The organism is Pelotomaculum sp. FP (assembly GCF_004369245.1).
GTDB classification, from domain to species: Bacteria; Bacillota; Desulfotomaculia; order Desulfotomaculales; family Pelotomaculaceae; genus Pelotomaculum_C; species Pelotomaculum_C schinkii.
The window spans coordinates 1-57,671 of the sequence record NZ_QFGB01000023.1 but is presented as its reverse complement, the minus strand read 5'-3'; the positions used below and the strand labels follow the sequence as shown (position 1 = coordinate 57,671).

At 50.0% G+C, this 57,671-nt stretch carries 61 protein-coding genes, 4 tRNA genes, 1 other RNA gene, 1 pseudogene and 1 other annotated feature (1 of these 68 running past the window's edge); of the genes and pseudogenes, 17 read left to right on the top strand and 50 right to left on the bottom strand.

What is annotated here, in order from left to right; all coding sequences use genetic code 11:
* The 12 genes from rlmD to Psfp_RS10845 all read right to left on the bottom strand — a co-directional run.
* Positions 1 to 427, bottom strand: part of the annotated coding region (rlmD, locus tag Psfp_RS10900) for a 23S rRNA (uracil(1939)-C(5))-methyltransferase RlmD (protein ID WP_134218569.1) (this coding region is incomplete at its 3' end). 628 nt of the annotated region lie to the left of the window's left edge; 427 of its 1,055 annotated nt are in view.
* 9 nt (positions 428 to 436) lie between these two features.
* On the bottom strand, positions 437 to 2,047 hold the full coding sequence (locus Psfp_RS10895) for a PAS domain-containing sensor histidine kinase (protein WP_134218568.1): 1,611 nt from the start codon (positions 2,045 to 2,047) through the stop codon (positions 437 to 439).
* A gap of 203 nt (positions 2,048 to 2,250) precedes the next feature.
* Positions 2,251 to 2,430 (bottom strand): CorA family divalent cation transporter, encoded by a 180-nt coding sequence (locus Psfp_RS10890; RefSeq protein WP_282434337.1) that lies wholly within the window; start codon positions 2,428 to 2,430, stop codon positions 2,251 to 2,253.
* Positions 2,431 to 2,496: 66 nt separating this feature from the next.
* The gene (locus Psfp_RS10885) at positions 2,497 to 3,027 is read right to left on the bottom strand and encodes a nitroreductase family protein (RefSeq protein WP_134218566.1); all 531 of its coding nucleotides are present in this window, start codon (positions 3,025 to 3,027) and stop codon (positions 2,497 to 2,499) included.
* Positions 3,028 to 3,155: 128 nt separating this feature from the next.
* Positions 3,156 to 3,590: a MarR family transcriptional regulator gene (locus tag Psfp_RS10880; protein WP_134218565.1), complete on the bottom strand. Its 435-nt coding sequence runs from the start codon at positions 3,588 to 3,590 to the stop codon at positions 3,156 to 3,158.
* 121 nt (positions 3,591 to 3,711) lie between these two features.
* An RNA gene (rnpB, locus tag Psfp_RS10875) (RNase P RNA component class A) lies at positions 3,712 to 4,081 on the bottom strand.
* Positions 4,082 to 4,153: 72 nt separating this feature from the next.
* On the bottom strand, positions 4,154 to 4,864 hold the full coding sequence (locus Psfp_RS10870; RefSeq protein WP_134218564.1) for a C4-type zinc ribbon domain-containing protein: 711 nt from the start codon (positions 4,862 to 4,864) through the stop codon (positions 4,154 to 4,156).
* A gap of 52 nt (positions 4,865 to 4,916) precedes the next feature.
* Positions 4,917 to 6,035, bottom strand: coding sequence for a Nif3-like dinuclear metal center hexameric protein (locus tag Psfp_RS10865; RefSeq protein ID WP_134218563.1), 1,119 nt, complete (start codon positions 6,033 to 6,035; stop codon positions 4,917 to 4,919).
* The gene (locus Psfp_RS10860; RefSeq protein WP_134218562.1) at positions 6,026 to 6,715 is read right to left on the bottom strand and encodes a class I SAM-dependent methyltransferase; all 690 of its coding nucleotides are present in this window, start codon (positions 6,713 to 6,715) and stop codon (positions 6,026 to 6,028) included. Before Psfp_RS10860 ends, Psfp_RS10865 begins: the two co-directional genes overlap by 10 nt.
* 66 nt (positions 6,716 to 6,781) lie before the next feature.
* On the bottom strand, positions 6,782 to 7,639 hold the full coding sequence (locus tag Psfp_RS10855; RefSeq protein WP_134218561.1) for a hypothetical protein: 858 nt from the start codon (positions 7,637 to 7,639) through the stop codon (positions 6,782 to 6,784).
* Between the two features lie 101 nt (positions 7,640 to 7,740).
* On the bottom strand, positions 7,741 to 9,162 hold the full coding sequence (gene glnA / locus Psfp_RS10850; protein WP_134218560.1) for a type I glutamate--ammonia ligase: 1,422 nt from the start codon (positions 9,160 to 9,162) through the stop codon (positions 7,741 to 7,743).
* Positions 9,163 to 9,489: 327 nt separating this feature from the next.
* Positions 9,490 to 12,234: a calcium-translocating P-type ATPase, SERCA-type gene (locus tag Psfp_RS10845; protein WP_134218559.1), complete on the bottom strand. Its 2,745-nt coding sequence runs from the start codon at positions 12,232 to 12,234 to the stop codon at positions 9,490 to 9,492.
* Positions 12,235 to 12,421: 187 nt separating this feature from the next.
* Here Psfp_RS10845 and Psfp_RS10840 point away from each other — a divergent pair, with 187 nt between their 5' ends.
* The 15 genes from Psfp_RS10840 (at position 12,422) to Psfp_RS10770 (ending at position 22,880) form a co-directional block, all read left to right on the top strand.
* Positions 12,422 to 12,892: an HAD family hydrolase gene (locus Psfp_RS10840; RefSeq protein WP_134218558.1), complete on the top strand. Its 471-nt coding sequence runs from the start codon at positions 12,422 to 12,424 to the stop codon at positions 12,890 to 12,892.
* A gap of 203 nt (positions 12,893 to 13,095) precedes the next feature.
* Positions 13,096 to 13,452, top strand: a complete 357-nt coding sequence (locus tag Psfp_RS10835; protein ID WP_134218557.1) for a hypothetical protein — start codon at positions 13,096 to 13,098, stop codon at positions 13,450 to 13,452.
* Between the two features lie 146 nt (positions 13,453 to 13,598).
* A complete protein-coding gene (gene gvpA, locus Psfp_RS10830; protein WP_134218556.1) occupies positions 13,599 to 13,817 on the top strand; it encodes a gas vesicle structural protein GvpA in 219 nt (72 codons plus the stop codon).
* A 67-nt stretch (positions 13,818 to 13,884) separates the two neighbouring features.
* The gene (locus Psfp_RS10825) at positions 13,885 to 14,151 is read left to right on the top strand and encodes a hypothetical protein (RefSeq protein WP_134218555.1); all 267 of its coding nucleotides are present in this window, start codon (positions 13,885 to 13,887) and stop codon (positions 14,149 to 14,151) included.
* A 1-nt stretch (position 14,152) separates the two neighbouring features.
* Positions 14,153 to 14,446, top strand: coding sequence for a gas vesicle protein GvpO (gvpO, locus tag Psfp_RS10820; RefSeq protein ID WP_134218554.1), 294 nt, complete (start codon positions 14,153 to 14,155; stop codon positions 14,444 to 14,446).
* Positions 14,447 to 14,578: 132 nt separating this feature from the next.
* The gene (gene gvpN, locus Psfp_RS10815) at positions 14,579 to 15,469 is read left to right on the top strand and encodes a gas vesicle protein GvpN (protein ID WP_134218553.1); all 891 of its coding nucleotides are present in this window, start codon (positions 14,579 to 14,581) and stop codon (positions 15,467 to 15,469) included.
* 63 nt (positions 15,470 to 15,532) lie between these two features.
* Positions 15,533 to 16,258, top strand: coding sequence for a GvpL/GvpF family gas vesicle protein (locus Psfp_RS10810; RefSeq protein ID WP_134218552.1), 726 nt, complete (start codon positions 15,533 to 15,535; stop codon positions 16,256 to 16,258).
* Positions 16,259 to 16,272: 14 nt separating this feature from the next.
* Positions 16,273 to 16,536 (top strand): gas vesicle protein GvpG, encoded by a 264-nt coding sequence (locus tag Psfp_RS10805; RefSeq protein WP_134218551.1) that lies wholly within the window; start codon positions 16,273 to 16,275, stop codon positions 16,534 to 16,536.
* 164 nt (positions 16,537 to 16,700) lie between these two features.
* Entirely contained in the window at positions 16,701 to 17,201 is a 501-nt protein-coding gene (locus Psfp_RS10800; RefSeq protein ID WP_134218550.1) for an Hsp20/alpha crystallin family protein, read from the top strand.
* A 27-nt stretch (positions 17,202 to 17,228) separates the two neighbouring features.
* Positions 17,229 to 19,388, top strand: coding sequence for a CDC48 family AAA ATPase (locus tag Psfp_RS10795; RefSeq protein WP_134218549.1), 2,160 nt, complete (start codon positions 17,229 to 17,231; stop codon positions 19,386 to 19,388).
* Between the two features lie 21 nt (positions 19,389 to 19,409).
* Positions 19,410 to 19,784, top strand: coding sequence for a gas vesicle protein (locus Psfp_RS10790; RefSeq protein ID WP_134218548.1), 375 nt, complete (start codon positions 19,410 to 19,412; stop codon positions 19,782 to 19,784).
* Positions 19,785 to 19,830: 46 nt separating this feature from the next.
* Positions 19,831 to 20,259 (top strand): hypothetical protein, encoded by a 429-nt coding sequence (locus Psfp_RS10785; RefSeq protein WP_134218547.1) that lies wholly within the window; start codon positions 19,831 to 19,833, stop codon positions 20,257 to 20,259.
* 39 nt (positions 20,260 to 20,298) lie between these two features.
* Entirely contained in the window at positions 20,299 to 20,610 is a 312-nt protein-coding gene (gene gvpK, locus Psfp_RS10780) for a gas vesicle protein GvpK (protein WP_134218546.1), read from the top strand.
* 11 nt (positions 20,611 to 20,621) lie between these two features.
* Positions 20,622 to 21,737, top strand: a complete 1,116-nt coding sequence (locus Psfp_RS10775) for a GvpL/GvpF family gas vesicle protein (protein WP_134218545.1) — start codon at positions 20,622 to 20,624, stop codon at positions 21,735 to 21,737.
* A 105-nt stretch (positions 21,738 to 21,842) separates the two neighbouring features.
* Positions 21,843 to 22,880: a gas vesicle protein gene (locus Psfp_RS10770; protein WP_134218544.1), complete on the top strand. Its 1,038-nt coding sequence runs from the start codon at positions 21,843 to 21,845 to the stop codon at positions 22,878 to 22,880.
* A 53-nt stretch (positions 22,881 to 22,933) separates the two neighbouring features.
* On the opposite strand, the gene trxB is transcribed toward Psfp_RS10770, so the two are convergent.
* From trxB to selD, 4 genes are all read right to left on the bottom strand, one after another.
* A complete protein-coding gene (trxB, locus tag Psfp_RS10765; RefSeq protein ID WP_134218543.1) occupies positions 22,934 to 23,857 on the bottom strand; it encodes a thioredoxin-disulfide reductase in 924 nt (307 codons plus the stop codon).
* 129 nt (positions 23,858 to 23,986) lie between these two features.
* Positions 23,987 to 24,319: a CGGC domain-containing protein gene (locus tag Psfp_RS10760; protein WP_134218542.1), complete on the bottom strand. Its 333-nt coding sequence runs from the start codon at positions 24,317 to 24,319 to the stop codon at positions 23,987 to 23,989.
* 268 nt (positions 24,320 to 24,587) lie between these two features.
* Positions 24,588 to 24,779, bottom strand: a complete 192-nt coding sequence (locus tag Psfp_RS10755; RefSeq protein ID WP_134218541.1) for a DnaJ domain-containing protein — start codon at positions 24,777 to 24,779, stop codon at positions 24,588 to 24,590.
* A gap of 49 nt (positions 24,780 to 24,828) precedes the next feature.
* Positions 24,829 to 25,878 carry a selenide, water dikinase SelD gene (gene selD, locus Psfp_RS10750; protein ID WP_134218540.1) on the bottom strand — a complete coding sequence of 350 codons (1,050 nt, stop codon included), beginning with the start codon at positions 25,876 to 25,878 and terminating at the stop codon, positions 24,829 to 24,831.
* 183 nt (positions 25,879 to 26,061) lie between these two features.
* On the opposite strand from selD, the gene Psfp_RS10745 reads away from it, so the two are divergent.
* Positions 26,062 to 26,958: a LysR family transcriptional regulator gene (locus Psfp_RS10745; RefSeq protein WP_192895370.1), complete on the top strand. Its 897-nt coding sequence runs from the start codon at positions 26,062 to 26,064 to the stop codon at positions 26,956 to 26,958.
* 10 nt (positions 26,959 to 26,968) lie between these two features.
* Here the strand turns inward: Psfp_RS10745 and Psfp_RS22240 are convergent.
* From Psfp_RS22240 to yqfC, 26 genes and pseudogenes are all read right to left on the bottom strand, one after another.
* Positions 26,969 to 27,079 (bottom strand): annotated as a pseudogene (locus Psfp_RS22240) (thioredoxin-disulfide reductase); the annotation flags it as partial.
* A gap of 6 nt (positions 27,080 to 27,085) precedes the next feature.
* Positions 27,086 to 27,496 carry a CBS domain-containing protein gene (locus Psfp_RS10735; RefSeq protein ID WP_134218538.1) on the bottom strand — a complete coding sequence of 137 codons (411 nt, stop codon included), beginning with the start codon at positions 27,494 to 27,496 and terminating at the stop codon, positions 27,086 to 27,088.
* A 474-nt stretch (positions 27,497 to 27,970) separates the two neighbouring features.
* Complete coding sequence (locus Psfp_RS10730) at positions 27,971 to 28,162, bottom strand: ATP-binding protein (protein ID WP_192895369.1); 192 nt, start codon at positions 28,160 to 28,162, stop codon at positions 27,971 to 27,973.
* Positions 28,163 to 28,238: transfer RNA gene (locus tag Psfp_RS10725), tRNA-Val, on the bottom strand.
* 6 nt (positions 28,239 to 28,244) lie between these two features.
* Positions 28,245 to 28,320 (bottom strand) — tRNA-Glu (locus tag Psfp_RS10720).
* A 94-nt stretch (positions 28,321 to 28,414) separates the two neighbouring features.
* Positions 28,415 to 28,489: transfer RNA gene (locus tag Psfp_RS10715), tRNA-Ile, on the bottom strand.
* Between the two features lie 5 nt (positions 28,490 to 28,494).
* A tRNA-Asn gene (locus tag Psfp_RS10710) sits at positions 28,495 to 28,569 on the bottom strand.
* 215 nt (positions 28,570 to 28,784) lie between these two features.
* On the bottom strand, positions 28,785 to 29,876 hold the full coding sequence (gene rpoD, locus Psfp_RS10705; protein ID WP_134218536.1) for an RNA polymerase sigma factor RpoD: 1,092 nt from the start codon (positions 29,874 to 29,876) through the stop codon (positions 28,785 to 28,787).
* Positions 29,873 to 31,759, bottom strand: a complete 1,887-nt coding sequence (dnaG, locus tag Psfp_RS10700) for a DNA primase (protein ID WP_134218535.1) — start codon at positions 31,757 to 31,759, stop codon at positions 29,873 to 29,875. Before dnaG ends, rpoD begins: the two co-directional genes overlap by 4 nt.
* Positions 31,760 to 31,961: 202 nt before the next feature.
* A complete protein-coding gene (locus Psfp_RS10695; RefSeq protein WP_134218534.1) occupies positions 31,962 to 32,963 on the bottom strand; it encodes a deoxyguanosinetriphosphate triphosphohydrolase in 1,002 nt (333 codons plus the stop codon).
* 376 nt (positions 32,964 to 33,339) lie between these two features.
* Positions 33,340 to 33,897, bottom strand: coding sequence for an RNA 2',3'-cyclic phosphodiesterase (gene thpR / locus Psfp_RS10690; protein ID WP_153189518.1), 558 nt, complete (start codon positions 33,895 to 33,897; stop codon positions 33,340 to 33,342).
* A gap of 146 nt (positions 33,898 to 34,043) precedes the next feature.
* Entirely contained in the window at positions 34,044 to 36,692 is a 2,649-nt protein-coding gene (gene ppdK / locus Psfp_RS10685; protein ID WP_134218532.1) for a pyruvate, phosphate dikinase, read from the bottom strand.
* Complete coding sequence (locus tag Psfp_RS10680; RefSeq protein ID WP_134218531.1) at positions 36,682 to 37,548, bottom strand: pyruvate, water dikinase regulatory protein; 867 nt, start codon at positions 37,546 to 37,548, stop codon at positions 36,682 to 36,684. The genes ppdK and Psfp_RS10680 overlap by 11 nt, the downstream gene beginning before the upstream one ends.
* Positions 37,523 to 38,161 carry a helix-turn-helix transcriptional regulator gene (locus Psfp_RS10675; RefSeq protein ID WP_134218530.1) on the bottom strand — a complete coding sequence of 213 codons (639 nt, stop codon included), beginning with the start codon at positions 38,159 to 38,161 and terminating at the stop codon, positions 37,523 to 37,525. The genes Psfp_RS10680 and Psfp_RS10675 overlap by 26 nt, the downstream gene beginning before the upstream one ends.
* 108 nt (positions 38,162 to 38,269) lie before the next feature.
* Positions 38,270 to 40,372 carry a glycine--tRNA ligase subunit beta gene (gene glyS / locus Psfp_RS10670; protein WP_134218529.1) on the bottom strand — a complete coding sequence of 701 codons (2,103 nt, stop codon included), beginning with the start codon at positions 40,370 to 40,372 and terminating at the stop codon, positions 38,270 to 38,272.
* A 3-nt stretch (positions 40,373 to 40,375) separates the two neighbouring features.
* Complete coding sequence (gene glyQ, locus Psfp_RS10665) at positions 40,376 to 41,254, bottom strand: glycine--tRNA ligase subunit alpha (protein WP_134218528.1); 879 nt, start codon at positions 41,252 to 41,254, stop codon at positions 40,376 to 40,378.
* 75 nt (positions 41,255 to 41,329) lie between these two features.
* Positions 41,330 to 41,785: a binding site (T-box leader), on the bottom strand.
* Between the two features lie 94 nt (positions 41,786 to 41,879).
* On the bottom strand, positions 41,880 to 42,311 hold the full coding sequence (locus Psfp_RS10660) for a DUF4342 domain-containing protein (RefSeq protein ID WP_134218527.1): 432 nt from the start codon (positions 42,309 to 42,311) through the stop codon (positions 41,880 to 41,882).
* A 49-nt stretch (positions 42,312 to 42,360) separates the two neighbouring features.
* Positions 42,361 to 43,101, bottom strand: coding sequence for a DNA repair protein RecO (gene recO / locus Psfp_RS10655; protein ID WP_134218526.1), 741 nt, complete (start codon positions 43,099 to 43,101; stop codon positions 42,361 to 42,363).
* Positions 43,102 to 43,125: 24 nt separating this feature from the next.
* Positions 43,126 to 44,064: a GTPase Era gene (gene era, locus Psfp_RS10650; RefSeq protein WP_134218525.1), complete on the bottom strand. Its 939-nt coding sequence runs from the start codon at positions 44,062 to 44,064 to the stop codon at positions 43,126 to 43,128.
* 159 nt (positions 44,065 to 44,223) lie between these two features.
* Positions 44,224 to 44,625, bottom strand: coding sequence for a cytidine deaminase (cdd, locus tag Psfp_RS10645; RefSeq protein ID WP_134218570.1), 402 nt, complete (start codon positions 44,623 to 44,625; stop codon positions 44,224 to 44,226).
* 251 nt (positions 44,626 to 44,876) lie between these two features.
* Positions 44,877 to 45,578 (bottom strand): diacylglycerol kinase, encoded by a 702-nt coding sequence (locus Psfp_RS10640; RefSeq protein ID WP_134218524.1) that lies wholly within the window; start codon positions 45,576 to 45,578, stop codon positions 44,877 to 44,879.
* A 432-nt stretch (positions 45,579 to 46,010) separates the two neighbouring features.
* A complete protein-coding gene (gene ybeY, locus Psfp_RS10635) occupies positions 46,011 to 46,469 on the bottom strand; it encodes an rRNA maturation RNase YbeY (protein ID WP_134218523.1) in 459 nt (152 codons plus the stop codon).
* Entirely contained in the window at positions 46,423 to 48,615 is a 2,193-nt protein-coding gene (locus Psfp_RS10630; RefSeq protein WP_134218522.1) for an HDIG domain-containing metalloprotein, read from the bottom strand. The genes ybeY and Psfp_RS10630 overlap by 47 nt, the downstream gene beginning before the upstream one ends.
* Before the next feature lie 14 nt (positions 48,616 to 48,629).
* A complete protein-coding gene (locus Psfp_RS10625; protein ID WP_134218521.1) occupies positions 48,630 to 49,586 on the bottom strand; it encodes a PhoH family protein in 957 nt (318 codons plus the stop codon).
* A 47-nt stretch (positions 49,587 to 49,633) separates the two neighbouring features.
* On the bottom strand, positions 49,634 to 50,881 hold the full coding sequence (gene yqfD / locus Psfp_RS10620; RefSeq protein ID WP_134218520.1) for a sporulation protein YqfD: 1,248 nt from the start codon (positions 50,879 to 50,881) through the stop codon (positions 49,634 to 49,636).
* Positions 50,882 to 50,923: 42 nt separating this feature from the next.
* Positions 50,924 to 51,205: a sporulation protein YqfC gene (yqfC, locus tag Psfp_RS10615; RefSeq protein ID WP_134218519.1), complete on the bottom strand. Its 282-nt coding sequence runs from the start codon at positions 51,203 to 51,205 to the stop codon at positions 50,924 to 50,926.
* A gap of 83 nt (positions 51,206 to 51,288) precedes the next feature.
* Between yqfC and Psfp_RS21640 the strand changes: the two genes are divergently transcribed.
* A complete protein-coding gene (locus Psfp_RS21640) occupies positions 51,289 to 51,426 on the top strand; it encodes a hypothetical protein (RefSeq protein ID WP_192895368.1) in 138 nt (45 codons plus the stop codon).
* Between the two features lie 75 nt (positions 51,427 to 51,501).
* On the opposite strand, the gene Psfp_RS10610 is transcribed toward Psfp_RS21640, so the two are convergent.
* The 8 genes from Psfp_RS10610 to prmA all read right to left on the bottom strand — a co-directional run.
* A complete protein-coding gene (locus Psfp_RS10610) occupies positions 51,502 to 52,059 on the bottom strand; it encodes a hypothetical protein (RefSeq protein ID WP_134218518.1) in 558 nt (185 codons plus the stop codon).
* A gap of 61 nt (positions 52,060 to 52,120) precedes the next feature.
* The gene (gene floA, locus Psfp_RS10605) at positions 52,121 to 53,125 is read right to left on the bottom strand and encodes a flotillin-like protein FloA (RefSeq protein ID WP_134218517.1); all 1,005 of its coding nucleotides are present in this window, start codon (positions 53,123 to 53,125) and stop codon (positions 52,121 to 52,123) included.
* Positions 53,126 to 53,387: 262 nt separating this feature from the next.
* Positions 53,388 to 53,882, bottom strand: a complete 495-nt coding sequence (locus tag Psfp_RS10600) for an NfeD family protein (protein ID WP_134218516.1) — start codon at positions 53,880 to 53,882, stop codon at positions 53,388 to 53,390.
* Positions 53,883 to 53,951: 69 nt separating this feature from the next.
* Entirely contained in the window at positions 53,952 to 54,128 is a 177-nt protein-coding gene (rpsU, locus tag Psfp_RS10595; protein ID WP_134218515.1) for a 30S ribosomal protein S21, read from the bottom strand.
* A 184-nt stretch (positions 54,129 to 54,312) separates the two neighbouring features.
* On the bottom strand, positions 54,313 to 54,657 hold the full coding sequence (locus Psfp_RS10590) for a histidine triad nucleotide-binding protein (RefSeq protein ID WP_134218514.1): 345 nt from the start codon (positions 54,655 to 54,657) through the stop codon (positions 54,313 to 54,315).
* A 75-nt stretch (positions 54,658 to 54,732) separates the two neighbouring features.
* Positions 54,733 to 56,049: a tRNA (N(6)-L-threonylcarbamoyladenosine(37)-C(2))-methylthiotransferase MtaB gene (gene mtaB / locus Psfp_RS10585; RefSeq protein WP_134218513.1), complete on the bottom strand. Its 1,317-nt coding sequence runs from the start codon at positions 56,047 to 56,049 to the stop codon at positions 54,733 to 54,735.
* Positions 56,042 to 56,797, bottom strand: coding sequence for a 16S rRNA (uracil(1498)-N(3))-methyltransferase (locus Psfp_RS10580; protein ID WP_134218512.1), 756 nt, complete (start codon positions 56,795 to 56,797; stop codon positions 56,042 to 56,044). The genes mtaB and Psfp_RS10580 overlap by 8 nt, the downstream gene beginning before the upstream one ends.
* Positions 56,798 to 56,835: 38 nt before the next feature.
* The coding region (gene prmA, locus Psfp_RS10575) for a 50S ribosomal protein L11 methyltransferase (protein ID WP_192895367.1) at positions 56,836 to 57,671 on the bottom strand (836 nt) is incomplete at its 5' end.

Sequence of the window (57,671 nt, the reverse complement as noted above, 5' to 3'; positions counted from 1 at the left end):
GCTTTTCAACCTTAAAATGGACTTTATTGCGGTAGTGCCAGGGATGCTCCATACCCACGGTCTCACCAACCACTACATCACCCAAACCCCCGATACGGGCTAAAGAATCCTGGACCAGACCAGTTTTCAGCCTCAAATGCTCCTTATAAGACACATGCTGCAAACGACAGCCGCCACAGGCGGCATAGTGGACGCACTGCGGCTCAAGCCTGCAGGAAGAAGGCTCCAGGATTTCCAACAGCCTCGCTACCGCATAATTTTTTTTCTTTTCTAAAATCTCGGCTAAAACCTTATCCCCGGGCAATGTCCCGGGGATAAATACTGCCAACCCATGGTAACGACCCACACCTGCTCCTGAGTGGGTGATCCCGGTAATAAGCACTTCGGCTTTTTCTCCAGTTCTGATGGTGGTCTTATTTGATGTCAATTAGCAGCCTCACTGTTTGGCGAATCTTACGAAAAATGTAGTTCCTTCAGATCCGGTCTTAACCTTGATGGTGGCGTTGTGGCGGGCGGCGATGCTGTAGCAAACTGCCAGACCCAGGCCGGTTCCCTTTTCCTTGGTGGTAAAAAACGGAGTACCCAGCTTTTTAAGGACTTCCGGATCAATACCCGTACCCTGATCCTGCACGGACAGGACTACTTTGCCGTTATCCAGGCACGTCTTGATAGTCAGGTGCTTGCCGGGTTGCATGGCTTCCATCCCATTCCGGAACAAATTTAGGATTAACTGGCGTATTTCTTTTTCGTCCAGGTTTAAGTTTATTATTTCTCCAAGTTCTATTTTTATCTCCTTGTCACTTACCATTGCGTCGGCCTGAATAAGGGGATACAAGCTTTCAATAATATCATTGAGGTTGTGATGCTTCAACTCCACCGCCCTGCTTCTGGCAATGGAGAGGAATTCAGAAATAATTGCATTGGCCCGGTCCAGTTCGAGGATCATCAGGTCGTAGTATTCTTTGTATTGCACACAATCCTTTTTGCCGCTCAAGTATTGCAGAAAACCCTTAACCGCGGTCATTGGGTTTCTTATCTCGTGAGCAATCCCGGCAGCCATTTCGCCAACCAGGTTGAACCTTTCGAGCCGGGCCATCTCTATTTCCAGTTGCTTCTTTTCGGTAATATCAATGGAGTTAGTTAATACGCACCGTTCTCCACCAAGGGCTATGACATCCGCCGACAACAGACCTATCCGGATTTCGCCCGACTTGGCTCTAAGCTTAACCTCCATGTTCCTGACTATACCATGTTTTTTAATTTCGCGTATATATTTCTGGCGATCTTCCACTTCCGGCCATAAGTTCAAATCCATACATGAACGGCCCAGGCTCTCCTCCAGGCTATACCCCAATACCCGTTCAAATGTCAGGTTTACGTCAATATACCTGAAATCTTCAAGTCTTCTAAGCGTCTGAATGATTGAACTGGTGTGAAAGATTTTATAAAAACGTTCCTCCGAATGGCGCAGGGCTTCTTCCGTCTTTTTATGTTCTGTTATATCGCGCCAGGTGACGGCAATCCCATCACCCAGCTTCACGGCCCTGATATCGTACATCCCGTATATAATTTTTTTTACAGGATCCTCATAGGTCATTTTTTCTCTGACCAAAGGGACACCTCGATTGGCAACCAAGCAGAATTCATTGAAAATGCCCGCTTCTTTATAAAGGGGACGCAACTCCAGAAAGCTCCTGCCGATCTGCTCCTCTCTGGTCATTTTGAAGTTGTGACATGCTGCGTCATTAACATATTCAAGCAGGAAATCTGTGATTTTCCCGGACTTGTCCCGCACAGCCGAATAAACCGCAAAACAATCCAGCATACTGTCTACAAAGGTTTGAAAGCGTTCCTCGTTTTTTTGAATTCGTTCCTCCATGTTACGTAGTTGGGTAAGAAGCATCGCGCACTCAGGTGTTTTTAAAATTTCCTCATTGACAAACTGAGATCCGTACTTATTCTGGTAATCACAAATTTCACGACGGTTAATATAAGTATCCAAAGCTTTTCTTCTCAGCCCACCAGGTATACTTAATTTTACACTCACCAGTAATACCTCCAGAATATGGCACGATACTTTTTTTATTTATTTAGACAAATATCTCACATTTCCTTCATTCATATTGTCGAAATCTGAAAAATTTCTAAATTTTTTTTCAATTTCGCAATCGCATACAGAAGAAGTAAGCCACTATTTCAGGCGTTTTTAATAATTTTATTATTTTAGTTAATTTATGTTAGGATACGTTTTTAAAGGAATTTCCTTTTTGTAAATACATAAGCTAATATGCATGATAACGTGATTGATATGATTATTGTCAAGGCAAATGCATGCGGGTAATTCTGAAGCGGCAAAGTAATGTTCATTCCATAAAAACTCATCATGGTAGGTATAGATAATATTATGGTAATTGAGGTTAATAATTTTATAAAGAAAAACGCCCCTTTTCAGGCGTTTTTCTTCATTGTCGTGTGAGTAAATCAATAAGCGGGTTACTATTTGACGTAGTTTACGTACCGTCCAACTTTAAATTCTTTTTCCATAAATTCTTTTTCTGCTGTATTGCCCACAATTACTCCTGCTAACGGGGTAAATCCTTCCGGCACCCCCACTTCTTTTATCAGTTCAGGAGCTACAGAAAATGCGGCCAAAAAGCCTGTCAAGTAGACTGAACCCAGACCCAAAGCAGTTGCTGCAATTAGCACATTTTCTCCGGCACATGCTACATTTGCACCTGCTCCGCCATATGGGGTTTCGTTGTTACCAGAAATAACCAGCAAAGTTGGCGCCCCATAAAATGGGGTGTAGCCTTCTCCTTGACAAAAAGCTGTTGCTGCTGCCTGAATCAGCTTTCTGAGCAGTTCCTTGTTCTGAATTACTGAAATATGCACGCATCCCTCTGCCCCTCCTGCCTTTGGAGCTGCATCTGCTGCGAAAAGAAGTGTTTCCAACTGTCTGTCTGAAATCTGTTCTGTTGTATAGCTCCTCGTACTCTTTCTCTTTGCGATTGCTTGTAATGCTTCCATTTTGCATTTCTCCTTTTAGAATTTAATCTTTTTGTTCTGTTTACAAGCACACCTCCATATCCAGGTTTTTCATCATGTTAGACGTCTAACTATATACGCAAAAAAATAATCCTTAGATTATATGTGATTCATATTTGTTTATCCAGTCTGGAGTTTACCTTATTCAATAACATTTCAAAAACCTCTGATTCTTCATCTGTAAAATCACCATAGAGCATGGCATTAAGCTTTTCAGAAATATCCTCAAAAATTGGTCTCAGTTCAATTCCCTTATTGGTTAATTTTATATAGGTTACTCTACTATCCGTATAACTTTTTTCCTTTTGAATAAAACCATACTCCGCCAGCTTATCTATCAATACAGTAACTGTTGGCTTTGTCCTATTAATTTTATCTGCTAACTCCTTCATAGTGTATTTCTCTCCATGAAAAAGGATAACTAAAATATCACCATGAGAAGGAACAAGCCCTTTAATTCCATGACTTTCGAGTTCCCTGATAATAAACTTATTTGCTTTTTCTCTTATCCTGCCTATTAGGGAAAGCGCATTGTTTTGTTTCATATTCACAGTATAGTTAGACATCGAACTATTGTCAAGTTTTTTTAGTCAATCGACAGAGAAATAAATTTAGAAACCCACAAACTAAAAAATACGCCCAATTTAGAGCGTATTCCGTCATTGACGTGTGAGTAAATCGATAAGCCGGGTTCTGTCGTTAAGTGATCATCTATCTAGGACGACTGTTTCCAGCCGCCTCAAGCGACCTTACCCGGGAACGGGACGGGCCGTCCCTATGTTCCTCTATTCGGTCTTGCTCCAGGTGGGGTTTACCTAGCCGGCCGGTCGCCCGGCCGCTGGTGCGCTCTTACCGCACCGTTCCATCCTTGCCTCACACCGGAAGGTCAAACCTTCCGGCGGGCGGTCTGCATTTCTGTGGCACTTTCCTTGGGGTCGCCCCCACTGGGAGTTACCCAGCACCCTGCCCTGCGGAGCCCGGACTTTCCTCAGGCGCCACCTTTCGGCCTTGCGCCCGCGACCACCTGATTTACTCACTAGCATTTATATAACATATTATATCACTAAATATATAATAATTGCAAATCTCGCGCTCCGACTTGTCCGGTCTACCTTTCCCAGAATAAAAGCCGGCCGCAGTTGCTGCAGTATACCAGATCTGCTCCATGCTTTAAAAGGCGCAGGTCGTTGAAGGATATCCCCATCCGGCAGCCCAGACAGATCCCTTTTTCGACCTTGGCCAGGGGGTCATTAAACCTTTTTTTCATCTCCTGGTATTTGTTCCAGAGGTCAATATCCAGTTTATCCAATATTTTTTGTCTTGATAGGGGCAACTGGGCTAAAACACTTTTAATCTTTTGCTGGTTGGCCAGGTATGTGCCGTGCATCTTACGAAACTCATCGGCTTTTTTATTTAACTCTACGCTCTTCTTCTCCAGCTGAGCGCGCAGGCTGTCCAGATGCTCCATGATATTAAGGATTTCATCCTCGGTTTTATTGACGACGCTCTTCAAGCTGTCAAGCTTGATTTTGCTGGTGTTGATTTCTTTGATGTTGGTGATAGTACCGCTGTATAATTTTTGCCCGAGATGATCCACCTGCTCAGTTGCCGCGGCAGCATCCATTTCTTTTTTTTTCAGCTCTTTTTTTAAACTATTATACTTTTCCTTTAACTTATCAAAGTCCGCCCGGCCCTGTTCTATTTCACCCCTGAGAGCCTTTAAGTCTTTGGAAATCTGCCCCTCCTTCAACTTTATCTCCAGCGCCTTCCTCTGACTATCCAGCAGCTGGATTTCCCACAGCGGTTTTAAATCGAGCATAGCAAACCTCTCTCCTCGACAAAATTAATAAAGGATAGGAATATTTCCTATCCTAAAGATACTCAAACGGGTCCGTCTTGGTCTCAGACAAGATTACCTCAATATCCATGTTCAATTCGCGGCAGCGACTCCGGAGATAGTTCTGCAGCTCCGGCAGGACCACTGCTTCCGTGCCATAGTGCCCGGGATCCACAAATTTGAGTCCGGCGTCCAGTATTTGCTGGGCTGTATGGTACTTGATATCGCTGGTGACCAGGGTATCGGCTCCGCAAGACAAGGCTGCCTCCCAGAGATCGGCGCCCGATCCGCCGCACACGGCCACCTTGCTGACGGTTTCCTCAAGGGATCCCCCAAAGCGCAGGGCAGCTAAACCCAGGACATCTTTCACCTTTTCGGCAAACCGTCCCAATGGCATCGGCTGGGGAAGCGCGCCAACCCTGCCTAGACCATAAGCCGCGCCGGGATTGTCCAGACGATAGAGATCGTAGGCGACCTCTTCGTAAGGGTGGGCCTTGCTCATGGCCTGCAGGACCCCGTTTACCCGTTTGGCAGGAACTACGGTCTCCAGCCTTATTTCCTGCACCTGCTCTATTTCTCCGATACTGCCGATGAACGGATTGGCGCCTGCCAGCGGCTTGAAGGTACCAGTGCCAGGTACGGCAAACGTGCAGTGGCTGTAATTGCCGATCCAGCCGGCGCCGGCTTCAGCGATAGCGGACCTGACCTGGTCCAAGTGTCCCATCGGGACAAACACAGCCAGCTTAAAATATGCGTCACGGCCGGCCTCTTGCAATATCGAAAGGTCGTTAAGACCGAGCCTCCGGGCCAGCGCTGTATTCACCCCTCCCTCCGCCAGGTCAAGGTTGGTATGGGCCGCGTAAACGCAAATCTTGTGGGAGATGAGGTAACGGATCAGTTCACCTTCCGCACGGTCAAAGCGGATAGCTTTGACCGGTTTAAAAAAAAGCGGGTGGTGGCTCACAATTAAACCAGCGCCTTTTTCCCGTGCTTCGGCGGCCACAACTGGGTTGACATCAAGCGCGAGCAGGACGCGGGCGATTTTATCTTCCGGTGCCCCCAACTGGAAGCCGCTGTTATCCCACTTTTCCGCAAGATATGGAGGCACAGCCTCTTCAATAAGACGAATTATCTCACTGACTTTTACAGGCATGCCGAGACCTCCCTGATTCTAGCCACTTTTGCCTCGATTTCCAGGGCTTTTTCCCTGGCCGCCGTACTATGGGCGAGGGCCAGCCCCGCCAGAACACGCTCGTACTTAACCATAAAACTGGTCAGGTACCTTTCCAGCAACGGGCTTTTTTTCTCCAGCAGTCTGGGGCCCAGCTCCAAATAGAGCGGGTCACAGGTAACTTCACATCCCGGTTCGGCGGCAATGACAACATATATCCGGCCTTCTTCTTCTACCAGTTCCTCATCGGCAATTTTCCAACCGTTAGCTGCCAGCCAATTCCTTAAGTCCCCCGCGTCGGTCATTGGCTGCATTACCAGCCTTTTAATTCCCGCCAATGTTGGCGGCGCCCCAGCCAGGATGCCCCTGATCGTGTTGCCGCCCATCCCGGCCAGGACCAATACCTCGACCTCGCCCGGCTTTAACGGTTGCAGTCCGTCTCCCAGGCGCAAAATTATCCGGTCTTCCAGGGTGTGCTCTTTAATCTTGTGTTTTGCTGACTGGAATGGTCCTTCCCTCAGATCGGTAGCAATTACAAAACGGCATATTCCTTGTTTAACAAGAAAAATTGGGAGGTAAGCATGGTCGGTCCCTATGTCGGCGGCAATACTGCCGTATGGTATAAATGCCGCCAGCGCGGCTAAGCGCTTTGGAAGCTCCATGTTTTCCTCCACCATATTTTGCATCAGAACCAGTATAGACCATTTTTCAAAAAAAGACAAACCCCGCTATCCAGCGGGGTAACCGGAGTCATTTTTGCTCCTCCCAAATTCTGCTCCCAGCAGAGATCTCCATAGTATTGAAGACTTGTCGACATCACATTCATTTATAGCCTTGGCGGTTGTATCGAAGGCTTTCTCGATAACCAGCTTTCTGACCCCGTCCGGCGCGCCGCATGATATAACCTCATCCGCCGCGGGGCAGTTTAAAAACTCCGGCAGAAACATACGCATGCTGGCAAAAAGAGAATGTACCAGTTCCGCGTACGTTTTGTTAAAATCATTAACCCTGTAGTAGACAAGCAACTCCAGATAGTAAGGGTCAAACGGCCTGGCGGCTGAAAGGTTCCACGCTTTGATTACCTTAACCAGCTGTAAAAATCTACCCGAGGAGGCTTTGTCTTTTGCCTTAAATAGCGCTTCCTCCTTATCCGGATTAGACTTAAACCAGCCGCCAAGGCCGTTGGGCGTAAGGTAACCAAATGATTTTAGTTTTATTGAGAGTACAAGGTCGAGGTCAACCCCCGGGCTTTTCACTCTGATAACCATCCCGTCTTCCCCTACCAGGGCATTACCGGCAAATTTCGATAACCTGTTTTTCAGGAAGTAAAGCAGTTTGGTTGAGTTTTCCCGGTAGCTATAGTAATATTTGGAACCCAGGACCAGGTGCAGCCTGAGTGTGTCGGAAGGCACACCTGTCCCCCTGCGGTAAGGGCCCCCGAAAAAGGAGCCGTTGACCTTCAATTCTCTCCCGGCCAACTCAATGAGCTGCTGACTTTTTGCCATTGCGGGGGCAACGCTTTGTTCTGTTAACTCCAGTCCGGCTATGAAGTTCAGAAAAGCTTCTTCAATGGTTCCGTAAGGCAAGGGCTAACCCTCCGTCAGCTTGAAATTTAAGCCTCCGTTGTGTTAACCAGAGGCCTAAATTCCAAAATTATCGACTAAGCGCTATGGCCAAAATTGTAAGTTTAAATGTCGTAATAAAGCATAAACTCGTACGGATGAGGTCTGAGTCTGATGGCGTCAACTTCACGGGCTATTTTATAATCAATCCAGGCATCCAGCACATCCTTGTCAAAGACGCCCCCTTCCAGGAGAAATTCATAGTCACTCTCCAGGGCCTTAAGAGCCTGGTCCAGTGACCCTGGTACGGAACGGATTTCTTTGGCCTCCTCGGCGGGCAGATCAAAAATGTCCTTGTCCATGGGTTCACCCGGGTAAATTTTATTTTTGATCCCGTCAAGACCGGCCATCAGCATGGCGGCAAAGGCCAGGTAGGGGTTGCAGGACGGGTCGGGCGGCCGGAACTCGATGCGTTTGGCCTTGGGGTTGTTGGAATACATGGGAATACGGACCGCCGCGCTCCTGTTCCGCATGGAATACACCAGGTTTACCGGGGCTTCATACCCGGGAACAAGCCGCTTGTAAGAGTTGGTGGTGGGACTGGTCAGGGCTGTAAGCGCATGGGCGTGCTTCAACAGGCCGCCGATATAATAAATGGCCGTTTCACTTAACTTGGCATAACCGTTGGCATCAAAAAACAAAGGGTTACCGTCCTTCCAGAGGCTCTGGTGGACATGCATGCCGGTACCGTTGTCCTGGAAGAGCGGCTTCGGCATAAAGGTCGCCGTCTTGTTGAATTTCCTGGCCACATTTTTAACGATATACTTAAACATCATTACCTGGTCGGCCATTTTGGTGAGCGTGCCATACTTCATATCAATTTCAGCCTGGCCGGCGGTAGCCACTTCGTGGTGCTGGCACTCTACATGAATGCCGGCAGCCTGCATGGTCAGGACCATCTCGGTACGCATGTCCTGCTGGCTGTCCGTGGGCGGTACGGGGAAATATCCTTCTTTGTAGCGGGGCTTGTAGCCCAGGTTCGGATTTTCGTCCCGGCCGGAATTCCAGATTCCTTCCACGGAATCAACATAATAGTAGCCCGAATGCTGGTTTTGGTCATAGCGAATGGAATCGAACACAAAGAACTCCGCTTCCGGGCCCCAGAAGCTCTGGTCCGCTATACCGCTGGCTTTTAAATATTCTTCCGCCTTCTGAGCTATCCCGCGGGGGTCGCGGTTGTACCTTTCACCGGATACGGGATCGAACACATTGCAAACAATACTGAGGGTCTTCACCTGGCAGAAGGGATCGATACAGGCTGTGGCCGGGTCTGGAATAAGGACCATATCGCTTTGGTCGATGGCCCTGAACCCGCGGATACTGGAACCGTCAAAGCCAAGTCCTTCTTCAAATATTCCCTCCTCAAACTCTGATACGGGTACGGTGAAGTGCTGCCAGATGCCAGGTAGATCGATAAATTTGACATCAACCATTTTAACATCTTTGTCCTTGATTAAAGCAAGAACGTCCTGCGGTGTTTTCACTATGTATACCTCCTTTGTGATACATCAAAATGTAAAACAGCGGTCCTCCTTTCAAGTTCTTCTATGGAAATAAAAAACCTCATACAGGCCACCTTTTTGGTGACCCGTATGAGGCTTCATTACCTCATGGAAACTACTCAGTTCCAAGTATAAGAAACAACCCTGTTTCTGTATTCTTATAATAATTTAATTAACTTATATTATACATCTAATCTTACCAAAATCAAGAACCATAAATTGAAATAATTGTATAGCCAAACTAAATCCATTTGGCGCTTTGGAAATATTAATCATAAATCCTCATATTATCAGGCCCAGGGCACTGTTTACTTATACTTTCAGATACATTATTTTTTCCCTGGCACGTTCCGCAAGGCTCCTGAACAGGGTTCCCCAGACAATAGGAGCTGAAGAAATCGCCAGGATAATGGCCCAGTGCTCGCCGTTCAAAGGTACGGTGTGGAAGACCGGCTGCAGAAATGGCACATATACCGAGGCAAGCTGCAGCGTAGCGGAAAACAGAACGGCCCCCACCAGATAGGGATTGGTTCCCAGCCCCACCTCGAGAATGCTGTGAAATTCGGAACGGCAGATGAAAACATAAAACAACTGAAAGAACACCAGGGTGTTAAAAGCCAGGGTCCTGGCCAGGGCCAGGTCGCCCAGTGACAGGCCGATCCGGAAGGCAAGCAGGGTACCGGCTCCTATTACCACCCCGTTGAGGCCAATACGCCAGGTCATGCCGTGCGAAAACACACTCTCCTTGGGATGGCGCGGCGGCCGGTTCATAATGTCACGGTCGTACCGGTCAACCCCCAAGGCCATGGCCGGCAGGCCGTCGGTGACCAAATTCATCCACAGGATCTGGATCGGTACCAGCGGGAGGGGTAAGCCCCCCAGTACGGCCAGAAACATGGTCAGCACTTCCCCCACATTGCAGGAAAGCAGGTAGCGAATAAACTTCCGGATGTTGTCGTAGATGCCCCTGCCTTCTTCGATAGCGGCGACAATACTGCTGAAATTATCGTCCGACAGCACCATGGCCGAGGCTTCTTTGGTGACATCCGTCCCGGTCGTCCCCATGGCGATGCCGATATCAGCTTCCTTAACCGCCGGCGCGTCATTAACCCCATCCCCGGTCATCGCCACCACATGGCCCGACTGCTTTAAGGCGCGGACAATCCTGAGCTTGTGCTTGGGCGACAACCTGGCATATACGGATACCTCCCCCGCAGCCTCCTGCAGTTGCTTGTCCGATAACCGGTCAATTTCAGTGCCCGTCAGGATATCGCCTTTCTTGGACAGAATGCCCAGTTCTAGCGCTACGGCGCGGGCTGTCAACGGGTGGTCGCCGGTAATCATAACTACTTTGATGCCTGCTCTGTGACAGGTATGAACAGCGGTTACGGCGGCAGGCCGCGGCGGGTCGATCATGCCGGCCAGACCTAAAAAAACCAACCTCTGCTCAACAGCCTCCTCCGATAATTCTTCCGCTCCGGCCGGCAGCTCCCGGTAGGCAAACGCCAGCACGCGCAGGGCCTTCTCTGCCAGCAGCCCGTTGTGGCGCAGGATTTCTTCCCTGTCCCGCGTCGAGAGGGGGACCGCGATCCCGCCCCGGTAAGTGTGGGTACAGAGTTCAACAATACTGTCCGGCGCTCCCTTGACATAGGCCGCAACCTTGCCGGATGGTTGCCGGTGCAGGACAGTCATGCGCTTGCGGTCCGAGTCAAAGGGAAGTTCGGCGATCCTCGGCTCTTTAAGCTCCAGCCTCTCCCGCCAATAACCGGCCTTGGCGGCCATCACCAAGAGCGCTCCTTCGGTAGGGTCTCCCAGGATCGACCAGTCATGAGCGGGCCGTCCCTTCACTAATCCTCTGAAAAGCCCTGCGACACTGACTCCTCCCCGTTCCAGCACGGCATTGTTGCAAAAGGCCGCCGCCTTCATCAGCAGGGTAAACTTTATATTCCGCATGTCCCCTCTTCCCTCAAATTCACCCTTGGGATCGTAGCCTTCTCCGGTTATATCAAACACATCACCATTTATGACAACCTTCCTGACAGTCATCTGGTTCTGGGTAAGGGTACCGGTTTTATCAGAGCAAATTACCGTGGCGCAGCCCAGGGTTTCTACAGCGGGCAGCTTGCGAATGATGGCATGACGCCGGATCATCCGCTGGACCCCTATGGCCAGGGCCACGGTTACAATGGCGGGGAGTCCTTCAGGTATAGCAGCTACCGCCAGACTAACCCCGGCCAGGAACATCTGGTAAGCTTCTTCGCCCCGGGCAATACCCACCACTACCACCGACGCGCAAATCAACAGGCAAAAAGCCACCAGCCCTTTGCCGAGCTGTCCCAGGCGGCGTTGCAGCGGGGTTTCTTCCTGGCCGGCTTCCTGGATCATGCCGCATATCTGCCCCATCTCTGTAGACATGCCGGTGTGGATTACCACACCCCGCCCGCGCCCGCGTGTAACCGCGGTGCCAAGGTAGGCCATGTTGCGGGCGTCAGCCAGGGCAACTTCCTGACCGGGCAGAGCTTCTTCCCGCTTCCGTACGGGTACAGACTCGCCGGTAAGAGATGACTCTTCTATTTCCAGGTTGGCGGTCAGCAAAAGCCGCAGATCGGCTGGAATCCTGTCGCCCTCTTCCAATAAGACCAGGTCCCCGGGAACAAGCTCCGAGGCAGGAATTTTGCGTTCCTGGCCGCTGCGTACCACCCTGGCCTCCGGCGCGGTAAGCTGTTTCAGAGCTTCTATAGATCGCTCGGCACGGCACTCCTGGACGAAACCAAGAATGGCGTTAACCACCACGATAATCATAATGGTAACAGCATCGGCATATTCGCCCAACAGTCCTGATATAAAGGTAGCCGCCAGCAGCACCAGGACCATAAAATCTCTGAACTGGTTTGCAAAAAGACTCCATAGTGACACTTTGGCGGCACGGGCCAGTTCATTGGGACCAAAACGCTCCAACCTTTCTTTAACTTCTTTCTCATTAAGACCTTTTTTACTATCGGTTTGCAGCTTCGTCAGAACTTCTTCCCCGGTTAAGGCATACCAGCGCCCGGCCATGACAGTCACCCCTTGTCCAATTACCTTATTATTCCAAATTATATTCAGAATCACCTGGAAAAATTACCACATGTCGGACAGGGGTTTTAAATGGCATGTGACTTTTTCGAATTTACATGTCTGAGGTTGATCATTTAAAATACTTGTAGAGTGCAGTATTAGAAACATACAGAACTTGAGGTGGATTATGATTACAATCACTATTCCAGGTAGAGGCGCTATAACTTTTCAGCATATCGTCCTGGACTACAACGGGACCTTGGGGTGCGACGGCAACCTGATCCCTGGCGTCAAGGAAAGGCTCAACCTACTGGCGGAAAATGTAAAGGTGCATATCATCACGGCAGACACTTTTGGGTTGTGTAAATCTTCATGCCGGGAGATAAAAGCAGTCATTCACATCCTTACTTCAGCAACAGGCGGCCCTGAAAAAGAGCAATATGTTGAAACACTTGGCCCGGAAGGGGTTATGGCTGTAGGTAACGGCAACAACGACGCGCTCATGCTTGCCCGCGCGGCCGTAGGCGTGGCCGTGCTCGGTCCGGAGGGGACTTCCACCCTGGCCCTCAAAGCCTCAGACGTTGTGGTCAATGATATCAACGCCGGGCTGGACCTGCTGTTAAATCCTAAAAGGTTAATCGCTACCTTAAGGACATAGACACAACCCTGATTAAGAGATAATTTTTGTATTGATTTCAAACCAGTATGTTCGCTCGAAAGGGCGTTCTTTTTTTGCAGAATTTTAACAGCAACCTATCCCACCCGCTGCAATCATTTAATAAGTAAATGTAACGAATTGGATATTGTTGGCATATCATGTGTTAACCGGTCAAAACATATCTATTTTAAGGGGGATTTTTTATGGATGAAATTATCAATGAGGATTCTCAGTTATCCGAAGTATTGGAGATACTCGGCAAGGTAAAACCAGAATCGAAGCTGGCGCGTCACTGTCCGGGCAGCGGGTGCGCCAGCGAAAGTATTTTTTCCTTCAGCCGGTGCGGTAACTATTACTGGATCGTTCTTATCTGCAAAAGTGGAACCTTCGCCTTTAAGCATATCAGCCCCGAATGGATTAGGACCTATTCCAATCTGATACTATCTTCCACACAAGTTTGTGTGGAATGGAACATGAACCACTATATAACTGACTGGTCTGTTGAACAGGATAAATTCTGCGGACATTATGCTGACAGAAAGATGGTACGAGCGGTATAATAGATATCATTTTTAAGTCAATATATCCAATAATGCCATTTTAATGTACTGGTAAAAATATATACCTTACCAGGCAGACGCTGTATGTAACACAACAACCTTTGTTTTAATACCATATATTAAAACCAAAGAAAGGGGAGAATATTATGAGACACAGTATTCAAGCATCAAGTTTGGCCGAAGTTGTTGACAGAATCCTGACAAAAGGTATAGTAATTGACGCTTTTGTAAGGGTAGCCCTCGTCGGCATCGAGCTTTTGGCTATTGAAGCTCGCGTCGTTATCGCTTCCGTTGAAACCTGGTTGATGTACGCTGAAGCTGTTGGACTAACGGCCGGGCCACACCCGCATCCGCACGCCGCATAAAAAAGATATTGCCGGGGCCAGATAATGGTCCCGGCAATTATCAACACATATTGAAGGAGGTTATCCCATGTCATTAACGATAAGTATGCAATCCTGGTGTGACATGTTTAAAAATAGTTGCAAAGATAGAACAGCTAACATTGATTGTATCATAAAACAAACAACCGATCTTGTCAGCAAGTACTACGACAATAGGCTACGGCTTGGCGCGGAAACGGAAAAGCAATTAAAAATAAAAAATTCGGAGAACGAAAAAAAAGTCTCTAAAATATTATATGCCTATTTTAAAGATCGTAGCGATGCTGCCGGCGCATTGGCGGCCATGAGAAAATAGCATGGTTATAAAAAAGGTTATTATAACTGTGCAAGATTTTTTTTCTGAAGTACTAGGCAAACCGGGAAAGATTGTTGGGGTTAGCCGGGAAGAAGACTGTTGGAAAGTAAAAATAGAGGTACCTGAAGAAGTAGAATACATGAGAAGACACGCCAAGGGTGATCTCATGGCTATATACGATGTCTCTTTGAATAATAAGTACGAAGTAACAAACTTTGAAAGGATAGCCTTAATGGAGCGTGGCTCACTGACAATTTACCCCATTGAACCCGACAAGGAAGAAGAAAAAGCCTAGATAAAACAGCCTTAAAGACTGTAAAACAGTTATATAGAGTTCGTTTTATTCTGCTTCATGAAAGATGTTTTTGTTTCCTGTTTTCTTCTTTCAGAAGAAAACAATTTTTTTGACTAATAGGGGTGATTCAAGCTGCCTGAACAAAAGATTTTCAATAAAAACCAAAGTTTTGTTGAAACAACATTTTTAAGCGAAATTTGCGAGAGGGCTCTAAGTTACCTCAACGCAGGGCTCTCAATACATTTTAGCGGGCCGTCGGGAACCGGAAAAACCACACTTGCTCTCAAGGTCGCCAGGTCCCTTGGAAGACCTTTCAGTATTATATACGGAAATAACGACTTCAGCGCTGCAGATTTGATTGGGGGCAACTATGGTTACCGCCGTAAGAAAACCATTGATAATTTTATCCATAATGTTTATACAATTGAAGAAGATTTTCAACTCAGATGGCTTGATAAACAACTAACCAAGGCCTGCCGGGACGGGCATGTTTTGGTTTATGACGAGTTTTCCAGAACCCGCCCTACCATAAATAATATTTTGCTATCGGTATTGGAAGAGGGCGTTTTATTTCTGCCGGGTTTCGATGCGGAAAAACAATCGATAACAGTGCATCCTGAATTTCGCATCATATTTACCAGTAATCCCTTAGAATACGCGGGAGTGCACAAAACACAGGCTGCCTTGGAAGATCGCATGGTCACGATCGAGCTGAGCGAAATGGACCGGGAGACTGAGGTTGCCATAACCATGGCCAATTCCGGCCTGAGTGATGAAGATGCCGGCAAAATTGTTGACATAGTCCGGGACTACAGGTCCTTTGTTTCATCATCAAAAACCTGTACCGTCAGGACTTGCATCAAAATCGCCAAGGTTTTGAATAATGAAGATTTTAGAAAATATAGAAGCAGTATAACAAAAAATATGGTGGCGGAAATACTGTTTTCTGAAAGCAGACACAAGATAATAAATCAAAAGGAAATATATCCCCATGTCCTTTCACTTATTGATAAATATTTATAAGGCCTACCTTGTAACCATAATTACCGGTAACCTTTTAAATTCGCAAAAAATAGGTGAGGATGAATGAAAATCTCCCAAGGACTTTATGGATACTGCATTATTCAGTTGGAGCAGGAAAGAGATTTACGCGCCAAGCTTCCCACTGATCTTTTTTTTATTTCCCACCGGGGAATCGCCGTCATTGTTAAGAAAGCAGCGCAATCCAGTTGGCAACCCACTCGAAAAAATATACTCAATCATCAAAAAGTTGTCACGCAATTGCAAGAAATAATCGATCTCCTGCCCCTGAGATTTGGAACTGTATTCAAGAACAATAACGAGGCAGAGAAAATATTGGATAAAAATTTTGATGAAATAAACCACTTGTTGAGCAAAATCAAAGGCCGGATAGAGCTTGGGTTAAAAATATTTTGGAAACAGGATGCTTTTGTAAAAGAAATTGGAGACAAAAAGATCGAGACATTGAAAAAAGAATATGGCATCAGGAAAAAGGACCGGTACGCTATCGCTATAGAGGCAGGCAAGATTATTGAGGAAAAGGTTCTGGATAAAAGAGATGAATATGTCAGGTTGATTTTTAAGCCACTAAAAAAACTGGCGGACGACTCCGTTCTCAACCCCGTTACCGGTGAAAAAATGGTCTTTAACGCGGCATTTCTTGTAAAAAGTGAGCATATTGAAATTTTCGATCAAGCAGTAAAAGATTTGTATGATAAGTACCAGGAAAGATTCATCTTTAAGTATTCAGGCCCCTGGACCCCCTATAATTTCGTTAAGGTTAACTGGTGACCTGGAGGTAGTTTATGTTTATAGTTGACGATATACTTTTGTCTCCATTTAAAGGGCTCATGTTTGTATTTAAAGAAATTCATAAAGAGGTTATGAAGGAATTCTGTGATGAAGAAAAAGTATATGAAGAGCTCCGCAGGCTTCAATATTTGTTAGATATTGGAGAAATAAGCGAAAAAATGTATGAACGTATGGAGAATACCCTGATTGAACGCCTTCAGGAAATTGAAGAATATAAGGAACAAATGGAAGAGGAATCGGATGAATACTCAGAATAAGAAACCCTCCGACTTTTCTGTCATTATTACTTCCGCTCCCGTCACATCTGTCGGAGCATCCCATATACTATACAAGCAAAACCTGTAATGTGCTTGGAAAAGCTTTTTTTTTGAGAACTTTTCGATAACCCCGGAGCGATCCGGCCGGCCGGAGGTGTTATTTATTGAAAAACGATAGCGATGGCGGTATTCTGGGAAGTATTCTGAGAGGCATCGGTGAGATGGTTGATCTGGTACAAAAACTGGATTCCGAGGGAAATACTGAGATCAACAGGATGGGAACCTTCGGCAATTTAACGGATCGTAAGAGGCTCGGCGGCTGTTATGGTTTTACCTTGAAGACCGGTTTGCCGGGGAAAAAACCTCCCGTCGCCTGCGACACTATGCCTAGCGGCGCACAGCAGGATATTATCTTTAAAAATAGCGATCCGGTAATAGACGTATTTGACGAGGGTCACTTTGTCCGGGTAGTAGTAGAGATACCTACAGTTTCATATGAAGATATAGTCCTTCACATCAAAGAAAATATCCTTTATTTAACCGTATGGGCCAAGGATGAGCCTTTCAACAAATCTATAACTCTGCCTCACCGGGTAAAACCTGGCACTATGCGAAGATCCATCCGTAACGGCATCCTGGAAGTACTGTTAGACGTGCAGGACTAAGTATTAAAAGCAGGTGAATCATTTAAATTGAATGAGCAGCTAACTTTTATTGTAGCCAAGGCCTTGGGCAAGGATGTCGGCAGGGGTATCGCCCGTTTGGACCCTGCCGATATCCAGGCGCTGGGACTGGAAATCGGGGAACTGGTGGCTATCGGCGCCGGACGCCGGACGGCTGCCCGGGTCCTGCCCGCCCACTCCGAATACAGGGGTAAAAAATTACTGCAAATTGATGGGATTATCCGGGAAAACGCCGGTGTTAGCCTCGGTGACACGGTTCCAGTCAGCAGTGTGGCCGGCCGGAACGCCAAAAAAATAATTATGACCCCTATCGGCTCTGGAACTAACCAGATGGACGCTGCTTTTATCAACCGTTCGCTGCAAGGCATGCCTCTGATTAAAGGAGACAAGGTAAGAATTTCATTATTGGGCTTAAGAAACCAGGAATTTGTGGTAGAAGACACGATACCCGAAGGATTTGTGCTGCTAAAAAAGGACACCGTGGTGGAAGTGTTGCAGCTCAAAGGCTCGGGTATAAAAAAAGCCAATCAAATCACCTATGAGGATATCGGCGGCATGGGTAAGGAACTGGGCAGGATTCGGGAAATGATTGAACTGCCCCTCAAGTATCCGGCTTTATTTCAGCACCTTGGTGTTGAACCACCGAAAGGTGTGTTATTGTGCGGCCCTCCGGGCACAGGCAAGACATTGATCGCACGTGCTGTGGCCAATGAAGCAGGCGCCTATTTTTTATCCGTTAACGGACCGGAAGTTATCAATAAATTTTACGGTGAAAGCGAAGCCAAGTTAAGGGAAATATTTGAAAAGGCATCCCAAAAGAGCAGGAGCATTATCTTTCTGGATGAAATCGACGCTATTGCGCCCAAGCGGGTCGAGGTTACCGGAGAGGTCGAGAAACGTGTAGTGGCCCAACTGCTATCCTTAATGGACGGACTGAACTCGCGCGGCCAGGTGATCGTCATCGGCGCCACCAACATCCCCGATGCGCTGGACCCCGCCCTACGCCGTCCCGGCCGCTTTGACCGCGAAATAACCATTGGCGTGCCTGATTACAAAGGAAGGCTGGAGATCCTGCAGATCCACACCCGCGGCATGCCCCTGGAAGAGGATGTCGATCTTGAGCGGGTGGCAGAATTAACAGGTGGCTTCGTAGGAGCAGACTTGTTGGCTCTCTGCCGGGAATCAGCCATGCATCGTATCAGAAAGTATTTGCCCCATCTGGAACCGCTCACGGAGGGGCTTCCCCCCGACCTGGTCGCCAGGCTGCGAGTATCCATGCAGGATTTTCTGCAGGCCTTGGAAGAAGTTGAACCGTCGGCAACCAGGGAATTTCTGGTTGAGGTGCCTAACGTGGGTTGGGAAGATGTAGGAGGACTGGACGAGATCAAGCAGCACCTTTGTGAAACTGTTGAATGGCCCTTAAAATATGAAGAGCTCTTCGCTCAGGCGGGAGCACAGGCATCGCGAGGAATACTCCTGTACGGGCCGCCAGGCACAGGCAAAACCTTGCTGGCGCGAGCGATGGCCAACGTGGCCAACGCCAACTTTATCTCCATCAAAGGCCCCTCCCTTTTATCCAAATGGGTGGGAGAATCTGAAAAGGCCGTACGGGAGGTTTTTCGCAAAGCGCGTCAGGCAGCGCCTTGCATCATATTTTTTGATGAAATAGACGCCCTGGTTTCTTCCCGTGGCATGGGGGGCGGGGCTGTCGCAGAGCGGGTGTTGAGCCAACTATTGACCGAGATGGACGGAATTGAAGAATTACGGCGGGTAGTAGTGCTGGGCGCCACCAACCGGCTGGATTTGATCGATCCGGCCCTGCTGCGGCCAGGCCGCTTTGACCTGCAGTTGCAATTGGGGCTTCCCGATTCTGCCGCCCGCCGGCAAATCCTGGCTGTGCACACCCGGAAAAGGCCTGTGGCGGAAGATGTAGATTTGGACGGGTTGGCGGCCGAAACAGCAGGTTTCTCCGGTGCGGAAATCCGCCATCTATGCAACCGGGCAGCGCTTGCGGCAGTGCGCGAGTATTTGGCCGAAAATTTCAAGTCTCAACCGGAACCTCCAGCTATAACGCTCTGCAATAAGCATTTCCGCCTGGCCTTGGCGGAGCTCAAGTCGTGGGCGGCGCCGGACGGTCTGCACAAAGCTCAGCCTGAAGTAACAGAATAAGAAGAGGTTGGAGGTTTTTGCATGGAAAATGGGCTGCGACCCAGAAAACAAAGAGATGAAGACACGCTGGTGGTTCTGGTAGACCGCCTGCTGGACAAAGGCATAGTTATTAATGCCGATATCGTAGTGTCCGTGGCCGGGGTGGAACTGCTGGGAGTAAAAATAAGGGCGGCGCTTGCTTCCTTTGAAACAGCTGCCCGCTATGGCCTGGAATTCCCCTCGGGTACCAACATTGAAACCGCCGCCTGGAAAGAGGCCATTATCGAAAAAGAAAATTGCCCGCAGTGTGAAAAGCGAATACCGAAGGAAGAACTCCTGACTGAGGGGTGCCCATGGTGCGGATGGATTCCGGCCAGAGCGAAAAAACAAAAGGAGACTATCGCATCTTTGCCTTAAATACTGACAGAAAGAGGGATATCACAATGAAAATGGATGATCCAAAATGAAACAATTCCTGGCTGCACTGGATTGCCGGAGCAGGGCTATATGGTGGCACTTGTGCAGCCACGGCCATGCAAAACTAAGCGACCTGGCACGCGCAGCCGGTCTGGACAGCGACATGGAGGTTATACTTTGCCTGCGCCAGGTAATTAACCCCGTTGCCACAAACTTTTTAGGCGAGCCGGTTGTAGAATTTGCCTCCTGCCGTGTTGATCAGGCGACAGGTGAAAAAATAAATTACCATTGGTGGCTTAAGCCCGCCTTTTTGTCGAAACCGGCCAAAGGGCAGCCCCTTGTTGATGTATTTGAAACTGGCAACGAACTGGTGGTAATTGTTGATCTCAATGACAGGGCAGACTCCTGTCAACCGGAAGTAACCTGCCGAAATGGTATCGTAATGATTAGATTCGACCATTCAAACGACCGGTGATCATTTTGATCTTCTAATACCAATAAGTGAGGTACAGTCATGCCTCTGGAAATCGATGCTGATAATTTAAAACACGGTTTACTCGGCCTTGTCATAGCCCTGCTTGAAATCATCAAAGATGCTCTAAAATTACAGGCACTGGCCCGCATGGAAGACGGCAGCCTGGAAGAAAATGAAATAGAGCGATTAGGCCGGGCACTACGTGATTTGGACCGGGCAATTGAAGAGATGAAGTTGGAGCAAGGTGTAACCGAGTCCGTAAAAAATATCCGGGACGGTCTGGATCGTATCGTCGACGATGTGGTTGACCGGATCCTTAATCCCCGTCGTTGGGAAGAAGAAGTAGATTGAGGGGTGAAAGAATGAATCAACAGGCAGACGAAGGCACAAAAGAGACTGCTGACCGGAACGTGCCCACGGTGAAGACGCTGGTGCGCATGCTGGTAAAAGCTGAACTGGAAAGAATGGAACTGGAAAAAGAAATACGAACTGCAGTACAAGAAATTGTGCAATTAACCGTCCAGGACGCTGTCCACATCGTTCTGAAAGAAATGGCGCGTCAAAAAAACATAGTGGATTCCTTAAACCAGGTACCTGCGGCAACGCTGGAACCCTCGGATGATGTAATACTTACTGATATTCTAAAAACGCCGGTTCAGAAGCAGCTGTACCGGCAGGCTCAACCGGCTGCACAAGAGCCCGCAGGTTTGTATCTTTACGGCGTTGCCGCTGCAAAAACAGGAATTGAACTGAGCATTACCGGTATTGACGGTAGCCGGGTTTATTCCCTGGCCGCTGCAGGCTTATGCGCCGTTGTACATGACTGTGCCGCCGAACCCTACCGGCCGGACAACGATGAACAGGCCAAAGAATGGTTATTCGACCATCAGGATGTGTTGGACCGTGCTAAAGAAAAGCTGGATACTATCTTACCCTTTGGTTTCAATACCATAATTTACGCTGCTGACCGCCCTCCGCAAAATGTGTTGCAAGAATGGCTGTCACAGGAAAGCGAGCAACTGCAATCGCTGATTGAGCGCCTGAAAGATAATGAAGAATATGCTGTCAAAATCCTGGCGCCTGAAGAAGCTTTAAAACAGGCCGCCTTGCGGGAAGACCCCCACCTGCAAAAACTTCAGCGTGAACTGGAGGGCAAGCCGGAAGGAGCACGCTATCTTTATCGGGAAAAGCTGGAACAAGCGGTTAAGGAAGCCCTGGAAGATATTGTGGAGGTTTACTTCAGAAAAGTTTACCGGGCGCTACGTCCTTTATGCTCAGATATACAGGTAGAAAAAATAAAAAAGACATCGCCCGGAGCACGCATGGTCGCCAACCTCTCCTGTCTGGTACAGAAAAACCGGTTGCCGGAATTAGGCGCCGCGCTGGCGAAAATTCAACAGCATGATGGTTTAACAGTGGATTTTACCGGTCCCTGGCCGCCTTACAGTTTTGTCGGCCAGCTTGCTATGCCTACTTAAATACTAATTCTCGGTTGTCCATCGCGAATTCATTCGCACTGTGCAAGTTCAATTGATAGTTTATTATTGAAGAATCATGGTTTGTTCATTTGAGAGGTAGAAGATATGGTGAGCAAGAGCAAACAACAATATCCTTTGCAACGCCGGGAAACGACGCTCAACGATCTTCTCGACCGTCTTTTAACTAAAGGGTTGATGTTAAATAGCGACGTGGTGGTTACTGTGTCCGGCATTCCACTGCTTGGACTAAATTTACGACTGGCCTTGGGCGGCATGTCCACCATGCTGCGCTACGGTTTTATGACGGACTGGGATGAGGCCATCCGCTCCGTAGCTAAAAAAAAGCAGGTCGAGGCAGGTCCACACCTGGAAGATGGAGAGCAACTGCTCCTTACCCTGTTTGGTTCCTGCTGGTACAGCAAGGGTATTTATTCCGCCTGGCGGCCGGGATTGATTCACCTGACCAATCGCCGCCTGCTGCTCTACCAGCAGGAACCCTCAGAAACGCTGCTGGATATTAATTTATGGCTGATCAGTGGAATTGATACCCGGCAGGTAGCGCACTTCAGCGATCAAAACAGGCAGGAAGTTTGGCTCACCATGACTTCCGGCGACGTGGTGCGGCTGCATTGTGTAGACATTCAGAACTTATTTGACACCCTGAAAAAAGCGCAAGCCCTGGCCGGCTCCAAAGACATTAATCTTGCGTCTCCAGATATAGACGAGACAATCTGGTACTTGACGACAGACGGCGCCGGCAAGTTTGCCTGGCAGTCCGGCGCCTTTTGCGTGCGGGATGGCGCACTATGCTGGTTGGGACGCTCCGGACAAAGCCTGTCGTTCCGCATGGCAGCCGCTGATGTGCTGGCAGTAGAGTTTATCGCAGAAGATATTATGAGCGGCCCGGACGGCAAGCTGGTATTGGAAATGCATTACCTGGGCCGCACTAATACGGAAAAAGCTTACTTTGCAGGTAATATGGACGCTTTACGTCCGTGGGTCCGTCTGCTCCGGGAGGCCCGCCGCGATATTCTGGAAACCTGTCCGTTTTGCGGAGCGCCCGCGCCCAGAGGTCGGTTACTGAATAAGGGGTGTGACGCCTGCGGCTGGCTCAGCGCCCGGTTAAAACGGCTCCTGCCTTAGAATCATTGAGCTGATACCCGGCGCTTGTTCCAATTAACCAACTGGTCTTTGATTCAGCGCGCAATGCTTTCCAGATATTTTTCAGCTGCTACGGCTGCCGTAGCGCCGTCGGCAACGGCCGTTACGACTTGACGAAGCAGCTTTTTGCGCACATCGCCGGCTGCAAAAAGGCCGGGACAGCTTGTCGCCATGTTTTCATCGGTGATTACATAACCCTGGTCGTCCAGTTTTACCAAATCGCGAACCAGCCCGGCGTTGGGCCTGGTACCGACATAGAGAAATACTCCGTCAACTTTTATCTCCTCCACATCGCCGCTTTGTACGTTTTTCACCCGGATCCCTTCGACAAAGTAAGCGCCGAGGATTTCCTCCACTACGGAATGCCATATGAATTCAATTCTTGGATTGCGCCTCGCCCTCTCCTGAAGGACTTTTGTCGCCCGCAGCTCGCCCCGCCGGTGAATGATATATACTTTCTCGGCAAAACGGGTCAAAAATATCGCTTCCTCCACCGCGGCATCGCCGCCGCCGACAACCGCGACCGTCCTGCCTTTAAAAAATGCCCCGTCACAGGTGGCGCAGAAGGACACACCCAGCCCGTGGAGTTCCTCCTCCCCTTTAATACCTAATTTTCCCGGCTGAGTCCCGCTGGCCAGAATCACCGCCCTGGTGACAATCTCTCCCTCCCCGGTCCTTACGGCAAAGCCGTTTTCCATACGCAACAGCCTTTGTACGTTGGTATCAAGCACATTTAACCCGAAGCGCCTTGCCTGCACGTCCATCCGTCTTGCCAACTCCGGTCCGCCAATCCCTTCTTCAAACCCGGGGTAATTTTCAATACGCTCCGTACCGGCTGCCTGCCCACCCAAGGCGCCCTGCTCGATCAACACAACATCCAGAGCAGCCCTTGCCGCGTAGAGACCTGCCGCCAACCCCGCCGGGCCTCCGCCGATAATAACGATATCTTTCATTTCCATAACCAATTACCTCCAAACATTTTGCAATATGTCGAGTTACTTATTGATTATCAAGATATTCATGGAAATTAACAGATATTTAGTTCTAATCATTTACTTTGGCAATTAATTTAAGTACTTGGTGTGAATTTAATGTGTATAATCAATTATTTTAACCTTATCACCGAGTTTCTTTTCTATTACTTCCTTAATCTGCTTTGCATGTGGGCAAGGAAAACCAGTAGGAGTACCTTTTGTAATACAGGATGCAAGCACTATAGTGTCTGCACCTCTTATTACCATTTCTTCAGCCCTTGATACTGCTTTTTTACCAGGACAACCTCCACAAGAAACAGTCCCAATTATAATAATTTCTCCTTCAATGCTTTCAAAAGCACATTTCTTTTCTCTTATTACCTTGAAATCCATAGTTCCTGGACACATGTCCTCTGTTTGACTACACCTAATTAATCCAACTTTCATAAAAACTCTCCTTTCTTTTTATAGATTACAGTTATCTAAAATGGAGGTTCTTAAAATATTTGCTCTCAGACTAGCACATTTGTAGATATTACACAAATGAATAATTTGCATAGCAGCTATGCATAAGAGTAATGTTTTGAGCAAACAAAAAAAGACCGGCCTATTATTACCGGTAATCTGGCGGACAGGCGGGCTATTTATGTCCGGCGCCTTTAAATAAGGTCTACAAATCGTTCTCTCCACCACGTCCAAAACGGCTTGTCGTCCTTCAAAGCGGCATTCCGATCATCCCACGTGGTACCGGTCGCTGTTCCTTTCCCTGGCAGAATGTCGATGCCTCGGCAACCAACTTGAACTGTTCGGCCATACCCTGTTCACTGACATTGCGGCCAGGGTGGTACTTTTTCGCGAGCTTCCGGTAGACAAACCTGATTTCGGCGATCCGGTCTCCATCCAGCACACCGTGTGAATTTCTCTCGCCTTCTTTTTTACTCTGCTCGCTTCATAAATCAGGACTCCACCCTAACTACTCCTGGCCCCTCTACTATCTCGCCGATCTCCATTGCTGCCGGCACATTCAGATCTTCCTGAAGTGCGGCCAGAAGTCTCGCTTTGTGTTTCGTGGATACGGCCATGAGAAGGCCACCGGAGGTCTGGGGATCGCATAGTATTAGCCTCATTTCCTTAGACAACGCCTGGTCCCAGTCAACAACGTCCCGCAGATAGCGGTAGTTGTTGTGGAGCCCCCCAGCTACTGCGCCAGCTTGGATTAACTCAACCACTTCGGGAAAGACGGGCACCTGCGAGGCCGCTACGCGGGCTCCGACACCGCTGGACAGGAGGATTTCCCTCAAGTGTCCTAAAAGTCCAAACCCTGTGACGTCGGTACAGGCAGTCACCCCTACTTCCCGCATAATTTCGGAAGCCCTTCTATTAAGCGTTACCATGACGTCGGTCACCCGTTTTATAATGTCTCCGTTTACCAGCTTGCGGTCTATCCCGGTGGTGATCACACCGATACCTAGCGGTTTGGTTAGGATTAGGGCATCACCCGGCTTCGCCCCGCGTTTCGTAATCATCTTGCGCGGATCGATGAAGCCGGTCACTACAAGACCGTACTTCGGAGCGTTATCGGTAATTGAGTGTCCCCCGGCGACGGTGACGCCGGCCTCGGCGGCCTTGTCCGCCCCCCCTTTTAGTATGGCCTCCATGATCGAGAGCGGCAGGCTCTGATTGGGGAACCCGATAAGGTTAAGGGCCATAACCGGCTTCCCTCCCATTGCATAGATGTCGCTTAAGGCGTTTGCCGCCGCTATCATCCCAAAATGATATGGGTCGTCTACCACCGGCGTTATATAGTCGACGGTTTGTATGAGCGCCTGTTCTTCATTCAGCTTGTAAACAGCCGCGTTGTCCTCTCGACCGGCAAGGACGTCCGGATCTTTGACCGGTGGCAGGATGCGCAGAACCTGCGCAAGGTCCGCAGGACCGATTTTGCAGGCTCACCCGGTTCCCGGAGAATATGAGGTTAAACAAATTTCCGGGTATTGTTTATCCAATGACCTTTTCAACCCTTCCCTTATTGCAGTGATTAAATCGTCCCCGGGAGAATCCCGGATTCAAATACCATCTTGTAGTTAACGGCAATTGTCTATTTACAGAATACCACGGCCGAAGGTATGATACAAATGAATATTGCGCATAGTTACTATGCGCTATTGTTATAAAAAGAGGGTGTGGGCTTGCCTGAATTAAACCTTTACCAACTTAAAATATTTTACACCGTTGCCCGACATTTAAACTACTCGAGAGCCGGGGAGGAGTTGGCCTTAAGCCAGCCTGCTGTTTCCCGCCAGGTCGCCGCGCTTGAGAAAAGCCTCGGACTTGAACTGTTTGTGCAAAAAGGGCGGCATGTGGAGCTAACAGACGCGGGGAGGAGCCTTTTTGACTACGCTGACCGCATCTTTGATCTTGCCGATGAGGCAGAGCGGGCCATGTCCCAGTTTAAAGACCTGGAGCGCGGCCAGGTCTTAATCGGCGCCAGCACAACGATTGGCAGCTATATCCTGCCGCCGGTACTGCGGGCTTTTCAGGAGAGGTACCCAAAAATCGAGCTGTCTTTGCACCTGGCCAACAGTGCGACCGTCGAGCAGATGGTGACAGCGAGAAAGCTCGACCTGGGTCTGGTAGGCGGACTTGGGAGAAACCAAGCCCTGCACATAGAACCCTATTTCCAGGACGATCTTGTCATGATTTCTTCCCATAAACACCCTTATAACCGCAAAGAAGAGGTTTCTACGGAAGACCTTCACAAAGAAACTCTCCTATGGAGGGAGAAAGGCTCTGCTGTACGGACTCTTGTTGAACGGTTTTTAAGCGACAATCAATACCTTTTTAAAAACCAGATGGAAGTCAGCGATACGGAAACGATAAAGCATATGGTTATTGCTGGTATAGGAATTGCGTTTGTGCCGAAACGGGCTGTCAGACAAGAGCTCTCTTTGTCACTGCTCCGTACCGTTAATGACAGCAAGTTTCTTATCCCCATTCATTTTACTGTCATATCGGCCAAGGACCAGCATACTTACCCGACGGTACTTGCATTTTCAAGCTTTTTACGGAAGTGGCCTGTAAGCTGACCGGTACCCGTAAAGACTCCACTACTACGGAATGCCATATAAATTCAATTCTCGGATTGTGCCTCGCCCTCTCCTGAAGGACTTTTGTCGCCCGCAGCTCGCCCCGCCGGTGAATAATATATCGGTTTTATGGTTTTTTTAATAACAACTCTGCTAGATATTCAAATATTTCCCTTCTCCTCACTATCCCAATAAAGAATCCACCGTCATCCACTACAGGGACAAAATTTTGAACGATGGCAAGCGAAAGCAAATCTTCGATTTCAGCATCAATCCGTACAGGATTATTCTTCATACGCTGTGGTATATCCCGCAACAGAATTGTTTCTGTATCTTTAAAGCTCAGGTCATGAGTATTTTTTAACTTCCACAACAAATCACCCTCGGTTATTGTTCCTACGTATTTTCCTTCATCATTAATTATTGGCACAGCCGCATACCGGTAATATTCCATTTTTTCTAAGGCTTGCCGCATCGTAGATTTTAATGGCAAATAAACAACCTCACTTTTTGGTAAAAGGAAAAAAGCTATTTTCATAAGAACCCCCTTAATAGGTTAAAAAACTTATCATAAATTAAACCACAAAATTGTTAATATTTTATTAAAATAACACAAAAAAGCCTCGTCCGGTGAGCGAGGCCTTTAGTATATCTGAGTAGTTGCCTATGCCGCCAGCGGCGCCACGTATCATGAAAACACCAGTGATGTGGGTGCGATTTTAATCTCACACGGCGCGTTAGCGCCGAACTTCTTATATCTAATGTAACTATTGTCGGGAGAATAACATCCCTGGATATATCGGTATCTATGAACTAATACATAAAGATCTCTTCAAGGAGACTCCTGTCAAAACCCAAAACCGGTAAGGTGCAACCCACGAGGAAAAGTAGGCTGCTCAGGTCACCCCCCCTAAGGTCGAAATTAGGCATGTTTCCCCCACCTCGCGGTTGACGCGCAGCACCTGGGACACAGGTAGCGGCGCCGTAAAAGGTTATCCATACTAATCCCCGCTCACCTGCAGAAGCAGCAGCGGATATAAAACCGGCTGCCCTGGTTGGCTTCGCTTTCGACTGCAAGAGTGCCGCCTATCCGCCTGACCGCTTCCAGTGCAATAGCCAGGCCCAGGCCCCGGTTCCGGGTATGAGAAACGTCCGTTATAACAAAAAAGTAAAAGACTCCCGTTTCACGGAAGTCTTTAATCAATGGTGGGCGATGACGGGCTCGAACCGCCGACATCCTGCTTGTAAGGCAGGCGCTCTCCCAGCTGAGCTAATCGCCCGTATTATGGTGACCCCTACGGGATTCGAACCCGTGTTACCGCCGTGAAAGGGCGGTGTCTTAGACCGCTTGACCAAGGGGCCATTTGAGAAGTGAGAAGTGAGATGTGAGAAGTCGGATGTGAAAATTAGCGGGTGAGATGTCTCACTTCTAACTTCTCACCTCTTGCCTCTCAACTGGTGGGCCCACCAGGATTCGAACCTGGAACCAGCCGGTTATGAGCCGGATGCTCTACCGTTGAGCTATGGGCCCAAGAATGGCTCCCCGAGTAGGATTCGAACCTACAACCTACCGGTTAACAGCCGGTTGCTCTACCGTTGAGCTATCGAGGAACATCGGCAAGGACTATTATACGATAATTTGTACTCGCCGTCAACAAATCTATTGCTGATAATTTATTCCGAAAATATTCTTAATGAACCAACCATGTTTTTCAACCACAAATCACCTGAAAAACATATTTTCAGCGCTACAGCGATACCCCAAAAATTTAGGTGCGAATTCATTCGCACCTAAATCAGATATATTCCTTATTTTGTATAACAATTTAATCCAGGTAGTCCTTTAATTTTTTGCTGCGGCTGGGGTGGCGCAGCTTACGCAGCGTCTTTGCCTCTATCTGCCGGATCCGTTCCCGTGTTACCCCAAACTTCTGGCCGACCTCTTCCAAGGTCCTGGCCCTGCCGTCGTCAAGGCCGAAGCGCAGGCGAAGCACCCTTTGTTCCCGCTCGGTTAAGGTCTTTAGAACCTCGTCCAACTGCTCCCGCAGAAGGGTGAAAGATGCTTCCTCAGCCGGCGCCCTGGCATCGTGGTCCTCAATAAAGTCACCCAGGTGGGAGTCTTCCTCTTCCCCAATCGGTGTTTCTAAAGATACCGGTTCCTGTGCTATCTTCTGTATTTCCCTGACCTTCTCCTCGGAGATGTTCATCTCCTTGGCTATTTCCTCCGGGCTTGGTTCCCGGCCCAATTCTTGCAGCAACTGCCGCTGCACCCGGACCAGTTTATTAATAGTCTCAACCATGTGCACTGGAATCCTGATAGTCCTGGCCTGGTCGGCAATGGCCCTGGTTATGGCCTGGCGAATCCACCAGGTCGCATAGGTGCTGAATTTGTAGCCCTTGCGGTAATCAAACTTTTCAACAGCCTTGATCAAACCCAGGTTGCCCTCCTGAATCAGATCCAGAAAAAGCATCCCGCGCCCCACATAACGCTTGGCGATACTGACTACCAGCCGCAAGTTGGCCTCAGCCAGTCTTCTTTTGGCCCCGTCATCACCCAGCTCCATGCGTTTTGCCAAATCCACTTCTTCTTCCGGGGTGAGCAGAGGGACACGGCCGATTTCTTTGAGATACATACGTACGGGATCATCTATGCCCACGCCTTCAGGGACGGTAAGGTCTACTTCCACCTCTTCGACCGGGGCTTCTATTGCAGAACCGTCAATAGGTTCTATTTCCGGTACTTCCGGTACAACTTCTATACCCAAACCTGCCAGTTTTTCATAAATATCATCAATTTGTTCAGGAGTTAGGTCGGTACCCTGGAGACTGTCCATAATCTCATTATAGGTCAGGACGCCGCGTTTCTTTCCTTTTTCAATGAGTTCCATAACGCTTTCAGTTTTGAGTTCGTCTCTCACATGCCATCACTCCCCTCTTTAGGGCACTTCCCGGTATTACTTACAATCAGTTTCTGGTAATCTTCCTGCAGTTTCCTGGAGCGGGCCTGGTCTCCAACCTTCTCAGCCTCATCTATGCCCTGTAAAATCATCAGCTCACGCAGCAAATGGTAATGGCTCCCCAACTTTTCAGCCTCACCTATTTCTTTCAGTATTTTTTCTCTTCGCTCCTGCCTCCGGCAACGAACGACCGACTTAATGTGGCTGTGTAATATTTCAACCGGGTCATCCCCGGGTATTTCCTGGGTCAGCAACATGCCCAACAGGGCCTGCTCATCATCATCAAGGTATTGTGCTATTTCTGCCGGCTGGTATTGCGGTTTTCCGGCAATTTCCAGGCAATATTTAAATATTTTTCGGTAGCGCGGGTCCTGAAAATGCTCACCGCCCATTTTTTCATGGACGGTCCGGGCCAGGGAGGGGTCCTCCAATGCCAACCTCAACAGGACTGCTTCAGCTTTACTTCGAGCGTCGCTAGTATCCACTTTACTAACGATAGTATGCATGTTTTTAGCAAGATTATCCGGATTTGTCCATTTTTTACCCGGAATTAGCTTAAGTCTCTTAAATTCTCCATAAACCGTTTCCCAACTCAAATTTAGAGTGCGGGCTGCCTGCTTTAGTCCCTCTTCCCTTTCTATTTCGCTGCTGAAGCCGGCCAGACTTGGAAACACTTGCCGAAGTACTTCAAGCTTATCAGCGGGCGTCTTGAGTGGTCTTGCTCCCGCTGCCTGCTCAAGTTTGTATTGAAACAGCAGCGGCGCCCCGTTAACAAGCGTTTCCCATGTCTGGATGCTATGTTTCTTCAAGAACTCATCCGGATCCTTCCCGTCCGGGAGCCTTAAAACCCTTACCTGGCAGCCCAACTCTTCCAGCAGATCCAGACTGCGTGCGGTAGCGGCTTCCCCAGCTGCATCCGCGTCATAGGCAATCACCACATCCCTGCTGTAGTGAGTCAGCAGCCTGCCATGCTCGTGGGTCAAGGCTGTACCCAGGGAAGCAACCGCGTTTTTAATCCCGTGCTGGTGGGCGGTAACCACATCCATGTAGCCCTCCATCACCACCACGCAGCCCTTTTCCCTGATTGCAGTCCTCGCCAGGTGTAACCCATAGAGCAGGCGGCCCTTGCTAAAAAACAGGGTTTCAGGGGTGTTCAGGTACTTCGGCAGGGAATCGTCAAGAACACGTCCTCCGAAACCAGCTACCTGCCCGGTGGCATCCCAGATGGGAAAGATGAGCCGGTTGCGAAACCGGTCATAATACCTTCCTGCTTCAGTTTTAACCGCCAGCCCGGCCTCGACTGCCTGTTCAGGTGTTAACCCCTTCCTCTCCAGAAAACCGAGCAGGGAATTCCATTCAGAAAGAGCAAATCCCAGTTGAAATTCTTCCTGCAGCTCCGGAGTAACCTCCCGCCTTGCCAGGTATTTCCTGGCGTTGGCTGCGGCGCCATGAGTCTTTAAGGTTTGGCGAAAGTAATCACGGGCCAGTTTGTTGGCCTCGCGGAATAGACTTAAGCGCCGCTCCTTTTGCTGTTGAGCCGGGCTTTCCCCGGCCGGTATGGCGACACCTACCTGCTGCGCCAGCACGGTTACCGCCTCATGGAAGCTGAGGTTCTCTTTAAGCATTAAAAATTTAAAAACGTCACCACCGGCTCCGCAGCCAAAACAATAAAAGATCTGCTTTTCCGGCGTGACTGTAAATGAAGGTGTCCTTTCATTATGAAATGGGCAGGAGCCGGTATGGTTTTTGCCCTTTTTCTTAAGTTGTACATAGCGGGAAACCACTTCAACGATATCAGACCGCTGGCGGACTGCCTCCACAATGTCCTCAGGAATTAAGCCCACCCAAACCACCTTCTGCTAACAAAACATATAAAATGATTTCAACAAATAATTATATTGTCCTGCTACAGCGTATATTAAATAAATTCAGCAAAAAACTCTGTATTTAAAGAATATTCGCTGCGAAAAGAAATTTTCCTCCTAATAACGACAATATTTTGATTAGTATTGCCATAATATGTAATTCATAACCTTATATTGCAACTTATTCCACCCAGGGAAGCGGTAAAAAGGTCCTTTGATAGTAACGGATAGCAAACCTGTCGGTCATACCTGCAATGTAATCACAGATAACCCGCTCCGTGTTTGCATTCCGGACCCTTAGGAGGTATTCTTCAGGCAAAGCCTCACCATGTTCTGAGAAATGACAAAACAGCCTTTGGACAACATGTTTGGCTTTGGCCTCCTCCCGTTTCGCATCGGAGCCAATATAGACATGCGCAAAAAGAAAATCACGCAGTTGGTCGGTCGCCGACTGGATTGCCGGACTCATTCTAATAACACTGGGTTCCTCCCAATTCGTTTGAACCAGGTCCAGCACCATCGTGTTAATCCTGTTGCGGTGTTCCCGCCCCAGAACCGCCAGGCATTCCTCAGGAATATTTCCCATGGTCAGGATACCGCCGCGTATGGCGTCATCAATATCATGGTTGATGTAGGCGACTCTATCTGCGATTTTTACGATCTGCCCCTCCAGGGTGGCAGGCCGGGTGTCCCCGGTGTGGTTTAGGATACCGTCTCTGACTTCATAGGTCAGGTTCAGCCCTCCCCCCCCCTCAAGCACATCCACCACCCTCAGGCTCTGCTGGTTATGCTTAAAGCCGCCCTCCATGACCTCGTTAAGAGCATCTTCGCCCGCATGACCAAATGGAGTGTGACCGAGGTCGTGTCCCAGAGCGATCGCTTCGGTAAGGTCCTCGTTAAGCCTTAAGGCGCGGGCAACGGTACGGGCAATTTGAGCTACCTCCAGCGTATGTGTTAGCCGGGTCCGGTAATGGTCCCCTTCCGGGATGGTGAAGACCTGGGTTTTATATTTAAGCCTGCGGAAGCTCTTGGAATGAAGTATCCTGTCCCGGTCACGCTGAAAGCAGGTGCGGACATTGCATTCATCTTCCGGCCGCTCTCTGCCCTTGCTCGCGCTGCTGAGGCAGGCGTAGGGCGACATGATGCGGCGTTCCAATTCCTCGGCGCGCAGGCGAATATCCATGCTCCATCACCTATCTTAAAAATAAGAGTTCAGATCACATCAAGAAATGTAGGTACGGTCTATTCGTACACGACCCTTTAGAAATGCAGTACAAATGATGATTAGCAGTAACCCCTTAAACTGCTCGCACCTACCCGCATCGCTAAGATTTCATTTTCTGCCGGCGCAGCGCCGGCGGCATGTGGAACTATCCGATAAGGTAGTATCACTATTGAAATGTGCAACAATAATTCTACTAAGAAAGTTGTTTATCCTGCCTGAATCATTGAAACGTTTCAGGGGGAAAGCAATCCCGGCATATCGATCCGCCGGGATTGGTCATTAAAAATTTATGCCTTTTCTTCTTTGTTTAGACCAGGAGCTGCCACAGAGACAACTATGATAAGGGCGCTCTGGACAGGACAAAATAGCTTGGACCTTTAGCCTGCAGGTCACTTAACATGAGTTCAATCGAATCAATCCTGGCAGTCCCGAAAGCTTTACCCGTATCCTCCCGCGCCTTTTCCATAACATCGATAAAACCGTATGGAGACCGGGCGCGGGCTAATGTTAGGTGAGGGGAGAATTTTCTTTTTTCCGGCTCAAAGCCCATAAATCCCATTTCCCTTTGCACCTGGCGTTGCAGTATTAGGAGGGGGGCGGTTTCACCGCCTATCCCTACCCATAATACACGCGGCCGCTCCACTGAAGGAAAAGCGCCGGCGCCCTTCAGGACCAGTCTAAATGGAGCAATCCCCGTCACTGACTTCTGCAGGGCCATGCTCACGGCGGGAACCTGTTCTTCGGGAACATTACCCAGGAACTGTACCGTCAGATGCAGATTTTCCTCCCTCACCCACTTCAGGTCGGAAGTTATTTGACTAAGGCTCCTGATGAAGGCGCCCAAGGTCCTTTTAATTTCCTCAGGAAAGTTGACGGCGATAAACAGCCTCATCTGCCGCAATAGTATCACCTCTTGGGAAGCAGAGGGACGGTTCTCCTGCTTCCTTTTTGCCCAACGTTGAGACAGAGAAAACCGTAAAGCCTTGGTATATAAAGCCTTGGGGGTTTCTTCAGCACTATTTCAGGGCTTTAATTCAATTAGTCTTTATTGATAACGGCTGCCTGGGCTGCCGCCAGTCTGGCGATTGGTACACGGAAAGGTGAGCAGCTCACAAAGTTTAGACCGATGGAATGACAAAATTCAATGGAACTGGGATCCCCGCCATGCTCCCCGCAAATACCGATTAACAGACCGGGGCTGGTTTTGCGGCCAAGTTCTACGGCTATCTTCATCAATTTACCGACTCCCTTGCGGTCCAACACCATAAAGGGGTTGTCTGTAAGTATTTTTTGGTCGAGATAGGCCTGCATAAACTTCCCTTCAGCGTCGTCCCGGGAAAAGCCAAGGGTCGTTTGGGTGAGATCGTTGGTGCCGAAGGAGAAAAAGTCGGCATAAGACGCTATTTCATCGGCCAAGAGTGCAGCCCTGGGCATTTCAATCATGGTACCGACAGTATAGTGAAATTCTACTCCCGCAGCTTTCATTACTTCCCCGGCCACTCCGGTAACCATTTCACGTAAGGAAGAAAGTTCATTTTTATCGATCACGAGCGGTATTTCAACCTCTGGAACAGGTTGGTAACCTTCTTTAACTAGCTGGGCAGTCGCGTTAAAAATTGCCCGTGCCTGCATAGCATACACCTCAGGGAAGGTTACACCCAGGCGACAACCCCGGTGACCCAGCATCGGGTTTGCTTCGTGCAATGCCCGGACCTTGCGCAAAAGGTCCTCTTTACTGCGCAGCTCTTCCCTGTCGCCGTTACTCAGGCGTAAAGTGGTTATTTCCACCATCAAATCTTCCATATTAGGAAGAAACTCATGCAGCGGCGGATCGAGCAGGCGAATTGTTACCGGAAACCCATCCATGGCCTTCAATATGCCGTAAAAGTCACCCTGCTGCATGGGCAGCAGTTTATCAAGAGCAATGTTCCGTTCTGCTACGCTGGTTGCCAGGATCATCTCCTGTACTATAGGCAGGCGATCCTGCGCCATGAACATGTGCTCGGTCCGGGTCAACCCAATACCCGCGGCTCCGAACTCCCTGGATTTAAGCGCGTCCTCCGGTGTATCGGCGTTGGCCCTCACTCCGAGGGTACGTACCTGGTCGGCCCACTCCAGGAGCCGCCGGAACTCAGGGGAAAGGACGGGATCCAGCATCGGCACGGTACCCAGGATAACGTTGCCGGTGGCTCCATCAACCGAGATAATATCGCCCTGCTTGATTACCAGCCCGGCGACTTCAAACAGATGTTTATGATAGTCAATCCGCAGCGCCTCGCAGCCGCAGACACACGGCTTGCCCATCCCCCTGGCCACAACAGCGGCGTGACTGGTCATACCGCCCCTGGAAGTGAGTATACCCTGGGCTGCAACTATCCCGTGGATATCGTCCGGGGTGGTTTCCGTGCTCACCAGGATGACCTTCTTGCCTTCCTGACCCATTTTTTCAGCCAGGTCGGCGTCGAAAACAACCGAGCCTGAGGCGGCGCCGGGAGAAGCGGGCAGTCCCTTAGCGATAATATCCAGCTTTGCGCCCGGGTCAATCCGGCGGTGCAGAAGCTGGTCAAGCTGGCCGGGCTCGACCCTCAAAATTGCCTCGTCCCTGGTGATCAGGCCTTCATCCACCATATCCACGGCAATCTTGATGGCAGCCTGGGCCGTCCTTTTCCCGTTGCGGGTCTGCAGCATCCACAACTTGCCCCGCTCAATGGTGAACTCAATATCCTGCATGTTGCGGTAATGTTGTTCCAACAGGCTGCAAATACCGGCAAATTGCTTGTACACCTGCGGCATATCCTGTTCCAGGGCATCAATAGGCTGTGGGGTACGTATACCGGCTACCACATCCTCGCCCTGAGCGTTGATCAGATACTCGCCGTAAAGTTTTTTCTCGCCGGTAGAGGGGTTTCTGGTAAAGGCCACACCGGTGCCGCTATCATTCCCGATATTGCCGAATACCATGGCCTGGACATTGACGGCAGTGCCCAGGTCGTCGGGTATCTTGTTGATCTTCCGGTATACTATAGCACGGTCATTATTCCAGGAATTAAAAACAGCGTGAACAGCCATGAAAAGCTGCTCCATGGGCGACTGCGGGAATGTCTTACCGGTTTCCTTCAAAATCAAGCTCTTGTAATCTGCAACGACCTTGCGCCATTCCTTGGCGGGAAGCTGGTTGTCAAAATAAACCCCGGCCTTTTCCTTGTGGTTCTCAAGGAGTCTTTCAAACTTGTGGTGGTCTACTCCCATCACCACCTCGCCAAACATGTTGATAAAGCGGCGGTAACAGTCCAGGGCAAACCGTTCGTTGCCGGTGCCTGCGGCAAGGGCCTCCACTGTGAGGTCATTAAGACCCAGGTTAAGCACAGTATCCATCATGCCGGGCATGGATATGGGAGCGCCCGACCTGACTGACACCAGTAGCGGGTCTTGTTCGTCGCCAAACTTTCTTCCCAACATTTCCTCCAAAACTGTAATACCTTCACAGACCTGCTCTTCCATGCCTTTGGGAAACGCCTGCCCTTGAGCTGAAAAGTCCCTGCAGGCCTCGGTGGTAATGATCAGGCCGGGCGGCACCGGGAGACCAATATTGGTCATTTCGGCCAGATTGGCTCCCTTACCGCCCAGTAGATTTTTCATGCCTGCGCTGCCTTCTTTGAATAGATAGACGTATTTCTTACCTGACAAGCCTTTCACCCCTATAGTATATTTCCAAAACACGGCTGGCAGTTTCTTCTACCGCCCTGTTGGTAACATCAATAACCGAACAGCCTATTTTCTTCATAAAACCTTCAGCATAATCCAGCTCCTTCAGGATACGTTCCATGCTGGCATAGTCGGCGTTGGATGTGAGTCCCAGGCTGTTAAGGCGTTCACGGCGTATTTCATACAGTTGCTGAGGCTTGATGGTGAGACCGATCAGCCTGTGCGGCGGCAGGTTCTGGAGTTCTTCCGGAGGGGACACCTCAGGTACCAGCGGCACATTGGCGGCTTTAAGCCGCATATGGGCCAAATACATGCAAAGCGGTGTTTTCGAGGTGCGGGAAATGCCGACTACCACCAGGTCGGCCCGTCCGATGCCCCGCGGGTCCTTGCCGTCATCATACTTTACTGCAAATTCAATGGCTTCGACCTTATGGAAATATTCGTCATCCGTCCTGCGTACCAGGCCCGGCTCAAGTTTGGGCGAATTGTGGACCAGGCTGGCCACGGCGTCCATCATCGGGGTCAGGAGATCCACCGTAGGAATGCCCAGGTTCCTGGCCTCCCGCACCAGCCTGTCTTTTAGTTCCGGTATAACCAGGGTGTAGGCGATAATGCATTTGAAGTGTTTGATCTCCTCTAAGAGTTCTGGTATCTCGTTTGGGTCATTGACATAAGAAAGCCTTCGTATCTCTACACCACCGTGGTTAAACTGGCTGGCTGCGGCCCGCGCCACCAGTTCTCCGGTTTCACCGATTGAGTCGGATACGATAAATATAATCGGTTTAAGATCATTGGAAATGATAAACACCCCCTTATTGTCCCTCTCCCAGTTCAACAAAAAGCCGGGTAATATTGGTCTTGCTTAAACGGCCTATTACTTCCAGTCCCTCGCCGCCATCGGCCTGGGTCGCGCTGCGTACCACCGGTAAAGCATCCACCTGGTGCGTAATCAATTTCTTGGCGGCCGACCAGACCGTCTCGTCACTGGTGGTGTATATTACATTCGGCATACGGGTCATAATGACCCCCACCGGGAGCTGGTGAATATCATGTCCTCCCAAGGTGGTCTTGAGCAAGTCCTTGCGAGAGAGAACCCCCTCCAGCAAACCCACCTCCTTGACCACAAACAGTGTACCCACGTCTTTAATAAACATAGCTACCACAGCGTCGTAAACAGAGCAATTTTCCGTAACAACGGCGGGGATCGATATGATCGTCCCGACCTTTACACTGCATAGTTTTTCCGCCACAACCCGGTTGGGCGACCTGCCGCTGTAGTAATAACCCACTCTGGGACGTGCTTCCAACAAGCCGGACATAGTCAGGATAGCCAGGTCTGGTCGCAAGGTGGCTCTGGTCAGGGAAAGCCTTTCGGCGATTTGATCGCCTGTGATTGGTCCTGATCTTTTTACTATTTCTAAGATTGTCTCCTGCCGCCTGGTTAACTCCAAATCCATCGCCCCTTAGAGCATATATGACATACTATTTATAAAAAGCCTCTATATAATATATATTATATAGAGTATAAATTCCCTCCTTTAATCAGGAAAAAATTTATATTAGGCTCCCTGTCCCTCAATTACAATTTTACCCAGATCCGCCACCTGCTTCACCAGAGCAGCCAAGCCGGCCAAGAGAGCCAGGCGGTTAGCCCGTACCTTTTCATCCTCCACCATTACCATCACCGAGTTGAAGAAACTTTCCAGGGGTTCCTGCATAGTGGCAATGGCAGCCAGTACGGCTTGATAATCCTGTTTCATCTGAGCATCATAGACCTTTTGCTTAATATCCAACAGGCTTTCATAAAGCCCCTTCTCACTGGCGTCCTCCAGCAGGGAGGGGTCTATGGCGCGCGTGCCAGCGTTTTTACTGAGGTTATTGGCCCTGATAAAAGCTGTCAGGAGGTTGCCGAAAGCCTGATTCTGCCGGAAGCTGTGCAAAGCCTGGAGTCTTAACAGTGTGTCGCTAAAATTGTCGAAACCTGCGGCAAGCACTGCTTCTATGGTATCATAGGAATAGCCTTTATCGCTAAAAATACCTCTGAGGCGCTGTTTAAAGAACTCCGCCACTTCTTCCTTGACATCGGTTAAGCCTAGCTTGAGCCGGACCTTCCCTTCATAGCCCCGGTAGGCCGTTTCAACCAATTTTTCCAGGGAAAGGGCAAAATCACCCTCAAGCAAAATATGGCTTATTCCCAGGGCTTGACGTCTTAAAGCATAAGGATCCTGGGAGCCGCTTGGCTGAATGCCGATAGCAAAGCAGCCGACAATATTGTCGATCTTATCCGCTATACTCAATATTTTCCCAGGCAGCGTGGCAGGCAGTTGATCACCGGCAAAACGCGGCAGATAATGCTCATAGATAGCCGTAGCCACCGATTGCTCCTCACCGGAGCGCTCCGCATACTCCCTGCCCATAATCCCCTGGAGTTCGGTAAATTCGAAGACCATATTGGTCACCAGATCGGCCTTGGCCAGGTAGGCGGCCCTGAGGGTATCCTTCAGCTCTTTTTCCTCAGCTCCCATTGCCACGGCTAAGGCGCCGGCCAGTTCCCCAAACCTTACCACCTTATCGTAAATGGTCCCCAGTGTCTCCTGGAATACCACCTTTTTTAAAGCCGGTACTTTATCGGCCAGCGCTGTTTTCAGGTCCTCCTGGTAGAAGAAATTGGCGTCGGCGAGGCGGGCCCGCAGCACTTTTTCATTACCCGCCCGGACTATATCAAGGTGTTCCGACTTACCGTTCCTGACCGCAATAAACTTTGGCAATAATGCGCCGTCAGGTCCGAGTACCGGAAAATAGCGCTGGTGCTCCCGCATGGGTGTTACCAGTACTTCCCTGGGCAACCCGAGGTATTCCCGGCTGAATTCGCCCACTAACGCAGTCGGGTACTCCACCAGGTTGTTGACCTCGCTCAATAGTTCCTCGTCTTCTTCCACCCTGCCACCTGCGGCGCGAGCCTGTTCCTGGACCTGCTGCCAGATCGCCTGTTTTCGTTCAGCAGGGTCAACCAAAACATAATTACTCCTCATTTTCTCGAAATATTCCTGCGGCGACACTAGTGTTACAGCTTCCCGGGTTAAAAAGCGATGACCGCGGGTGGTCCGCCCGGCTTTCAGCCCGGCAAATTCAAATTCCACTATATCGGGGCCGAAAAGCGATACAATCCAGCGGATCGGCCTGGCAAAGCGGACGTCCAGGTCCCCCCAACGCATCGGCTTGGGAAAGTGAAGCCCGCTGATCAAACTCACCCCTGCCTGGGGTAAAACGTCCAGGGCCGGACGGCCCGGCTCCCGTTTTACAGCAAAGACATATTCGACATGGCCGACCGGTTTTTTGAGCAGGTCACCTACCGCGACTCCCTGGCTCCGGGCAAAACCTTCGGCCGCTCTGGTCGGCGAACCGTCAGATTTGTAGGCCACTTTTACCGCAGGTCCCTTTACTTCCATCTCCAATGACTGCTGGTGGATAGCCAGGCCTTCCACATACAGCGTGATGCGGCGGGGAGTGCCGTAAGCCGCCAGCCGTTTATATGAGAGACGCTGCTCCTGAAAAAGGGCGGCGGCATTGTCCTTGAGCTCCGCCAAAGCCGACTCCAGAAACCTGGCCGGCATTTCTTCCACACCTATCTCAAGCAGGTAATCCTGCGCGTTAATTGTCATCACCTACGCCTCCTTCCTCTTCAGGAGCGGGTAACCCATCGCCTCACGCTGCTCAACGTAGGCCTGGGCACATACTCGCGCCATGTTTCTAACTCTGGCGATGAAGCCGGTCCGCTCGGTTACGCTGATAGCCCCCCGGGCGTCTAATAAGTTGAAGGTATGGGAGCACTTGAGCACGTAATCGTAAGCCGGCAGGACAAAACCTTTTTCAATCACCCGTAAGGCCTCCTGCTCATACATTTCAAATAGCTTAAACAGCATATCAGTATCCGCCAATTCGAAGTTATAGTGAGAGTGCTCAACTTCTCCCTGGTGATGCACATCACCATAAGTTATATGATCAACCCAGGTAATGTCGTAGACACTGTCCACGCCCTGGATGAACATGGCCAGACGCTCCAGGCCATAGGTGATTTCAGCGCAAACAGGGCGGCAGTCAATACCGCCGCACTGCTGGAAGTAGGTGAACTGGGTCACTTCCATACCATCCAGCCAGACTTCCCAGCCCAGGCCCCAGGCGCCCAGGGTGGGGGATTCCCAGTTGTCTTCAACAAAACGGATGTCATGTTGATCCGGATCGATCCCGATAGCCCTGAGGCTGTCCAGGTAAACCTCCAGCACATCATCGGGGGACGGCTTTAAAATTACCTGATATTGATAATAATGCTGCAAGCGGTTGGGGTTCTCCCCATAACGGCCGTCGGTAGGCCGCCGCGAGGGTTCAACATAGGCCACCCGCCACGGTTCGGGACCGAGCGCCATCAAAAACGTTGCCGGATTCATCGTACCGGCTCCTTTTTCAACATCGTAGGGCTGCTGAATGAGGCATTTCTGCCGTGACCAGAAATCATCCAGCTTGAGAATAAGTTCCTGAAAGTTCATAATTACCTCCCTCTATGAAAAGATATTATTGTATATTTTGGAATAAATAAAAAACTCCCGGTCCCAGGTATCACTACCAGGGACGGGAGTTCGTTCCCGCGGTTCCACCCTGCTTGGCTGTGTTTCGGTCGTCAGACGTCGGACGTCAGACGTCTGAAAAAAACAGCCCTCTTTTGGAAGCAAGCTTTACTTACTTTCACCGGTTCTATTGTACTACCCTGAAAATACATATGGCTTCTGCAGTGTTGGCCCAATGTAGGTGCGAATTCATTCGCACAATGCAACATTAACCTCAACAAGTTCGGCGCTGACGCGCCGTTGTGCGATTAAAATCGCACCTACATCGGCTGGTATTTTCATAATACATGGCGCCACGATAGCGGCGTGGGCAACTACCCTGCAAAAGACCGGTTGCAGCTTTCCTCTTGCGGCTTGGAAACCCCTTCACCGGAGCTGTTTTACCCGTTTCCACCAATACGGGCTCTCTAACAAAACAATAATCCGGCTACTATTTTTCCTCATTGCCTGATATTTTTTTACCAATTTAACAGATTCGGTGAGTAAAGTCAATGCCTGTGTCAATATTTACTTGTCATATCAGAGGCTTCCAGACGGTACTTTTCGGTTATAATCCTTCCTTTTCTGCTGTACAGGGCTCACCAACAGGCTCAATGTGCCGGCGCTCAAACTCCAGGGTGTACTTATGGGCCATCGCCGTCACCGTGCCAAGCGCACCCAGAATAGCTATCTCACTGCTGGCCAGAGCCCCGATAAGCCCCAGCGCCCCCACGGAAGCAGGGACTTCAAATACGGTTTCGTCACCTTTTTTTAATTTTATCCTATAGTTTTGCCCCTTGTGGAGCAGGCTCTTAAACTGCCCTACCATTTCCTGCCCGCGTGCCTGAAAGCGCTCACCTATATTGCGTCCCTTTTCCTCGAGATCAACCAGCGCCTGGACCACATCGCCCCCCGCCTCCTCAAGCGCTTCCCTGGCCTCCTTGTACCCAACTCCCAGCCGGGCCCTCAGTATGTCAATCTTTTCAAGATCACTGTTCATTTTTATCCCCTCTCTCCATTTTTTCTATTTACTCCCCATAAGATGATTTTTATACATAACGGGATAAAAAAGCAGCTGATTTTAATTCCCCCTCCAGGTGGTACCGGATGTATTTCCGGAGCATGTTCTGGAGTTGTTTCCTGGTGGGCTCGTCCACTTTGAGCTGGTGCAGTCTGGCGGGATCCCAGTCGGCCAAGATTTTCAATACCTCCACCTGCCCCCGGTTGCACGGCGCCGCATCCAGGTCGGCCGTACTGCAGTCGCCGCACAGTACCCCTCCCATGGACGGACTGAAGGAAAGCGGACCCTGCAACAACTCGGCGCCGCAACTGGCGCAGGCATCTAAAACCGGGCTGTAACCTAAAAGTCCCGCGGCTTTGATTTCAAAGGCCCGTATTAATAATTCCGGATCTTTCACCGCCAGCAAGCGAAGAGTGGCCAAAAGAAGCAAAAAAAGAGGCCCATTAGGTTCTCCTTCGGCGGTAAAGACATCAACCAGTTCAGCCATGTAGCTGGCCCGGCTGATGCTCCCAAGGTCCCGTCTGAGCGCAGGAAACATCTCCATCACCTCACACTGGCTCACCGAGTCAAGTTCCCGCCCGCGATGGATCAAAAAATTGGTGCGGCTGAAAAGCTGAACGGCCCCCCGTTTCCGGCTGGAAGGCTTGGCCACGCCATGTGCTATGACCCTGAGCTTGCCGTATTCACGGGAATAGAGGACTAAGATTTTATTTCCTTCACCACAGTCTCTTGACCGCAGCACAATGGCATCCGCTTTATATAATTTCACAAGCTGCACCCCAGCTTTTTTGTGCTACTCTTCCTCCTGGTAACCGAAGTTATGCAGCTGACCCTCCCGGTTGCGCCAGTCAGCTTTCACCTTGACCCACAGTTCAAGGTAAATTCTGGAGCCTAAAAGTTTCTCCATCTCTTCACGGGCCAACTGGCCAATTTGCTTCAGCATCCTGCCCTCTTTCCCGATCAGGATCCCCTTTTGAGATTCTCTTTCCGTATAAATAAGGGCCCGCACAGCAACAACACCGCTTGGCCGCTCGGCCAATTCCTCGATTACCACTGCGACAGAGTGGGGTATTTCCTGAGCCGTTAGTTCAAGCACTTTTTCCCTGATCAGTTCAGACATGATGAAGGTCTCGGGCCTGTCGGTAATCATACCGTCAGGGTAGTACTTCGGACCGGCGGGCAGGTACCCGGCTACCGTGTCAAGCAGCCGTGCTACGTTATCACCGGTGAGCGCGGAGACCGGTATTATTTCGGAAAAATCGTACAGCTTGCTGTACTGCTCTATCAAGGGGAGCATTTCTTCCCGCCTGACCAGGTCAACCTTGTTGATCACCAGCAACACTGGTGTTTTGATCCCTTTGAGCTGTTCCATAATAAAGAAATCCCCGGGACCGGGCGATTGAACAGCCTCTACCAGGAAAAGGACGACGTCAACCTCCCTCAGGGACCTCAATGCTACCTGCACCAAATGCTCGCCCAACCGGTGTTTCGGCTTGTGAAAGCCGGGCGTATCCAGAAAAACCACCTGGCAATCATCCTTTGTAAGAACACTCAGGATCTTGTTTCTGGTGGTTTGGGGTTTGTCGGACACAATAGTTACTTTTCTGCCGACCATCTTGTTTAAAAGTGTCGACTTGCCGACATTGGTCCGGCCAATCAGCGCCGCGAACCCGGATTTGAAATCATCTTTCACGCTATTCAAAGAATCACCTGTTTTCCTGTCCTTAGTAATTAGCAGAGGCTGGATAATTTATATTAGACGCCCACGCCCGCAGCGGCGCCACGTATCATAAAAACACCAAGAAAAACACCAAGCGATGCAGGTGCAAGTTCCAGCCTAATATTTAACGCAAAACCTATAACTATGAGTATTACCTATTCACCGGTTCAATCAGTTTTGGGAAGGTTTTTTGTTCCCGGGCGGCACGGCCTGGTCGGCTTTATCCAGTTTAAAGGCAGAGGGAAGCAGTTCAGCCACCGTCCGGACCAAATAATCACCCTGTTTATTAGCCATAAAGACTTTGATTTCGCTGCCGAACTCAGACAGAGCCTGACGGCAGGCGCCGCACGGGGTACAGTATTCTTCAGTTCCCGCCGTTACGGCGATTGCTTCAAAATCGCTCTCCCCGCAGGAAACAGCCTTGAATAAAGCCACCCGTTCAGCGCAGCAGGTCAGGCTATACGAGGCATTTTCGATGTTACACCCGGTGTAATATCGTCCGTCCCTGGTTAGAATCGCGGCTCCCACCCTGAATTTGGAATATGGCGCATAGGCCCTATCACGGGCCTCCATTGCCGCCTTGATTAACCTTTCGACAGGAAAATCCAAAACAACCCCACCTGTAGTCGTAAGTCATAAGTCGTTGGGCGTAGGTATATACTGCATTCCTATAAGGTCGTCTTATGAGCATAGTTATGTTATTCAAAACTATATTTCAGGTTCACACATCTGCCTACAGTATTTCATCTTCTATGTATTATTGCCCATATTTTACGCCCTACGCCTTACGACTTACGACTTCCCAAATTTATTTCCCACATTACTCACCAGCCTGCCAGTTTAAAAACTACCATGGTTGCGAGTATACCCAGCAGGGCTCCGGCAACTACCTCAAGCAGGGAGTGCACTTGCGCGTCCAAACGACTGTGCGCTACCAGCAGGGCTATCACCAAAGCGATGCTGGCCACCAGGGCGCTTCCGGTATACAGAGCCAGGGCAGTGCACCCTGCAAAGGCTACGGCTGTATGGCCGCTGGGCATACCCCCCTTAACGTAGGTACCCTTGCTGGTTATAGCTTTACCTATTGTCACCAGAACCATCACCAGCAACAGCGCTATCATAGTAACGGAAAGCGGTGTTGCTTTTACTCTGGCGCCAAGATTAAATGAAGAACCTTCAAGGCGGGGGTAGAATATGATGTAGGCCACCACCAGAGAGTTCAAGGCGGTCATCAGCACGGCTCCGGCCGCGACGTTTTTGGCTATCTTCGCCAGGGGATGAAACTCCTGGACACAAAGGTCCACCACCGCCTCGATCGCGGTATTAAAGAGCTCTGCCATAATCACGAGGGTAATCGCGAAAAAAATTAACAGCAAATCCCTTGAGCTTACTTGTATATAAAGACCCAGTCCCAGTACCAGCAAGGCCGCAGTTAAGTGGATACGCATATTTCGCTGGGTCTTAACCGCATAAACAACTCCAGCCACAGCGTAGTTGAAGCTGTCTAAAATTTTGCGCAATCCCACAAAAGTTCCTCCACTTCATCGATCTAAATACTTTTATAATGCTGTGTAGTGTCCGGTGCATGGGCAATTACCCTGAAAATGCAGGTGCGAATTCATTTGCACAAAAGTTACTTCAGATGCCCAAGTTCGGCGCTGGCGCGCCGTGTGCGATTGAAATCGCACCTACATCGGATGGTATTTTCATGATACGTGGCGCCTTGATAGCGGCGTGGGTAACTACCCTGGAAATTACACTGAACGCCAGGTTTTCATTCTCTGCCGGCGCATATAAAGCATGGTTTCCAAGTAACTAATTATCAAAGTTCCTTAAAGTCCTTGCTCAATGCCCCGGCCTAACATATTTTTTATCCGTTGATTGCAACAGCAGCTCAAGACCCCTTGGCAAGTTGTGAGGCTTGCTAAAACTCGGTTACTCCTTTAACAGACGTACAGCTACCTGGATATGTTCAGGCTTGCCAGGATCTCCTCTTCTTTCAGGCGCATCTTTTCGCGACCTTCTTCCTCCTGGTGATCATAACCCAGCAGGTGCAGGACCCCGTGGGCGGTCAGGTAGGCAGTCTCACGCCGGAAGCTGTGGCCATATTCGTCAGCCTGGCGCCGGGCGGTCTGGACAGAAACCACCACATCGCCGAGGATTAACTCTTCCTCCTGACCGGGTAAAGCTTCCCCTTCCAGCATGGCAAAGGACAGCACATCGGTAGGGCTGTCGATACCGCGGTATTCGGAGTTCAAACTCCGGATGTAAATGTCATCGACTAATACCAAACTTACCTCGGCATCTTCCCCATAACCCTCACTCTTCAGCACTGCCTCAGCAACCCCAGACAAAAATTCAGCCAGGTCATCATCCACCGCTACCTCGTCCTGTAAGTTGCTTACGAGCACTGACATTTTTCTTTCTCCTTTCGATCTCCTGGGACATATCGGGATACTCAACCCGGGAGTGGAAAATACCGGACAAAATCCTGACAAAGGAGTTGGCGATGAGGTTGAGATCTTTAAAGGTCAAGTCGGACTCTTCCAGCTGACCGTCGTTCAGCTTATCCTTGATAATCTTGCGTACCAGGCCTTCCACCCGGCCAGGTGTACGATTGTTGAGGGAGCGTACGGCGGCTTCCACCGTGTCGGCCAGCATTACGATGGCTGCTTCCCTGGTCTGAGGTTTGGGGCCTTCATACCTGTATTCTTCTTCCGTAACCGTTTCGGGGCGATCGCTTTCCAAAGCCTTATGATAAAAAAAGCTGACCAGACCGCTGCCGTGATGCTGTTCAATAATATCAATAATACCCTGGGGCAGCTTGTGTTCCCTGGCCATTTCCACTCCGTCCTTGACATGTGAGGTAAGGATCAGGGTACTCAAAGAGGGTGCGATTTTATCGTGGGGATTGTCGCAGGTCATTTGATTCTCAATAAAGAAGTATGGCCTTTTGATTTTCCCTATATCATGGTAGTATGCCCCCACCCGGACCAGCAGCGACTCGCTCCCGACAGCGTCGGCGGCAGCTTCAGCCAGGTTCCCGACGATAATGCTGTGGTGATAAGTACCCGGGGCTTCCGTTAGAAGCCTTTTTAGCAACACATTGTTGGGGTGGGATAGCTCAAGCAGCCGCACCGGCGAGGTAAGGCGGAAAGTGTGCTCCAGAAAGGGCAGGGACCCGTTGGTCAGGATTGAAGACAGGATACCGCTGGTTATCCCTAAGGCCAGGCTTGACGTAATTAACAGCCCAAAGGGGGTCCCGTATACCAGTCCAACGATAAAAATAGCCACGACATTGGCCCCACTGGTATAAAACCCGGCCCGTACCAGATCACCCCGCTGGCTCAGCTTGGAAACACTGTAGACACCTGTAATCCCGCCGATCAGTCCAACCAGGCCGAAGCGAATCTGGTTTTCTGTCATGATTACCAGGATCAGGCTCATCACCGCGACTACCAGTACGGCCAGACGCGAATCAAGGAGAATTGCAATGAGCATGCCCGCCGCGGCCATGGGTACCATGTAGCCGAATTGCGCGCCGAACTCCGGCCATTGGCTTACGTTAATGGCAATGATGGCCTTGCCGACCGCCAGTACTACCAGGACAATGATGCCTAAAAGGTAAATCAATCCGGGATGGTTGTAAATATCCCGGTTTTGTTGATAAAGGTAGAACAGGACCACGACCACTAGCAGTACCATCAGCAGGAAGACACCGAGGATTGAGGGCCAGGGCAGCTTCGGGCGAGTCAAACCCAGGGCCTGGAGTTTAATCAGGTGATCCTCGGTTACAATTTCACCTTCACCGATAATTTTTTCCCCTTCCTTCACCGACACCATGGTCGGCGGAACCAGGGACATGGCCTCCTCCTGTTTTTGTTTCGTTATTTCCATATTAATGAAGGCGTTTGGCCGCAGGTAGCGGTCGATAGCACCTACAGAAAAATTCTCATAGTGTTTGGGCAGACTCATCCTCGCAATCTGGCTGCTCAGGGTTTTCTTGGCGTCTTCCAGCTCGTCCTGGGACACACCGTCACCAGTTTCCAGTAGACCGGCAACCATAGTGTTGAGAGATCCTTCCACCTGCTGCGTAGTAGCCTGGGGCGACCCGGCCAGCGCTTCAATTTCATCGGCAGGCAGGACAAAAGGCAATATCTCGTGCAGCTTAGCCACCTTGCCGGCCAGGTCAAGGCTGTTGTCGCCCTGGATCTCCCATACCTTACCGGTCAGGTCTGTAATATCTTTCTGCGTACCGTTTACTACCTGAGGATCCGTGGAATAGACTTTGTCCACTTTTTCCGCAGCCTGCAAGCGTTGTTCGTTGGTTTTTTCCTTATCTTCAAAGACAATACTTTTTTCCGCCTTAAAGGTCCTGGGAGATACCTGCCCGACCACCAGGTTGCTCTTACTGGGCACAATATTGGCGGTGAGGATAAAAGTTAAAAGAAACAAAAACAAAATTGCCGCGCTGCCCCTCCGTACTTTGCGGTGCCTCACCAGCAGGGACAGGACGGCTGTCAATTTATCCTTGATCCTGCCAAAAGTGAGCTTGAGCTGCACTCCTGGCCACCTCCTTACTGCCCCATATCATAAGCCTTAATAATTTCCTCCACCAGAGGATGCCGGACTATGTCGTCCCCGGTCATGGTATGGATGCTGAGACCTTTTACATCCTTTAAAACAGAAAGGGCATTAATCAGTCCGGATACCTGCCCCCTGGGCAGGTCGGTCTGGGTAATGTCCCCCGTAATCACCGCCTTGGAACCAAAACCAAGCCGGGTCAGGAACATTTTCATCTGTTCCGGTGTCGTATTCTGCGCCTCGTCCAGAATAATAAATGAATCTTCCAGCGTCCTGCCGCGCATGTAAGCCAAAGGCGCAATCTCTATGATGTTTTTTTCCAGGTATTTTTGGGTGCTCTCAACCCCCAGGACATCATAGAGACTGTCATAAAGAGGACGCAGGTAGGGGTTGATTTTTTCCTGCAGGTCTCCCGGCAGGAAACCAAGCTTTTCCCCTGCTTCTACAGCGGGGCGCGTTAAAACCAGACGCTCCACGTCCTTGTTTCGAAGCGCCTTGATGGCCATAACGACGGCAAGATAAGTCTTCCCTGTCCCGGCAGGGCCGACTGCAAAAACCACATCATATTTTTTGATGGTTTCGACGTATTTCTTCTGCCCGATGGTCTTTGGCTTTATTTGCTTGCCGCGCTGCGTCACCATGGCAACATCCGTAGCCAGGCTCTCAAGGGCATGTTTGGCGCCACTCTGGGAGGCCTTGATGGCGTATCCAACCTCCTGAAAAGTCAAACGGTTTCCGGCACGGCAAAACTTTTGCAATTGGGTTAAGACTTCACGGGCCTGTTCAACTCTCTCCCTGTCACCGGAAATGGTCAGTTCCTGCCCCCGGGCTACTATACGGACCTCCAGCGTTTTCTCAATCTGGTCCAAGTGTCCGTCATTCTTCCCGAATACCTCGGCAGTGGTGCCAATGTCGTCAAGCTCAACCCTTGCCTCAAATTTTTCCGCCAATCAGGCAGTCCTCCTTATTAAACTACACAGTCTTTACTGAATAAATATTAAGGTTTGAACAAGCTCTCGGCGCCTATCTCTTCAATGGTTTCAACTGTCACCTTGACCCGGACAATGTTTTCCGGATGACCGGTCTGAACTTCCTCCAGCGAGCGATTGACTATTCCGGCCTCTTCGGGGACCAGTCCGGCTACTTCTGCCAGAGCCCGCTCCCCAGCAAGGCCGCGCGCTCCTTCAATACCAAGTTCTTCACGGTATTCGGCCATCTCAAAATATTTTATGGTTACTAGTTCGACGGGTACCTCAAGATTCCTCCATTGAGGGATTGTTTTAACAAAAGTCTCGGTTTCATAGAGTTCGTAGGGAATATTTTGGTCGCCAGATAAAATTATTTCCTTACCTTTAAATTTAATACTTACGCGGGTTTCCGACCTTCCAGTAAGACGTCGTCCAGTCTCCACAATTTTGGCTTCACCATAGCCGTCGTACCAGACCCTGGCCCTGACGATGCCCCGGGCGTGGACGAAGCGGGAGGGCTTTTTAGGCTTATTAGCCTCCTCACCCTGCTTCTGTTCTTCACCAGGCTTGGGCGGCTCCTCAAGCGGGGGTATTTCTCCCGATATTAAAACCTGTCCGGGCGACACGGTGTCTCCCTCCTTAACTGCCGGGTGACCGTTTAATACCAGCACATCCTTGACCAGCCCGGCTTTGGTCGCGATGATATGGGAGGGCCGGTTATCTTCCGCATCGGGGACTACACGCTCCGCTACCTCTATAGTCACTTTGGCGCCTTTAATATATACGCCGGTCCAGGCCACCAGGGGAAGCTTTTCTTCTAAAGCCGCTTCCACCCTGCCGGGCTCGACCCGCCATTTCGGCATACCACGGTTGAGCCCCGCTTCAGCCGCGGCACCCAGCACTTCGGGAACAGCCAACCGTTCGGTTCCTTTGACTTCGATAAACCAAACAAACGAAGAAAGAAAGTAAAGCGCGCCGAGGAAAAACAAAACTCCCAAAGCCAGCGCTTTTCTGCGCAGCAACCGTTTATATAGAAAAGGAAAACCAACGCGCCGCTCAAAGTGAAAACGGCATTTGGTCCGCCTGGCGATGTGGCGCAGTGCTTTGACAGCGCCCAGGCGAACTTTCAGTAGAACAGCTCCTTCTCTTACCCTTGTTATATCCCAGAGGTAGATGCCTCTGCTGGCAGCCATGTTGACGAATCTTTCCGGCGCTTTCCCGGTTACCAGGATCACCACGTAACCCAGCAGAGCAGACATCAGTCTAAACAATAACATAGAAAATCCCCCGAATTCAAGTTATTGATATTTATTTCTTCATCAAAGGAAACTGAGCGACCGGATTTTTCCTTCCACACACAGCTCGTCCGGCAGTATATTACGAAGCATCAGGTTCTCACCAACGACCGCGACTTCGCCTTCCCCTACGCTTACCCTGACCCCTTCCGTAGTGTACTCTATTATTCCGCGGTGGTTTTCAATAAAAAGCTGAATATTGCCGACCATGATTATCTTTGGCAAATCCAGGACCACGTCTCCGGGCAGTTCCATTGCTTCAGAAAACTGCCTTTTAACTTTTCTTTGAAAATCGCGCCAGCCCATAAAAAATCCCCTCCTCGCCACAATTTTATGCGACTGAAGGGGAATAAATTACTATTTAATGGTAAATGGAATGATAGCCTCATTTGGTCCGCCGAACACTTATTAGGGTAGTTCCACACGCCGCTATCGCAGCACCACGCATCATGGAAAGCACCAGTGATGTAGGCGCCATTTCAATCGCACACGGCGCGCCAACGCCGCACTTGTTGGAACTAATGTGACTCACCTACATTTTGGGATATCGTCTTTGTGTGATAAACAGTTCTTTTCAAGGCAGGTTAGTTCCCCATGTTACGTTAAAGGCAGTTCCACCTTTTTTTCGGCCGGAGACCGCCGCGAGGACCCAGTATCTGCGACCAGACCATTCCCTTGACCACCTGACCAGGGCATACCATATCGCTGAACGGACCTTCCTGGTCACTGCGCTCGCATCGCTTCCGGGCAGGGCCCCCCTTTTCGCCTTCCATGCCGCACGGAGCTTTGACTTCAGCCCCTGCTACAGGACCTTCAGGGCACAACCCGGACGGCTGTCCTTTCACGGGGGGGGCAGCCATTTCCTCGGCTAAAACTACCGGCTCGCTGTATTCCGCTAACGGCTCTTCCTCCCAGTCCCTTCTCATGACGGATAATTCATCAGGCTGTTCATAGCCAGGCGGTTCTTCGCTGCGCCGGGTAAGGTACTCAGGAATTTTGAGCTTGGGCTTCTCTTCACTTTCAGGCACAGGCCTTCCCATACCTGGCGGGGGCCCGCCCAGAGGGCCATCGAATCTGCCTTTGCCCCCGGCACGTTCCATAAGGCGCCAGATACTTCTCGCCAGGAGGAATAAAAAGACCAGCCAGAATATCGTATTCAATTTAACACGCCCTCGTATATCGTTTTACTCCGGTTGACTGCATGGATTTTGTCCGGCAGGATTATTTCACAGGCAGGTCAGGGCCGGCGTCCTCTCTTTGATGACCGATCCTGGACAACGAATCCCTCATCTGGGTATCAGAGAGCAGGTTTTGCAAATTATAATAGTCCATCACACCAAGCTTGCCCTGGCGCAGGGCTTCTGCCATGGCAAGAGGCACCTCGGCTTCAGACTGGACGACTTTGGCTCGCATTTCCTGTACAGAGGCCTTCATCTCTTGCTCCTTGGCCACGGCCATAGCCCTTCGTTCCTCAGCCTTGGCCTGGGCAATCCGCTTGTCCGCTTCGGCCTGGTCGGTCTGCAACTGTGCGCCGATGTTCCGGCCCACATCCACATCAGCGATATCGATGGAGAGAATTTCAAAAGCTGTTCCGGCGTCCAGCCCCTTGCTGAGAACAGTTTGGGAAATCAAATCGGGATTTTCCAGGACAAGTTTATGGCTTTCAGCGCTGCCCACAGTCGTAACCACACCCTCACCGACGCGCGCGAGAATCGTCTCTTCGCCGGCGCCCCCTACCAGGCGGTCAATATTGGCCCGTACGGTTACCCTGGCGATTACCTTAACCTCAATCCCGTCCTTGGCTACCGCCGAGACCAGAGGGGTTTCCAGCACCTTCGGGTTGACACTCATCTGTACAGCCATAAAAACATCACGCCCGGCCAGGTCTATTGCCGCCGCCCGCTCGAAGGGCAGCGGTATTGCGGCCCGTTCCGCGGCAACCAGCGCATTTACCACCCTATCCACATTACCTCCGGCCAAATAATGCGCCTCCAACTGGTTTACGGTAATGTTAAGCCCTGCCTTATCTGCCTTAATCAGCGGGTTAACAATCTTTGCAGGAGGTACTCTCCGCAGGCGCATTCCTATTAAGGTAAAAATGCCTACCCTGACCCCCGCCGCGAGCGCAGATATCCATAGCCCTACCGGTATAAAACTAAAAACAACTGCAACAGCGATAAAAACAAAGACAACAAGCATCAGCGAAGCGATAAATCCTGCGTTCATAGTTAATTTCCTCCCTATTAATTTATTTTATAGAATTTCTACTGCTTTTCCATAGGGCTTGTGTGAATGAACCAACTAAAGCTTTCATCCACAAACTCTCAATGAGAATATGTACCCACCATTTAATCACTGATCCGGTTATTAATGTAGGTGCGATTTCAATTGCACACGCCGCGCCAGCGCCGGACTTGTGGGAGCTAATGTAACATTTGTGCGAATAAATTCGCACCTACATTTTTTGAGATGCGCTCTGTGTGCATTTTCAGGTTATTTCTTTAACAACCACTCTAGTTCCTTCAACCTTGATAACTTTGACCGCCGCTCCAGTACTGACAAATTCTCCTTCAGTCACTACATCCAGACGGTGACCATCAATTTCGGCAGCGCCGGACGGGCGCAGCGGCGTAAGAGCCGTTCCTTCCCAGCCTGTAAAAAGGCTTAGTTCAGAAAGTGGGGCTACGTAGCCTTCTTCTTTTTGCTGCCTGTTTTGAAGAGTCAGCTTATACCACATATTGTAGCGGGACATCAGCTTAATTCCGACAAACAAGATAATTATAGTGGCGACAAGCGCCATAACAAGTGCTGAAGTAGCCTGAGTGACATCAACCGCAACTAATAATATTCCCCAGCCCACCAATATAATTCCTGTAATGCCAGCCACTCCAAATCCAGGAAATACGAAAATTTCCAATATCAGAGCAATTAAACCCAGTAAAAAAGCAAGATAGGCCAGCCAGATAATAAGCGCGGGAGACATAATATGGGTCCACCTCCTTATTGCAAAAAATGCTTGGCTTAAGGCCAAGCATTATCTTTTGTGTTTTTTTCAGTGAAATTTCCGTTTCCTTGCCGCTTCAGACTTTTTCTTCCTTTTTACGCTGGGTTTTTCGTAATGTTCATGTTTCCTGGCCTCTGCAAGTACACCGGCTTTTTGACAGGTGCGCTTGAAACGCCGGAGGGCACTGTCCAATGTTTCATTTTTACCCACTTTCACTTCCGCCACTAACTTTCCCTCCCTCCGCTAAAACCATAAAGCCGAAATCTATCTAATAGTCAAGCTGCTCTCCCATTGTACAAATACCATGTTATTATACAACAGGTTTTAGCCAGGAGTCAACCGCTACAATTGACTACAATGACCTTGAATAAGCATTTCAGTACAAACATGTTGGTTTGGCCTGCGCGTCCTACCCTGGCGGCCAGTTTAAAGGCCTTCCTGCCAGCAGGTGGTAGTGGATATGCATAACCGTTTGCTGGGCATCACGGCCACAGTTATTCACCAGGCGAAAGCCCTCCTCCGCTAAACCCATTTTAACAGCCAACCGGGCAGCTGTTAACTGAATCTGTCCCATCAGGAAGGTGTCCTTTTCATCCATATCCGCCAGAGCCGGAATGTGCTTTTTGGGAATAATGATAAGGTGGACGGGAGCCATGGGATTGATATCTTTAAAAACTAGTACCTGTTCGTCTTCATAGGCGATCTCGGCCGGTATTTCCTTTTTGATTATCTTGCAAAAAAGGCAGTCCTGCATGTTTTCCACCTCCTCCCACCTGGGAATAACTTCTCTAGAACTTTAATTCAACACAATTTTGGTAATTCCTCCACCTCAGCGAGCGATAATTTTACCTGTTAGGTGGTTCTCCTCTAATCCCTCAATCTTAACCCTGACTACTTGGCCCGACAGGTTTTCATCACCGGGGAAAACGGTCCTGACATAATTGTCGGTCAGCCCTTCGTATAAGCCGTATGAATCCGGCAAGCTCCGTTCGACCAGCACAGGCAGGTCCATCCCAACCAGTGATGAGGCAAACCGGGCAGCCATTTTTTCGCCCAGCCGGATCAGTCTATGACTGCGCTGGTCGCTTGTTGGCGGGTCTACCTGATCCGGGTAGGCAGCAGCCGGGGTTCCCCGGCGCGGGGAATACTTAAAGACATGCAGTCTGCTGTAGGCTATTTTTTCGACGAACCTGTATGTATTCATAAAATCCACTTCCCGCTCACCCGGGAAGCCCACTATAACATCAGTGGTAAGGCCCAGGTTGGGGATATTCTCCCTTAAAACCTCCACCAGGCGCAAATACTCCCAGGTATTATAGCGCCTGCCCATCCGTTCCAGTATTTGATCGTCGCCGGACTGCAGGGGTACGTGCAGGTGCCGGCAAAACTTGTCCGAACCGGCCAGCACTTCAACCAAGTCCAGGGTAATATCATTGGGTTCTATGGAGCTGAGACGCAGCCTCAACAGGCCCGGTATATCACTAAGGCTGCGGAGCAAAGCGGACAGTGTGTGCTCCCCACCCAGGTCCCGTCCATAAGCGCCGGTGTGAATGCCGGTAAGAACAATTTCTGTAAAGCCCGCTTCCACCAGCTGCCGCGCTGTTTTCAGGACGTTCTCCGGTTTCCTGCTGCGCAGCGGACCTCTGGCCACAGGTACGATACAGTAGGTGCAGCAATTGTCGCAGCCTTCCTGAATTTTCAGAAAAGCACGGGCCCGCCCGCTTAGGGGGATGGAAGAAAACTCTTCAAACTGGTCGCTTGCATTATAAGCGCTCACAGCCGCTAGAGGCTTTCCGCCCTTAACGGCGTTTTTTACCAGTTCTACAATCCTGGAGCGCTCCCTTGTTCCCACGATCAGGTCGACACCAGGAATTTTCATAACCTCGCCGGTTGAGGTCTGGGCGTAGCACCCGGTAACTACTACCAGCGCAGCGGGGTTCCTTCTGGCGGCTCGGCGTATTAACTGCCTGGATTTACGGTCACTCAGGTGGGTCACGGTACAAGTGTTGATAATGTATAAATCAGCCTCGTCCTCAAAATCCACGATCTTATAGCCCTGATCCTGGAAAAGCCCGGCCAGGGCGGCTGACTCATACTGATTTACCTTGCAGCCAAGGGTAGCTATACCCACCCGTTTTTCATCCATCCAGTTTCCCCCCCAAATCACCACACTGGTATAGTATTATCGCAAGCACGGCCAGGCCGGCGGTTTCTGTCCGTAAAATACGAGGTCCCAGTGTCACCGGTCTGACACCATGCGAGCGGGCCAGCTCCACCTCTGCAGGGGTAAAACCGCCTTCCGGGCCGATGAAAACATAGATATCCCCCCAGGGTCCACTTACCCCCAGGACTTTTTTAAGCGATTCCTGGTTTTCTTCCTCCCAGGGGATCACTGCGGCAGTGTTGTCAGGCATGCCTGCCAGAGCTTCTTCCCACCCTGCCGGTGGCAATACTTCCGGAACATCAGGCCGGCGGCACTGCTTGGCGGCTTCACGGGCAATACGCTGCCATCGCTCGAGACGACGCAGCGGCTTGTCCCTCGCCAACTTAACAACCGACCTGTCGCAGATTAGCGGGATTAGCCTGCATACTCCCAATTCGGTGGCTTTCTGAACGATAAAGTCCATCTTATCATTCTTGGGCAAGCCCTGGACAAGGGTAATCCGGAGCGCAGGCGCACACCCGGCATTACTTTCCGAAACAACAGCGCAGACTACTGATTCCCGGCCGGCCTGTTCGATCACAGCCTCATAGACCATACCCCGCCCGTCAAGGGCGGTCAGGGTGTCTCCCGGCCCGAGACGCAGTACCTTTACAATATGTACAACATCTGGCCCGGTTATAGTGACCCGGCCTGCCTTGACCTGTTCAGTGGAAACAAAAAAACGGGGCATCGTAAAAACTCCATAAGCTTTTTTTTAATTTAAAATTTTCAAGGATTGGCTTTTGCTACTAAAGCGACCCAGCCGCCGTCCTCCAACTGTTCAACAACAGAGAGCCCGGCTGACTCCAAAGCGGCGAGAACTTCAGGACCGCGCTCGCTGATAATGCCTGAGGCAATGAATATGCCGCCGGAAACCAGGGTTTTTGATACATCTACAGCAAGGCCGGCGATTATGCTGGCAATAATATTGGCAACAATCAGGCCGGCCTTGCCCTCTATGCTGGACAACAAATCTCCCTGTATAACTTTTACACGACCGGCAACCCCGTTACGTTCAATATTAGCTAGCGCGGTACGGCAGGCCACAGGATCATGGTCAACTGCAACAACCCGACCGGACCCAAGCAATGCTGACGCTATGGCCAGGATACCTGAGCCGGTACCGACGTCGTAAACGGTTGCGCCGTCCTGAACATACTTCTCCAGCAGTTTGAGACAGAGGGCTGTGGTCGGGTGGGCGCCGCACCCGAAGGCCATCCCCGGGTCCATATCGATGACCAACTCACCGGCGACAACAGGATAATCCTCCCAGGACGGCTTTACAACCAGCCGCTGCCCCACATGCACGGGCTTGTAATAGGCTTTCCAGCAATTAGCCCAGTCTTCCTCCGCAACATGGCATGTACGCAATTCAGGAGCTGGAGTAAGCTCCAGGCTGTTTAAGGCAGCCCTAAGCGCTTCCAACCGCCCGGCCAATTCAGCGCCGGAAGCCAAGTACCCCTTGACCACAGGACGTCTTTCACCAGGCGACGGCGTCCCGACGCCCCACTCGTCGGGTTCTGCTGCCGCAGCATAACGAAGAATAACGGCGGGATCCTCGATAA

Coding starts and splice junctions, on each gene's coding strand:
- mtaB (WP_134218513.1), bottom strand. CDS start 56,049: ATGGATGAAAAACGGGTGGGTATAGCTACCCTTGGCTGCAAGGTAAAT.
- Psfp_RS10735 (WP_134218538.1), bottom strand. CDS start 27,496: ATGAAAATAGCTTTTTTCCTTTTACCAAAAAGTGAGGTTGTTTATTTG.
- Psfp_RS10835 (WP_134218557.1), top strand. CDS start 13,096: ATGGATGAAATTATCAATGAGGATTCTCAGTTATCCGAAGTATTGGAG.
- trxB (WP_134218543.1), bottom strand. CDS start 23,857: ATGGAAATGAAAGATATCGTTATTATCGGCGGAGGCCCGGCGGGGTTG.
- Psfp_RS10865 (WP_134218563.1), bottom strand. CDS start 6,035: ATGCCTGTAAAAGTCAGTGAGATAATTCGTCTTATTGAAGAGGCTGTG.
- Psfp_RS10660 (WP_134218527.1), bottom strand. CDS start 42,311: ATGAACAGTGATCTTGAAAAGATTGACATACTGAGGGCCCGGCTGGGA.
- floA (WP_134218517.1), bottom strand. CDS start 53,125: ATGAACGCAGGATTTATCGCTTCGCTGATGCTTGTTGTCTTTGTTTTT.
- Psfp_RS10880 (WP_134218565.1), bottom strand. CDS start 3,590: ATGAAACAAAACAATGCGCTTTCCCTAATAGGCAGGATAAGAGAAAAA.
- Psfp_RS10845 (WP_134218559.1), bottom strand. CDS start 12,234: ATGGCCGGGCGCTGGTATGCCTTAACCGGGGAAGAAGTTCTGACGAAG.
- glyS (WP_134218529.1), bottom strand. CDS start 40,372: ATGACAATTAACGCGCAGGATTACCTGCTTGAGATAGGTGTGGAAGAA.
- Psfp_RS10790 (WP_134218548.1), top strand. CDS start 19,410: ATGGAAAATGGGCTGCGACCCAGAAAACAAAGAGATGAAGACACGCTG.
- Psfp_RS10860 (WP_134218562.1), bottom strand. CDS start 6,715: ATGGAGCTTCCAAAGCGCTTAGCCGCGCTGGCGGCATTTATACCATAC.
- yqfC (WP_134218519.1), bottom strand. CDS start 51,205: ATGGGCTGGCGCGATTTTCAAAGAAAAGTTAAAAGGCAGTTTTCTGAA.
- yqfD (WP_134218520.1), bottom strand. CDS start 50,881: ATGTTATTGTTTAGACTGATGTCTGCTCTGCTGGGTTACGTGGTGATC.
- glyQ (WP_134218528.1), bottom strand. CDS start 41,254: ATGAACTTTCAGGAACTTATTCTCAAGCTGGATGATTTCTGGTCACGG.
- Psfp_RS10825 (WP_134218555.1), top strand. CDS start 13,885: ATGTCATTAACGATAAGTATGCAATCCTGGTGTGACATGTTTAAAAAT.
- Psfp_RS10580 (WP_134218512.1), bottom strand. CDS start 56,797: ATGCCCCGTTTTTTTGTTTCCACTGAACAGGTCAAGGCAGGCCGGGTC.
- cdd (WP_134218570.1), bottom strand. CDS start 44,625: ATGGAGGCCCGTGATAGGGCCTATGCGCCATATTCCAAATTCAGGGTG.
- gvpA (WP_134218556.1), top strand. CDS start 13,599: ATGAGACACAGTATTCAAGCATCAAGTTTGGCCGAAGTTGTTGACAGA.
- Psfp_RS10885 (WP_134218566.1), bottom strand. CDS start 3,027: ATGGAAGCATTACAAGCAATCGCAAAGAGAAAGAGTACGAGGAGCTAT.
- Psfp_RS10775 (WP_134218545.1), top strand. CDS start 20,622: ATGAATCAACAGGCAGACGAAGGCACAAAAGAGACTGCTGACCGGAAC.
- Psfp_RS10805 (WP_134218551.1), top strand. CDS start 16,273: ATGTTTATAGTTGACGATATACTTTTGTCTCCATTTAAAGGGCTCATG.
- Psfp_RS10840 (WP_134218558.1), top strand. CDS start 12,422: ATGATTACAATCACTATTCCAGGTAGAGGCGCTATAACTTTTCAGCAT.
- Psfp_RS10870 (WP_134218564.1), bottom strand. CDS start 4,864: ATGCTCGATTTAAAACCGCTGTGGGAAATCCAGCTGCTGGATAGTCAG.
- Psfp_RS10770 (WP_134218544.1), top strand. CDS start 21,843: ATGGTGAGCAAGAGCAAACAACAATATCCTTTGCAACGCCGGGAAACG.
- Psfp_RS10810 (WP_134218552.1), top strand. CDS start 15,533: ATGAAAATCTCCCAAGGACTTTATGGATACTGCATTATTCAGTTGGAG.
- Psfp_RS10590 (WP_134218514.1), bottom strand. CDS start 54,657: ATGCAGGACTGCCTTTTTTGCAAGATAATCAAAAAGGAAATACCGGCC.
- Psfp_RS10695 (WP_134218534.1), bottom strand. CDS start 32,963: ATGGATATTCGCCTGCGCGCCGAGGAATTGGAACGCCGCATCATGTCG.
- Psfp_RS10785 (WP_134218547.1), top strand. CDS start 19,831: ATGAAACAATTCCTGGCTGCACTGGATTGCCGGAGCAGGGCTATATGG.
- gvpO (WP_134218554.1), top strand. CDS start 14,153: ATGGTTATAAAAAAGGTTATTATAACTGTGCAAGATTTTTTTTCTGAA.
- Psfp_RS10760 (WP_134218542.1), bottom strand. CDS start 24,319: ATGAAAGTTGGATTAATTAGGTGTAGTCAAACAGAGGACATGTGTCCA.
- thpR (WP_153189518.1), bottom strand. CDS start 33,897: ATGAGGCTGTTTATCGCCGTCAACTTTCCTGAGGAAATTAAAAGGACC.
- ybeY (WP_134218523.1), bottom strand. CDS start 46,469: ATGTCAGTGCTCGTAAGCAACTTACAGGACGAGGTAGCGGTGGATGAT.
- gvpK (WP_134218546.1), top strand. CDS start 20,299: ATGCCTCTGGAAATCGATGCTGATAATTTAAAACACGGTTTACTCGGC.
- Psfp_RS10600 (WP_134218516.1), bottom strand. CDS start 53,882: ATGTCTCCCGCGCTTATTATCTGGCTGGCCTATCTTGCTTTTTTACTG.